This window comes from Providencia sp. Marseille-Q8014 (assembly GCF_965112055.1).
In genome coordinates this window covers 2,249,186-2,306,856 of record NZ_CBCOPT010000001.1, presented here as the reverse complement: position 1 = coordinate 2,306,856, position 57,671 = coordinate 2,249,186, and the positions used below count along the sequence as shown (strand labels likewise).

At 39.0% G+C, this 57,671-nt stretch carries 58 protein-coding genes and 1 pseudogene (2 of these 59 running past the window's edge); 34 read left to right on the top strand and 25 right to left on the bottom strand.

What is annotated here, in order from left to right; all coding sequences use genetic code 11:
* The 7 genes from ACWPW6_RS10110 to ACWPW6_RS10080 form a co-directional block, all read left to right on the top strand.
* On the top strand, positions 1-231 hold the 3' end of the coding sequence (locus ACWPW6_RS10110) for an HlyD family secretion protein (protein ID WP_154635604.1). The gene continues 840 nt to the left of window position 1, outside the view; the window shows 231 of its 1,071 coding nt (coding positions 841-1,071); its start codon lies off the left edge, out of view; the stop codon is at positions 229-231.
* Positions 228-2,984 (top strand): ribosome-associated ATPase/putative transporter RbbA, encoded by a 2,757-nt coding sequence (gene rbbA, locus ACWPW6_RS10105; protein WP_163861817.1) that lies wholly within the window; start codon positions 228-230, stop codon positions 2,982-2,984. The genes ACWPW6_RS10110 and rbbA overlap by 4 nt, the downstream gene beginning before the upstream one ends.
* Before the next feature lie 6 nt (positions 2,985-2,990).
* Entirely contained in the window at positions 2,991-4,115 is a 1,125-nt protein-coding gene (locus ACWPW6_RS10100) for an ABC transporter permease (protein WP_163863591.1), read from the top strand.
* A 183-nt stretch (positions 4,116-4,298) separates the two neighbouring features.
* Positions 4,299-4,862, top strand: coding sequence for an alkyl hydroperoxide reductase subunit C (ahpC, locus tag ACWPW6_RS10095; protein WP_154623842.1), 564 nt, complete (start codon positions 4,299-4,301; stop codon positions 4,860-4,862).
* Positions 4,863-4,941: 79 nt separating this feature from the next.
* Positions 4,942-6,522 carry an alkyl hydroperoxide reductase subunit F gene (ahpF, locus tag ACWPW6_RS10090; protein ID WP_163861814.1) on the top strand — a complete coding sequence of 527 codons (1,581 nt, stop codon included), beginning with the start codon at positions 4,942-4,944 and terminating at the stop codon, positions 6,520-6,522.
* A gap of 265 nt (positions 6,523-6,787) precedes the next feature.
* Positions 6,788-7,138: a hypothetical protein gene (locus tag ACWPW6_RS10085; RefSeq protein WP_249998772.1), complete on the top strand. Its 351-nt coding sequence runs from the start codon at positions 6,788-6,790 to the stop codon at positions 7,136-7,138.
* 555 nt (positions 7,139-7,693) lie between these two features.
* Entirely contained in the window at positions 7,694-8,731 is a 1,038-nt protein-coding gene (locus ACWPW6_RS10080; protein ID WP_249998771.1) for a DNA cytosine methyltransferase, read from the top strand.
* A gap of 11 nt (positions 8,732-8,742) precedes the next feature.
* On the opposite strand, the gene ACWPW6_RS10075 is transcribed toward ACWPW6_RS10080, so the two are convergent.
* The 3 genes and pseudogenes from ACWPW6_RS10075 to ACWPW6_RS10065 form a co-directional block, all read right to left on the bottom strand.
* Positions 8,743-9,420, bottom strand: coding sequence for an MAE_28990/MAE_18760 family HEPN-like nuclease (locus ACWPW6_RS10075; protein ID WP_249998769.1), 678 nt, complete (start codon positions 9,418-9,420; stop codon positions 8,743-8,745).
* 1 nt (position 9,421) lies between these two features.
* Positions 9,422-10,564, bottom strand: a complete 1,143-nt coding sequence (locus tag ACWPW6_RS10070; RefSeq protein WP_249998767.1) for a DUF262 domain-containing protein — start codon at positions 10,562-10,564, stop codon at positions 9,422-9,424.
* Between the two features lie 501 nt (positions 10,565-11,065).
* A pseudogene (locus ACWPW6_RS10065) lies at positions 11,066-11,320 on the bottom strand (phage portal protein); the annotation flags it as partial.
* A gap of 276 nt (positions 11,321-11,596) precedes the next feature.
* On the opposite strand from ACWPW6_RS10065, the gene alr reads away from it, so the two are divergent.
* On the top strand, positions 11,597-12,820 hold the full coding sequence (gene alr / locus ACWPW6_RS10060) for an alanine racemase (protein WP_249998766.1): 1,224 nt from the start codon (positions 11,597-11,599) through the stop codon (positions 12,818-12,820).
* A gap of 46 nt (positions 12,821-12,866) precedes the next feature.
* Here the strand turns inward: alr and ACWPW6_RS10055 are convergent, their stop codons facing one another.
* Both ACWPW6_RS10055 and pdxR read right to left on the bottom strand, forming a co-directional pair.
* Positions 12,867-13,448, bottom strand: a complete 582-nt coding sequence (locus ACWPW6_RS10055) for a YebB family permuted papain-like enzyme (RefSeq protein WP_163861800.1) — start codon at positions 13,446-13,448, stop codon at positions 12,867-12,869.
* Between the two features lie 125 nt (positions 13,449-13,573).
* Positions 13,574-15,061, bottom strand: a complete 1,488-nt coding sequence (pdxR, locus tag ACWPW6_RS10050) for a MocR-like pyridoxine biosynthesis transcription factor PdxR (protein WP_247047460.1) — start codon at positions 15,059-15,061, stop codon at positions 13,574-13,576.
* A gap of 103 nt (positions 15,062-15,164) precedes the next feature.
* On the opposite strand from pdxR, the gene ACWPW6_RS10045 reads away from it, so the two are divergent.
* Positions 15,165-15,623: a GNAT family N-acetyltransferase gene (locus ACWPW6_RS10045; RefSeq protein WP_154623015.1), complete on the top strand. Its 459-nt coding sequence runs from the start codon at positions 15,165-15,167 to the stop codon at positions 15,621-15,623.
* A 217-nt stretch (positions 15,624-15,840) separates the two neighbouring features.
* On the opposite strand, the gene ACWPW6_RS10040 is transcribed toward ACWPW6_RS10045, so the two are convergent.
* Positions 15,841-16,386 carry an NADAR family protein gene (locus ACWPW6_RS10040; protein WP_249998764.1) on the bottom strand — a complete coding sequence of 182 codons (546 nt, stop codon included), beginning with the start codon at positions 16,384-16,386 and terminating at the stop codon, positions 15,841-15,843.
* Positions 16,387-16,702: 316 nt separating this feature from the next.
* Here ACWPW6_RS10040 and ACWPW6_RS10035 point away from each other — a divergent pair, with 316 nt between their 5' ends.
* From ACWPW6_RS10035 to ACWPW6_RS10010, 6 genes are all read left to right on the top strand, one after another.
* The gene (locus ACWPW6_RS10035; protein WP_249998762.1) at positions 16,703-17,611 is read left to right on the top strand and encodes an AEC family transporter; all 909 of its coding nucleotides are present in this window, start codon (positions 16,703-16,705) and stop codon (positions 17,609-17,611) included.
* 312 nt (positions 17,612-17,923) lie between these two features.
* Complete coding sequence (locus ACWPW6_RS10030; RefSeq protein ID WP_375097465.1) at positions 17,924-19,390, top strand: AMP nucleosidase; 1,467 nt, start codon at positions 17,924-17,926, stop codon at positions 19,388-19,390.
* Positions 19,391-19,448: 58 nt separating this feature from the next.
* Positions 19,449-19,865 carry a helix-turn-helix domain-containing protein gene (locus ACWPW6_RS10025; RefSeq protein ID WP_154623035.1) on the top strand — a complete coding sequence of 139 codons (417 nt, stop codon included), beginning with the start codon at positions 19,449-19,451 and terminating at the stop codon, positions 19,863-19,865.
* A 129-nt stretch (positions 19,866-19,994) separates the two neighbouring features.
* Entirely contained in the window at positions 19,995-20,954 is a 960-nt protein-coding gene (gene accA / locus ACWPW6_RS10020; RefSeq protein WP_154623019.1) for an acetyl-CoA carboxylase carboxyl transferase subunit alpha, read from the top strand.
* Between the two features lie 119 nt (positions 20,955-21,073).
* A complete protein-coding gene (locus tag ACWPW6_RS10015) occupies positions 21,074-21,775 on the top strand; it encodes a phosphohydrolase (RefSeq protein ID WP_247047588.1) in 702 nt (233 codons plus the stop codon).
* A gap of 46 nt (positions 21,776-21,821) precedes the next feature.
* Positions 21,822-22,724, top strand: coding sequence for a LysR family transcriptional regulator (locus ACWPW6_RS10010; protein ID WP_196713085.1), 903 nt, complete (start codon positions 21,822-21,824; stop codon positions 22,722-22,724).
* Positions 22,725-22,759: 35 nt separating this feature from the next.
* Here ACWPW6_RS10010 and ACWPW6_RS10005 read toward each other — a convergent pair whose 3' ends face one another.
* From ACWPW6_RS10005 to ACWPW6_RS09990, 4 genes are all read right to left on the bottom strand, one after another.
* Positions 22,760-23,230 (bottom strand): YehS family protein, encoded by a 471-nt coding sequence (locus ACWPW6_RS10005; protein WP_249998761.1) that lies wholly within the window; start codon positions 23,228-23,230, stop codon positions 22,760-22,762.
* 178 nt (positions 23,231-23,408) lie between these two features.
* On the bottom strand, positions 23,409-23,723 hold the full coding sequence (locus ACWPW6_RS10000) for an AzlD domain-containing protein (protein ID WP_247047590.1): 315 nt from the start codon (positions 23,721-23,723) through the stop codon (positions 23,409-23,411).
* On the bottom strand, positions 23,720-24,421 hold the full coding sequence (locus tag ACWPW6_RS09995; protein WP_154623023.1) for an AzlC family ABC transporter permease: 702 nt from the start codon (positions 24,419-24,421) through the stop codon (positions 23,720-23,722). The genes ACWPW6_RS10000 and ACWPW6_RS09995 overlap by 4 nt, the downstream gene beginning before the upstream one ends.
* 209 nt (positions 24,422-24,630) lie before the next feature.
* Complete coding sequence (locus ACWPW6_RS09990) at positions 24,631-25,446, bottom strand: AraC family transcriptional regulator (RefSeq protein ID WP_154623024.1); 816 nt, start codon at positions 25,444-25,446, stop codon at positions 24,631-24,633.
* A gap of 411 nt (positions 25,447-25,857) precedes the next feature.
* Here ACWPW6_RS09990 and leuE point away from each other — a divergent pair, with 411 nt between their 5' ends.
* From leuE to ACWPW6_RS09975, 3 genes are all read left to right on the top strand, one after another.
* Positions 25,858-26,499, top strand: coding sequence for a leucine efflux protein LeuE (gene leuE, locus ACWPW6_RS09985; RefSeq protein WP_154623025.1), 642 nt, complete (start codon positions 25,858-25,860; stop codon positions 26,497-26,499).
* Between the two features lie 198 nt (positions 26,500-26,697).
* Positions 26,698-27,093, top strand: a complete 396-nt coding sequence (locus tag ACWPW6_RS09980; protein ID WP_154623026.1) for a cytidine deaminase family protein — start codon at positions 26,698-26,700, stop codon at positions 27,091-27,093.
* Positions 27,094-27,101: 8 nt separating this feature from the next.
* Positions 27,102-27,569 (top strand): NUDIX hydrolase, encoded by a 468-nt coding sequence (locus ACWPW6_RS09975; RefSeq protein WP_154623027.1) that lies wholly within the window; start codon positions 27,102-27,104, stop codon positions 27,567-27,569.
* A 2-nt stretch (positions 27,570-27,571) separates the two neighbouring features.
* On the opposite strand, the gene ACWPW6_RS09970 is transcribed toward ACWPW6_RS09975, so the two are convergent.
* Positions 27,572-28,186 carry a LysE family translocator gene (locus ACWPW6_RS09970; RefSeq protein ID WP_196713086.1) on the bottom strand — a complete coding sequence of 205 codons (615 nt, stop codon included), beginning with the start codon at positions 28,184-28,186 and terminating at the stop codon, positions 27,572-27,574.
* 166 nt (positions 28,187-28,352) lie between these two features.
* Here ACWPW6_RS09970 and ACWPW6_RS09965 point away from each other — a divergent pair, with 166 nt between their 5' ends.
* Entirely contained in the window at positions 28,353-29,240 is an 888-nt protein-coding gene (locus ACWPW6_RS09965) for a LysR substrate-binding domain-containing protein (protein ID WP_154623029.1), read from the top strand.
* A gap of 122 nt (positions 29,241-29,362) precedes the next feature.
* Positions 29,363-30,466, top strand: a complete 1,104-nt coding sequence (ddlA, locus tag ACWPW6_RS09960) for a D-alanine--D-alanine ligase (protein ID WP_163861773.1) — start codon at positions 29,363-29,365, stop codon at positions 30,464-30,466.
* A gap of 129 nt (positions 30,467-30,595) precedes the next feature.
* On the opposite strand, the gene ACWPW6_RS09955 is transcribed toward ddlA, so the two are convergent.
* The 4 genes from ACWPW6_RS09955 to ACWPW6_RS09940 form a co-directional block, all read right to left on the bottom strand.
* Positions 30,596-31,147 (bottom strand): shikimate kinase, encoded by a 552-nt coding sequence (locus tag ACWPW6_RS09955; RefSeq protein ID WP_249998759.1) that lies wholly within the window; start codon positions 31,145-31,147, stop codon positions 30,596-30,598.
* 327 nt (positions 31,148-31,474) lie between these two features.
* Entirely contained in the window at positions 31,475-32,260 is a 786-nt protein-coding gene (locus ACWPW6_RS09950) for a GNAT family N-acetyltransferase (RefSeq protein ID WP_154623032.1), read from the bottom strand.
* Between the two features lie 3 nt (positions 32,261-32,263).
* Positions 32,264-33,358 carry an NAD(P)/FAD-dependent oxidoreductase gene (locus ACWPW6_RS09945; protein ID WP_163861770.1) on the bottom strand — a complete coding sequence of 365 codons (1,095 nt, stop codon included), beginning with the start codon at positions 33,356-33,358 and terminating at the stop codon, positions 32,264-32,266.
* A gap of 162 nt (positions 33,359-33,520) precedes the next feature.
* Positions 33,521-34,684 (bottom strand): MFS transporter, encoded by a 1,164-nt coding sequence (locus ACWPW6_RS09940; protein ID WP_154623034.1) that lies wholly within the window; start codon positions 34,682-34,684, stop codon positions 33,521-33,523.
* A 707-nt stretch (positions 34,685-35,391) separates the two neighbouring features.
* Between ACWPW6_RS09940 and ACWPW6_RS09935 the strand changes: the two genes are divergently transcribed.
* A complete protein-coding gene (locus tag ACWPW6_RS09935; RefSeq protein WP_163861767.1) occupies positions 35,392-36,312 on the top strand; it encodes an acyl-CoA thioester hydrolase/BAAT C-terminal domain-containing protein in 921 nt (306 codons plus the stop codon).
* A 376-nt stretch (positions 36,313-36,688) separates the two neighbouring features.
* Here the strand turns inward: ACWPW6_RS09935 and ACWPW6_RS09930 are convergent, their stop codons facing one another.
* Positions 36,689-37,471 (bottom strand): GNAT family N-acetyltransferase, encoded by a 783-nt coding sequence (locus ACWPW6_RS09930; RefSeq protein ID WP_249998757.1) that lies wholly within the window; start codon positions 37,469-37,471, stop codon positions 36,689-36,691.
* Positions 37,472-37,637: 166 nt separating this feature from the next.
* Here ACWPW6_RS09930 and frmR point away from each other — a divergent pair, with 166 nt between their 5' ends.
* From frmR to ACWPW6_RS09905, 5 genes are all read left to right on the top strand, one after another.
* Positions 37,638-37,910 (top strand): formaldehyde-responsive transcriptional repressor FrmR, encoded by a 273-nt coding sequence (frmR, locus tag ACWPW6_RS09925; protein WP_163861764.1) that lies wholly within the window; start codon positions 37,638-37,640, stop codon positions 37,908-37,910.
* A 15-nt stretch (positions 37,911-37,925) separates the two neighbouring features.
* The gene (locus tag ACWPW6_RS09920) at positions 37,926-39,038 is read left to right on the top strand and encodes an S-(hydroxymethyl)glutathione dehydrogenase/class III alcohol dehydrogenase (protein WP_154624127.1); all 1,113 of its coding nucleotides are present in this window, start codon (positions 37,926-37,928) and stop codon (positions 39,036-39,038) included.
* A gap of 68 nt (positions 39,039-39,106) precedes the next feature.
* Positions 39,107-39,937, top strand: a complete 831-nt coding sequence (gene fghA, locus ACWPW6_RS09915; RefSeq protein WP_163861761.1) for an S-formylglutathione hydrolase — start codon at positions 39,107-39,109, stop codon at positions 39,935-39,937.
* A gap of 66 nt (positions 39,938-40,003) precedes the next feature.
* Positions 40,004-40,324 carry a N(4)-acetylcytidine aminohydrolase gene (gene yqfB / locus ACWPW6_RS09910; RefSeq protein ID WP_154624129.1) on the top strand — a complete coding sequence of 107 codons (321 nt, stop codon included), beginning with the start codon at positions 40,004-40,006 and terminating at the stop codon, positions 40,322-40,324.
* Positions 40,325-40,338: 14 nt separating this feature from the next.
* Complete coding sequence (locus tag ACWPW6_RS09905; protein ID WP_196713093.1) at positions 40,339-40,521, top strand: hypothetical protein; 183 nt, start codon at positions 40,339-40,341, stop codon at positions 40,519-40,521.
* Between the two features lie 82 nt (positions 40,522-40,603).
* Here the strand turns inward: ACWPW6_RS09905 and ACWPW6_RS09900 are convergent, their stop codons facing one another.
* The 6 genes from ACWPW6_RS09900 to ACWPW6_RS09875 all read right to left on the bottom strand — a co-directional run bounded on the left by ACWPW6_RS09900 (position 40,604) and on the right by ACWPW6_RS09875 (position 46,116).
* Complete coding sequence (locus tag ACWPW6_RS09900; RefSeq protein WP_249998755.1) at positions 40,604-41,473, bottom strand: SDR family oxidoreductase; 870 nt, start codon at positions 41,471-41,473, stop codon at positions 40,604-40,606.
* 18 nt (positions 41,474-41,491) lie between these two features.
* Positions 41,492-42,004, bottom strand: a complete 513-nt coding sequence (locus tag ACWPW6_RS09895; protein ID WP_154624132.1) for a GNAT family N-acetyltransferase — start codon at positions 42,002-42,004, stop codon at positions 41,492-41,494.
* A gap of 30 nt (positions 42,005-42,034) precedes the next feature.
* Positions 42,035-42,472 carry a GNAT family N-acetyltransferase gene (locus ACWPW6_RS09890; protein WP_154624133.1) on the bottom strand — a complete coding sequence of 146 codons (438 nt, stop codon included), beginning with the start codon at positions 42,470-42,472 and terminating at the stop codon, positions 42,035-42,037.
* Between the two features lie 448 nt (positions 42,473-42,920).
* On the bottom strand, positions 42,921-43,913 hold the full coding sequence (locus ACWPW6_RS09885) for a D-cysteine desulfhydrase (RefSeq protein ID WP_154623563.1): 993 nt from the start codon (positions 43,911-43,913) through the stop codon (positions 42,921-42,923).
* Positions 43,914-43,930: 17 nt separating this feature from the next.
* Positions 43,931-45,358: a Na+/H+ antiporter NhaC family protein gene (locus ACWPW6_RS09880; protein ID WP_154623562.1), complete on the bottom strand. Its 1,428-nt coding sequence runs from the start codon at positions 45,356-45,358 to the stop codon at positions 43,931-43,933.
* Positions 45,359-45,573: 215 nt separating this feature from the next.
* Entirely contained in the window at positions 45,574-46,116 is a 543-nt protein-coding gene (locus ACWPW6_RS09875) for a GNAT family N-acetyltransferase (RefSeq protein WP_154623561.1), read from the bottom strand.
* A 132-nt stretch (positions 46,117-46,248) separates the two neighbouring features.
* Here ACWPW6_RS09875 and ACWPW6_RS09870 point away from each other — a divergent pair, with 132 nt between their 5' ends.
* Positions 46,249-47,091, top strand: a complete 843-nt coding sequence (locus ACWPW6_RS09870) for a helix-turn-helix domain-containing protein (protein WP_163861742.1) — start codon at positions 46,249-46,251, stop codon at positions 47,089-47,091.
* Positions 47,092-47,100: 9 nt separating this feature from the next.
* Here ACWPW6_RS09870 and ACWPW6_RS09865 read toward each other — a convergent pair whose 3' ends face one another.
* The gene (locus ACWPW6_RS09865; protein ID WP_249998753.1) at positions 47,101-48,000 is read right to left on the bottom strand and encodes a LysR family transcriptional regulator; all 900 of its coding nucleotides are present in this window, start codon (positions 47,998-48,000) and stop codon (positions 47,101-47,103) included.
* 122 nt (positions 48,001-48,122) lie between these two features.
* On the opposite strand from ACWPW6_RS09865, the gene ACWPW6_RS09860 reads away from it, so the two are divergent.
* The 5 genes from ACWPW6_RS09860 (at position 48,123) to ACWPW6_RS09840 (ending at position 53,821) form a co-directional block, all read left to right on the top strand.
* On the top strand, positions 48,123-49,307 hold the full coding sequence (locus ACWPW6_RS09860) for an MFS transporter (protein WP_249998752.1): 1,185 nt from the start codon (positions 48,123-48,125) through the stop codon (positions 49,305-49,307).
* Between the two features lie 85 nt (positions 49,308-49,392).
* A complete protein-coding gene (gene ada / locus ACWPW6_RS09855) occupies positions 49,393-50,457 on the top strand; it encodes a bifunctional DNA-binding transcriptional regulator/O6-methylguanine-DNA methyltransferase Ada (protein ID WP_249998750.1) in 1,065 nt (354 codons plus the stop codon).
* Between the two features lie 153 nt (positions 50,458-50,610).
* Positions 50,611-51,858 (top strand): adenosylhomocysteinase, encoded by a 1,248-nt coding sequence (locus tag ACWPW6_RS09850; protein WP_154623557.1) that lies wholly within the window; start codon positions 50,611-50,613, stop codon positions 51,856-51,858.
* A 19-nt stretch (positions 51,859-51,877) separates the two neighbouring features.
* Complete coding sequence (locus ACWPW6_RS09845; protein WP_154623556.1) at positions 51,878-53,146, top strand: NupC/NupG family nucleoside CNT transporter; 1,269 nt, start codon at positions 51,878-51,880, stop codon at positions 53,144-53,146.
* Between the two features lie 18 nt (positions 53,147-53,164).
* The gene (locus ACWPW6_RS09840; RefSeq protein WP_154623555.1) at positions 53,165-53,821 is read left to right on the top strand and encodes a Crp/Fnr family transcriptional regulator; all 657 of its coding nucleotides are present in this window, start codon (positions 53,165-53,167) and stop codon (positions 53,819-53,821) included.
* A gap of 131 nt (positions 53,822-53,952) precedes the next feature.
* Here ACWPW6_RS09840 and ACWPW6_RS09835 read toward each other — a convergent pair whose 3' ends face one another.
* Positions 53,953-54,114 carry a hypothetical protein gene (locus ACWPW6_RS09835; RefSeq protein WP_167520920.1) on the bottom strand — a complete coding sequence of 54 codons (162 nt, stop codon included), beginning with the start codon at positions 54,112-54,114 and terminating at the stop codon, positions 53,953-53,955.
* Between the two features lie 151 nt (positions 54,115-54,265).
* Between ACWPW6_RS09835 and ACWPW6_RS09830 the strand changes: the two genes are divergently transcribed.
* Positions 54,266-55,672: an aminotransferase-like domain-containing protein gene (locus ACWPW6_RS09830; protein WP_163861734.1), complete on the top strand. Its 1,407-nt coding sequence runs from the start codon at positions 54,266-54,268 to the stop codon at positions 55,670-55,672.
* A 269-nt stretch (positions 55,673-55,941) separates the two neighbouring features.
* On the top strand, positions 55,942-57,096 hold the full coding sequence (locus tag ACWPW6_RS09825) for an MFS transporter (RefSeq protein WP_249998749.1): 1,155 nt from the start codon (positions 55,942-55,944) through the stop codon (positions 57,094-57,096).
* Between the two features lie 38 nt (positions 57,097-57,134).
* Here ACWPW6_RS09825 and ydeE read toward each other — a convergent pair whose 3' ends face one another.
* Positions 57,135-57,671 carry the 3' portion of an efflux MFS transporter YdeE gene (ydeE, locus tag ACWPW6_RS09820; RefSeq protein ID WP_154624252.1) on the bottom strand. Its footprint extends 654 nt past the window's final position, so 537 of the gene's 1,191 nt are visible here — the last part of the coding sequence; its start codon lies beyond the right edge, outside the window; the stop codon is at positions 57,135-57,137.

Below are 57,671 nucleotides of genomic sequence, written 5' to 3'. Positions count from 1 at the left end.
ATTCCCGCGAAAGCAACTTTTGTTGCAAGTGTCGCGCAATTCACACCAAAAACCGTTGAAACACAGAATGAACGTTTGAAATTAATGTTCCGTGTTCGTGCGCGAATTTCTCCAGAATTACTGGAAAAACATCTCGAATATGTCAAAACAGGCTTACCTGGTAAAGCTTATGTACGTTTAGATGCGGATGCACAATGGCCAACTGACCTAGAGGTGAGATTACCACAATGACCCATAATTTGATGGATGATGTGATAGTAGATTTAAGCCATGTCAGCCAGCATTACGGTGATAATTGTGCATTGGATGACATTACCTTATCAATTCCTGCTAGAAAAATGGTTGGGTTAATTGGTCCTGATGGGGTTGGAAAATCAAGTTTAATTTCATTAATTGCTGGGGCAAGAGAGATCCAACAAGGCAAAGTGATGGTACTTGGTGGTGACATGGCGGACAAAGAGCATCGCCGAGAAGTGTGCCCCAAAATTGCTTATATGCCACAAGGTTTGGGGAAAAACTTGTACCATACTCTGTCGGTTTATGAAAACGTCGATTTTTTTGGTCGTCTATTTGGTCAATCAAAAGAAGAGCGACAATACCGTATTAATGACCTACTAGAAAGTACTGGGCTAGCTCCTTTTAAAGATCGACCGGCAGGGAAACTGTCAGGTGGTATGAAACAAAAGTTAGGGCTGTGCTGTGCATTAATTCATGACCCCGATTTACTGATCCTTGATGAGCCGACAACTGGCGTTGACCCATTATCGCGTGCGCAATTTTGGGATCTCATTGAACGTATTCGTGAACGACAAACGAATATGAGTGTGTTAGTCGCGACAGCGTATATGGAAGAAGCTGAGCGTTTTGATTGGCTTGTCGCAATGGATGATGGGAAAGTCATGGCGACAGGACACGCGACTGAGCTGAAATCACAAACTCAATGCGATGACCTTGAGGCCGCATTCATTGCGTTATTGCCAGAAGAGAAGCGTCAAGGCCATAAAAAGGTTGTGATTCCGCCTCGTGACACCTCTGATGACGATGTCATCGCAATCGAAGCACAAGACTTAACGATGCGTTTTGGGCAATTTGTTGCGGTGGACCACGTTAACTTTAAAATCCCTAAAGGTGAGATATTTGGCTTTTTAGGATCAAACGGTTGTGGTAAGTCAACGACGATGAAAATGTTGACTGGCTTACTACAAGCAAGTGAAGGGCAAGCGTGGCTATTTGGGCAAGAGATTGACCCGAAAGACATTGAAACACGTAAACGTGTAGGCTATATGTCACAAGCTTTCTCACTCTATAGTGAACTAAGTGTTGAACAAAACTTAGTATTGCACGCTAAATTATTCCATATTCCCGATGAGCAAATTCAGCAACGTATTGATGAAATGTGTCAGCGATTTGATTTAGATGAAGTGCGAGACACAATGCCTGATGATTTACCGCTGGGTATTCGTCAGCGATTATCACTCGCTGTTGCTGTTATTCATCGTCCAGAAATGCTGATACTTGATGAACCGACGTCTGGTGTTGACCCTGTCGCTCGAGATATGTTCTGGAATTTAATGGTTGATCTGTCTAGGCGTGACGGTGTCACTATTTTTATTTCTACTCACTTTATGAATGAAGCGGAGCGTTGTGACCGTATTTCATTAATGCATGCAGGGAAAGTTCTGGATTGTGATACGCCTGCTAACCTTATTAAAAAACGTCAATTAACAACACTGGAAGAAACTTTTATTGCTTACTTGCAAGATGCTGTAGGGGAAGCGGGGGCAACTAAGGATACTGCACCCGAATTTCATGTTGACCCTGAGCTTAAAAAACAGGCTGATGAAGCACTGAAAAGCCGTTTTAGTTTGCGTCGATTGTTTAGCTATAGTATTCGCGAAGGCATGGAATTAAGACGCGACCCTGTTCGTTCGACACTGGCGTTACTTGGTACGGTGATCCTGATGTTTATTATGGGGTATGGGATCAGTATGGACGTGGAAAATTTACGTTTCTCAGTACTCGACCGTGACCAAACAGGGTTAAGCCAAGGCTATACGCTAAATCTTGCGGGCTCACGTTACTTTATCGAACAGCCTCCACTTCAAGATTACGATGAATTGGAAACCGCGTTACGTAGCGGCAAAGTCTCTGTGGCTATTGAAATTCCTCCCAATTTTGCACGAGATATCGCAAAAGGGCACTCAGTGAAAATCGGTGTATGGGTTGATGGTGCTATGCCTAACCGTGCTGAGACTGTTCGTGGGTATGTACAGGCGATGCATTTAGCGTGGTTAAGTACGATGGCGGCCAAACAACCTGCTGGGGTAGTCGGTATGCCAGTTATCGATATTCAAACCCGTTATCGCTATAACCCTGATGTTAAAAGCTTACCTGCGATTGTCCCAGCAGTGATTCCATTATTGCTGATGATGATCCCAGCTATGCTCAGTGCGTTGAGTGTCGTACGTGAGAAAGAATTGGGGTCGATGATTAATCTTTATGTCACCCCGATCACCAAATTGGAATTTTTATTGGGTAAACAGCTCCCTTATATTTTATTGGGGATGTTTAACTTTCTGATGTTATGTGCATTGAGCGTATTTGTTTTTGGGGTGAGTTTTAAAGGCAGTTTTCTCACTTTAACGCTGGCTGCTTTTCTTTATATAACAATTGCAACGGGTATGGGGTTGCTGATCTCCTGTTTTATGAAGAGCCAAATTGCCGCTATCTTTGGTACTGCCATTATTACGCTCATTCCCGCAACACAATTTTCAGGCATGATTGATCCTGTATCATCGCTTGAAGGTATTGGACGCTGGGTAGGTATGGTGTATCCAACATCTCATTTTTTGACAATAACACGAGGGACTTTCTCGAAAGGACTGAACTTGTTTGACTTACAGGCTTCATTTATTCCTTTATTGATCACTATTCCAATAGTGATCGGCCTCAGTGTTATTTTCCTGAAAAAACAGGAGTCCTAACCAATGATGCGTAAGTTACTAAATATATTTCATTTGGGAGTCAAAGAACTTCGCAGTTTAGGGCGAGATAAAGCGATGTTAGCATTGATTGTCTTTGCTTTTACGGTGTCGATTTACTCATCTGCAACAGTAACACCAGGGTCATTGCATAATGCACCAATAGCGATTGCTGATCAGGATAAATCACAATTATCAAATCGCATTATCAATAGTTTTTATGCACCTTATTTTAACCCTCCAGCGGATGTAACACCGGAACAGATTGATGGCCTGCTTGATAGAGGAACCTATACCTTTGCTTTAGATATTCCTCCAAATTTTCAAAGAGATGTACTCGCAGGTCGTCATCCGGAGATTCAAGTTAATATCGATGCAACGCGTATGAGCCAAGCATTTTTGGGAAATAGTTATATTCAAAACATCACATTAGGTGAAGTGAATGAATTCTTAGCTAAATATCGTAGTAATGCCAGCTTACCAGTTGATCTGGAAGTTCGTATGCGTTTTAACCCTAACTTAACTCAATCGTGGTTTGGTTCAGTAATGGCAATTATCAATAACATCACCATGTTATCGATTGTCCTTACTGGCGCGGCTTTAATTCGTGAGAGAGAGCATGGAACCGTTGAACATTTAATGGTTATGCCATTAACACCGTTTGAAATTATGCTGTCTAAAATTTGGTCGATGGGGCTAGTGGTACTTGTCGCTTCTGGTGTTTCATTATTGCTGGTGGTGAAAACATTATTACAAGTTCCGATAGAAGGCTCTATTTTGCTATTTATGGGCGGTGTGGCGCTTAGTTTGTTCGCGACTACATCAATCGGTATTTTTATGGGAACGTTAGCACGTTCTATGCCTCAATTCGGGCTATTAATGATCCTTGTGTTATTACCATTAAATATGCTTTCCGGAGGAATGACGGCTCGTGAAAGTATGCCTCAGCTAGTTCAAGACATTATGTTAACAATGCCAACAACTCACTTTGTCAGCCTTGCCCAGGCGATTTTATATCGTGGAGCAGGATTCCAGATTGTGTGGCCACAGTTTATCGTGTTGTTAATTATAGGTATTGTCTTCTTTTCATTTGCCTTGTTGCGTTTTCGTAAAACGATAGCAACGATGGCATAGTGCTTTATTGTTACAACACTGTCAAAAAACGCTTGCTGAATTGTTTAGTAAGCGTTGTAATGTATTATCTATTAATATTAATTCCATCATTAGGTGTTGCCTATCAAATCGATAGTATTAACTGATTGGAAAAAAAGTCTGAAAACCAGTAACTTAATAAGCAACCAAACAGGAGAATAGAAAATGTCTTTAATTAATACTCAAATCAAACCATTTAAAAACCAAGCATTTAAAGACGGTAAATTCATTGAAGTCACTGAAAAAGACGTAGCAGGAAAATGGAGTGTTTTCTTCTTCTATCCAGCTGACTTTACTTTCGTTTGCCCAACTGAGCTTGGTGATATTGCTGACCATTATGAAGAGTTCCAAAAAATGGGCGTTGAAATCTATTCTGTTTCAACAGACACCCATTTTACTCACAAAGCATGGCACGAAAGTTCAGATACTATTCGTAAAATTAAATACACCATGATTGGTGACCCAACAGGTGCGCTGACTCGCAATTTTGAAAATATGCGTGAAGCAGAAGGCCTAGCTGACCGTGGTACATTCGTTGTTGACCCACAAGGTATCATTCAAGCTATCGAAATTACAGCTGAAGGTATTGGTCGTGACGCGTCTGACTTGCTACGTAAAGTTAAAGCAGCACAGTATGTTGCAAGCCACCCAGGTGAAGTATGCCCTGCAAAATGGAAAGAAGGTGAAGCAACGCTGTCTCCATCTTTAGACCTAGTTGGTAAAATCTAATTCGAATTTTATCTCGAAAGCAAAAATAGACTGATGTTATCGGGTGCTATGCACCCGATTTTATGACCAAGGGGATCATATGCTCGATAACAATATGCAAGCGCAATTGAAGGCTTATTTAGAAAGATTAACCAAACCTGTTGAGTTAGTTGCAAATTTAGATAGCGGCAATAAATCAAACGAAATAAAAGAGCTGTTACATCAAATTGCTGCACTTTCTGACAAAATCACTGTTCGTGAAACCCAAGATGCTAGCCAAAGAATACCCTCATTTTTAATTACGAATCCAGGGGTCGATAGTGGGTTGCGTTTTGCTGGTTCACCGTTGGGCCATGAATTTACATCATTAGTGCTTGCGTTATTACAAATTGGCGGTCACCCGTCTAAAGAAGCACAGGAATTATTAGATCAAGTGAAAGCCCTTGAAGGGGAATTCCACTTTGAGACGTATTACTCATTATCTTGCCATAATTGCCCAGATGTTGTGCAAGCGTTGAACTTGATGGCAGTTTTGAACCCAAATGTCACTCATACCGCCATTGACGGTGCTTTGTTCCAAAATGAAATAGAACAACGCAATGTGATGGGCGTGCCGGCTGTTTTCCTGAATGGGAAAGAATTTGGTCAAGGCCGTATGACATTAAGTGAGATAGTGAATAAAGTTGACAGTAATGCAGATGCACGTGCAGCTAAAGCATTAACTGAGCGCGAACCATTTGATGTATTGGTTATTGGTAGTGGTCCTGCTGGTGCATCGGCTGCGATTTATACCGCACGTAAAGGTATTCGCACTGGTGTGATCGGTGAGCGCTTCGGTGGTCAAGTGATGGATACGGTTGATATCGAAAACTATATTTCTGTGATTAAAACAGAAGGTGCGATATTCGCGGGAGCACTGAAAAACCACGTTGATGACTATAGTGTCGATGTTATTGATGGTCAGTCTGTGACCAAATTAATTCCAGCAGCGGAAGAAGGTGGCTTACACCAAATTGAAACGGCATCGGGTGGCGTGATGAAGTCACGCAGCATCATTATTGCGACAGGCGCTCGCTGGCGCAATATGGGGGTACCGGGTGAACAAGAATATCGCACGAAAGGCGTGACTTTCTGCCCACATTGCGATGGTCCACTATTTAAAGGCAAACGTGTTGCTGTGATTGGTGGTGGTAACTCAGGTATAGAAGCAGCTATTGATTTGGCCGGTCTTGTTGAACATGTGACCGTATTAGAATTTGCGCCTGAACTGAAAGCAGACTCAGTATTACAAGATAAAGTACGCAGCCTGAAAAATGTCGATATTATCCTTAATGCCCAGACATTAGAAGTTAAGGGTGATGGTAGTAAAATGACAGGTCTTGAGTATAAAGATCGGACGAATGATAGCGTTCATTTATTAGAAGTTGCAGGTGCATTTGTTCAAATTGGTTTATTACCCAATACCAATTGGTTAGGGGATACCGTTGCACGCAATCGCATGGGGGAAATTGAAGTGAATGCGCGTGGCGAAACCAATATTAAAGGTATTTTTGCAGCAGGTGACTGTACAACTGTGCCATACAAGCAGATTATTATTTCAGCCGGTGAGGGAGCGAAAGCCGCACTTAGCGCCTTTGATTACCTCATCCGCACAAGTACCAGAACCGCTGAAGAGGTGTAAATCATACCAATTCAGTAGGTTGTACCCAAAGGCACTCGGGGGCGAGTGCCTTTTTTTATGCGTAATTTGCATATAAAGGTTTCAATACTGCCGAAAAGTGTTCAAGTGTGGACAACTTATGGACGATCTAAACGCTGATTTGGTGGTACTTACAGCGGAGAAATTCATCCAATGAGAGTATAAGCGCAGTTGTTGTTAGTTCTTGTTGGTAAAACAGTTTATATTCACCAAAGCATGATTTTATTATTGAGATGGCACAAACAATATGCTTAGACCGATTCAACTTGGCCAACCGGAAGTGATAGAGTTTTGGAAACTGTTTGATTATTTATATGATAATGAGATCTTTGGTGTGAATCACAGTAGTGAAAAGGGCGTTTATGCAGTGAATTTTAACCATATTGCACAGGTGGCCAGTGAGTACCGTCAGTCTATGCAATTGAATACCGATATTAAGAACTTATTGAAAGCGGGACGCATGCGTAAGTTTGTGGGCGTTAAGACGGTGCGAAGTGTAGTAAACAGTCAGTTTAATAGCACGCTTGCGGTGGGGAGTACGCTTAAAAGACCGGAAGTGATTAAGTGCTGGGTGTTTCAGGAAAATAGTGAAAGTTAGTTTTTCATCCATTCATTTATAGGCTGCCGATGTGCAGCCTTTCTTTTATCAGTAGAAAGCCATCAAGTAAATATCATAAATACTCAGAATGACAAACAAGTGAAAGTATAATGGATTGTGCAATAAATAAGCATTACTAAGTGTCTTTTATATAGATAGAGAATTTGTGGGAGGGGTTCGGAAAGCGGTTACAATGGTTACAAAATTAAAATAAGCTTGTATATCATTGATAATATATAGAAATATAGTAATAGTAAAAGGTTACAAATGGGTTACTTTTTGGTTACGTGTAACTATTTTAAGAGGTTACAAATTAAAAATATAACTCATTGTTTTATAAGGATGTAACTTTTTAACCCCTGTTTTGTAACCCGTTGTAACCAGTAAAAAGTTACAACGGAGTTGTTTGTAATCAGTGGGTTAGGAGTGGTTTTGGTAGGGTGTAACCGATGTAACCGGTTTCCGAAAGGGGTAAATTTAAATTTCGCATCAAAAAGCTCGAGATTTTTAATAAAGGATCGTATACTTGAAACTGGGATAGATTTGGAGTTTATGATGACGATTAAAGTAATTGACCTTTTCTGTGGAGCCGGCGGTTTAACTCATGGTCTACAACTTTCAGGATTAAATGTTGTTGCTGGTATTGATCTTGAAGAAGAGTGTCGATTCCCATATGAAAAAAACAATAACTCTAGATTTTTGCATAAAGACATATCTACAGTGACAAGAAAGGAACTGAATGACTTATATGGCGATGCTAAGATCAAGGTGTTAGCTGGTTGTGCTCCTTGTCAGCCTTTTTCAACATACACTCAAGGTAAAGATAAAGCTAAAGACAAAAAATGGCCTTTACTTTATGAGTTTGAACGTTTAATTAAGGAAGTGTCACCAGAAATTGTTACTATGGAAAATGTTCCTGATGTTACTAAGCATAAGGTATATAATGACTTTTATGACTCTTTGATAAAAAATGGTTATTTCGTTTGGGGGGCTAAAGTCGATTGCGTAGATTATGGAATACCTCAAAATAGAACAAGGCATGTACTTCTTGCATCAAGATTAGGTGCAATAGAATTAATAAAGCCATTAAGTAAACAGATAAAAACAGTTAAAGATGCGATTGGAGATCTTCCTGCAATTGAAAATGGTGGTATTGATAAAGAAGACCAGCTGCATAGAGCTAGTAAATTAAATTCCGTAAATAAGCTAAGAATTATTCACTCAAAACCAGGTGGAACATGGAAAGATTGGCCGGAGGAGTTAATTGCTGCATGTCATTTAAAAGAATCAGGTAAAGGATATTCTAGTGTTTATGGTCGAATGTCATGGGACAAGCCTAGCCCTACAATAACCACTCTTTGCTACGGTTTTGGAAATGGTCGATTTGGCCATCCTGAACAGCATAGAGCTATTTCATTAAGGGAAGCTGCTTTGCTACAAACGTTTCCTAAATATTATTCTTTTTTTGAAAACGGTGAAAAGTACGCAATCAAAAGCATAGGCAAAATGATTGGTAACGCTGTACCTGTTGAGTTAGGACGTATAATTGGTAATTCAATATTAAAACATGTAGATTCTAATAGCCTGCGTTAGCAGGCTATTAATTAAGAATCAAGATAACCATCATTCTGAATATAATTTTCTATATTTTTTGCAATAGCGTCTAGATAAGCAATTACTTCTAAAGATGTGTTTTCAAGCTCTTGATATGACACGTTTTTACCGATTTCTGAAAATGAAAAATTACCGTGAGCTAAATCATTACGATGTTGTTTAACTGTAGATAATTGTTTCCCATGCTTAGTATGTTCATATTCTGTACTAGTGGAAAAACCATATATTTTTGATTTTTCATTAATTTCTTTACTATCAATATTTCCAGAGAATAGCTTTTTCCTGTTAAATGTTCCTTGAGATATTCCACATGATATTCCTTTGGATAGATTTAGGATAATATTGTCTATCTTTATGGAATCATGCTTTATTCTTTTTAAAATTTCTATTTTTAAATCTTTTTTTAAATCATCAAATGGAATGTTTTTTTCATAAATAGTGTCATGAATGAAGCAAATTGCTTCTCTCATTGTTGATTCAATAAGATTATATAAAAGGATATAAACTGAACCTTTTAGTGTTTTTCTAGTATCACTCGTAATAGAAAAAGAAGTAGATTTATCAGACGAGAAAACTTCAGCTCCAGCATTTTCAAGGAACCTCAACAGATCTAAATAAGCCAAAATTTCACCTGATCTATTATCAAAATCCTCTCTAAAACTATCCATCCTATGCTCCTAGCAATTTATCACGAACGTATTCAATCCGTTCGATTACCTTTGGTTTACTATTTGCACCATCTGATGTTGTTAGGGTTTTAAATTTATCTGATACGAGCCAGTCTAAATCTTTAGGCTCTAAGTTTTTATCTTCGCGTAATGCTAATGCAGTTCCAACAGCTAAGGATTCGAATCTAACTCTTGGTGTTGATTTGGCCGCTATAGTTTTTCTGAATCCAGCAGGAAAATATTTATTTACAAAGCATAGAACATTGTTAAATTCATCAAACATTGTATTTTGTTCTGCTTCATCTACTTCTCTATTTTTATCCATATAACTATTAAGAAACTCTCGAACAGAATGCTCAAAACCCATATAATTATCTAAATAAGCAAAAAATCTTAATGTAAATTCAAGTCGTTCATCACGTTTTTCTTTAGCCATAGAGAGAGGAGCTAGCTCCTTAAATAAAGGGATTTCAGAGCAAGGTCTTATCACTTTCATGTATAAGTCAGTTGAACCTAATTCAGAACCTTTGCGAACTTCCATATCTTTTAAGATATCGCTACCTGAATTAATCCGTTCAAATAAATCTCGACGTGTTTCTTCATTACATTTAGAACTTAATTCAATTACTCTTACAGGAGTCCGCATGAATCTACGTTGTCTTGATAAAGGCAAATCATTGAAAGTAAATCCATTTAAGATTTCTAAAGATTTTAGGTCTTGCAAAGTTAGCTCATTATGTATAAAGGCATGTAATGTTCTAATACGTTGTGAACCGTCAACAATCTCAATTCTACCATCTAATTCAGGCTCTTCAGAGAATACATCAGCTGTAAAAATATACGGAATAGGAAAACCGAGTATAAGAGATTCAATAAGCCGCGATTGTCTTTTTTCATCCCAAACAAAATCCCTTTGGTAGTCAGGAACAAAAAGTTCACTTGTATCATCATCAAGACCATCGTGGTATTTGCTGATTAATAATTCGACAGTAAACTCTTTAGTTTCAAAATCAACATCTTTTTGTTCAGTACGTATCTTATCTTCAGCATATTGTTTAATAATTTCTAATTGAGACAGTAGTGAGGCTCTTTGCTTAGGATCTTGTTCTTTTTCGAGTAAAGATTTTATATTTACAATATTCATTGTTGTTCCTTTACTATTAGCTGTTTAAATTACTATTTGTTATTTAAGAATAATATTAAGTAAAGCTTTATATCATGAAAACTTATTTTCTTAAATAAGAAGCTATTGATGTATATCGATTTAATCTAACCCTAGATAAATGCTGGGATTTAATAAATTTGTTTCTCACCATTCTGAACAAACCTGCACAATTTTCACCCAGTCTTATTTTCTATCCAACCCCATTCTATCCTAGCTTCGAATCCTCCGCACACCCGCACAAAATCCCACCCCTTTTGTGTGCGGGCGAGGCGGGGGAGCAAGCGCCCGCAAAGGGGTAGATGTGAGCCGCGCTGGCTATGATGTGATTAGTCCATGAGTGGTGTTATTTGTGAGTATTCAGGCTGTATAGCCTAGATGAGATATAAAATAGTTTCGGGCATGTGAGATAGATAGAACGGCGCTAAGGCCGTTCTATTACGTTTGGAAGAGGGGAGCATCGATTAACGTGAATTGAAAGGTTTATTTATAGTTAGGCTCTTTGTTCTTCGCCTGCGTCAAGAAATCCAACAATGCATATTGTTTAAAGCGGATCACTTCAACACCTAGCATGTCGTTAATTGACTTCATGTTTTCCATCAGCGGTAATAACTCATTGAACCAGAATACCATTGCGGCCTTTTCAACATCACCAAGACTGCCCGAGCCTTGCGGAATGATCCCCATCAGTTATGGTGGTATGTGGTGTATGTCTAACAAATAATCGCGAATAGTATCTGTACCCAAAGGCACTCGGGGGCGAGTGCCTTTTTTTATGCTGAATTATTGCAAATTTATGCAGTTCATGGACTGATTCCCTTTCAATTTACTGTAAATCCTCTGAGTCGCTAAGAAAGATTTGTCACGAATGGTAATAACCTCTATATATGTTTTATGTGATAAATAATGTATTAATTATTATTTAACCAAACAAATAGTTATCACATGTTATCGTCTTGATTAATCATGCAAATGATTCAAGGGTTATTGAAATCTTTCTTAAGGGTAAATTTGATGTCTTTCAAGCTTCGGTATCTTGCGTTATTACCTCTACTTGTCGTTGCGGGTTGTCAGCAGCCAGCTAACATGAAAGCTGTTGCATCAGAAAGTGCGCAGGTACAGCCAATCGCGGTGAATAATGCATGGATAGAAATATCACGTAGTGCATTAGAGTTTAATATCAAAAAAGTGCAAAATTTGCTTGGCGATAAGTCTTCGTTATGTGCGGTCCTGAAAGGGGATGCCTATGGGCACGATCTCTTTTTAGTTACACCTATTATGATCGAAAATAATATTCAGTGCATTGGTGTAACAAATAACCAAGAATTAAAAATGGTCAGAGATCTCGGCTTTAAAGGTCGATTAATGCGAGTACGTAATGCCACTGAACAAGAGATGCAGCAGGCAACGCAATATGATGTTGAAGAGTTAATTGGTAACCTTGATATGGCCCAACGTCTTAATGCGATTGCTCAAAAACAAGGAAAGACAGTACGTATTCATTTAGCACTAAATTCGGGTGGAATGTCGCGTAATGGTCTGGAAGTGGCTAATGCGGCTGGATTAAATGAAGCAAAACTGATTTCTCAACTACCTCAATTAAAAATTGTTGGGATCATGTCACATTATCCAGAAGAAGATGCTCTGCAAATTAAAAAAGATTTAGCGCGTTTTAATCAGCAATCTCAGAAGGTATTGGAGATGACAGGATTAGATCGTAAAGATGTAACACTGCACGTTGCGAATACATTTGCAACCATTACAGTACCTGAATCATGGCTAGATATGGTGCGTGTAGGTGGTATTTTTTATGGTGACACTATTGCTACTGACGAATACAAGAGAGTGATGACGTTTAAGTCAAATATTGCTTCTGTAAATCATTATCCTAAAGGGAATACCGTGGGTTATGACCGCACTCATATGCTAAAACGTGATTCTGTATTAGCGAACATACCGGTTGGTTATGCAGATGGTTATCGTCGAGTGTTTAGTAATGCAGGTTATGCTTTGATCGGTGGTCAGCGTGTACCTGTCTTAGGCAAGACATCAATGAATACAGTAATGGTTGATGTAACTGATTTAAAGCAAGTTAAACCAGGTGATGAAGTCGTCTTTTTTGGCAAACAGGGCAATGCTGAAGTCACAGCAGAACAAATTGAAGATATCAGTGGTGCATTATTTACTGAAATGTCAATTCTGTGGGGGGCTACGAATCAACGTATATTAGTTGATTGATAGCCAAAGGGCAGCCAATTTTGGCTGCTTTTTCTTATTTATCAAATTAATGGATATCGGTGTGACTACGATAAATAAGCTCTAATTGCGGATGTGACCATAAACTTGCTGGCGTTACGGTTGCTCGTTCCCATGGTATATCACCGATAAACCATAACTTCCAAAAATTCAGTTTGGCATTTGGGTTTTTAGCTAATAGATCTTTAAAGGTTTGAATTTCACCTACTTTGATAGAAAGGGCAGATTGGTATATATCAAATACGAATTTTGAACAAAATTGGCGAGAAGAATAGTAGTCAAAGCCGGTATGATAAAATTTATTGAGCCTTGATGGGACTTCGGCGACTAAAGCCGCTTTTTGTACGTCAGTAAGGTGGCTAGTTAGCCGGCGTATTCCATACCTTTTTTCTGCGGAACGCTGAATAAAGCGAGTCAAAGTCGTGACGGTTGATAAAGGTACTCGACTCTCTGCAACTAAATAATCCTGTCCATTATGACCAATAATTAAACCGACATGATTACTCCAACACTGAGAGGCGGAGGCAATTTGGCGAAATAAAGTAGTACCAATACTTGTAAAAACAATATCACCAACTTCAAGGTCTTTGGGAGGATTGTTATTCGTCATTTCGATACCTCAACATTTTGTTTAATTGATTGCATGATAGTGTTTAATCTTTAAGGTGGAAATCAAAGCTTGTCTTAAAATTATGATTTGAACCCTAAATTTTACTTACGTTGAGAGTTTGTTGATTAAATGACATTTAGTCGCCGTAAGGTATTACTTAATTCGATGATATTATTGGTAATATCGGTTTCAGTGTGAGCGGCATAACCAAATAAAATCCCGTTATTATGTCGGCTTTTAATACAATAACGAGATAACGGTTGAACCCCAAACCCTAATTGATAACAGGCAGATAAGATAAGTTGCAAATTGATCCCCGCTTTTAGCCAACATACGGCATGGATACCTGAATCAGTTCGCTGTACTTCAAATATATTAGGCAAGTAGGTATTAATAGCATCGATTAATGCGTTTTGACGTGAATAACATATTTTGCGAATTTTTCGCACGTGACGAGCATAGTGACCTTCTTGAATAAATTGTGCTAAAGCCGCTTGTTCCAGATAACCAGAATGGCTATCACTGTAATACTTCATCATGGTAAAAGGTTCTATCAGAACTTCTGGTACAATTAGAAAACCTAAGCGAAAACCGGGATACATCATTTTGGAAAAGGTGCCGGCATAAATAACTCGTTGGTAGGTATCTAGGCCTTGTAGTGCTTGAATTGGCTTGGATAAATAACGAAATTCGCTATTGTAGTCATCTTCAAAGATCCAAGCATTATTCTTTTGAGCCCACTCTAATAACGTGAGACGCCTCGCTAAGCTGAGCGTTGTACCTAATGGGAACTGATGGGATGGCGCAGTATATATTAGGTTAGCATTGGGGTAATGTTGCATGGCAAATTCAATATCCATGCCTTCATCATCTGAATGAACGGGTGATATATGCGCACCTGAAGCAGTTAAAATAGCTCGTGCACTATCATATCCAGGGTCATCTAACCAGACTGAGTTCCCTTTGTGTAGTAAAACATTCGCAGTAAGGTTAATTGCTTGTTGGGTACCATTTACAATAATAATTTGTTCTGCTCGGCAGTTAACCCCTCGGGTTGAGTGTACATAATCGACTAATATTTTTTTGAGTGGTGGATAGCCGTCAGGGTGGTTGTAATAGGGAATGTCTTGTTTTGACTTCCGCCAAACTCTTCCGAGTAATCTGCCCCATAAATCATGGGGAAACTGATCAACGCAGCCAATACCAATATTGAACATTTGTCGTTGATTTGTATTAGGCCGAGAATTTTTCCACAATGTCGTTAAATGACTGATCATTGGGTTGAGATTAGGGGCAGAATATAGAGGGTGGTTAAGGTAATTGGTTTTAGAGGTTAACTTAACTAACTCATCAGGTAGGGTGGTGGCGACATAGGTGCCCGATCCTGCTTTGGTGATGAGATAGCCTTCGTCTATTAAGCGTTCATAGCCGGCAATGACTGAGTTGCGAGAAATAGACATCATTTCCGCGAAAGCACGGCTTGAAGGTAATTTGATACCCGCGCTGAGCCTACCATCTAAAATGGCATTTCTAATCGTATGGTAAACACTTTCTTTGATGCCACCAGATTGCAAAAGCAGGTGAGGAAAGTGAGCTTGTGGTTTACGCCTCATCAAAGTGGATCCTAAATAAATATCAAAAGTGTATCTTATTTAGTACCAGATTGATAGGTAACATAGCGCCATTGTTTATCTATCGAGTTATAAAGGATACATTATGAATAACAATGCGTTACCTATTACTGTTAAGTTCGTTTTACCTGATCATTATTCACAATGGTTAGTGTATTGGTTGCAATATCAAGAATTTTACAACGTAGATTTAAGTGAAGAAGTGACCCTAAAAACATGGGCGCGTTTTTTTGATGAAAATGAACCGATGTATTGTGCTGTAGCACTTGAAAATGACAAAGTCGTAGGTTTTGTTAATTACCTTTATCATCGTTCTACGTGGGCGGAAAATCATTTTTGTTATTTAGAAGATTTATTTGTTTCACCGGAGGTAAGGGGCCGTCAGGTTGGCAAACATCTCATTGAATTTGTTCACGAACAAGCGCAAAAGCAGGCTTGTGGCCGTTTATATTGGCATACGCAAGAAACGAATTTACGAGGCCAACGTTTATATGATTGGGTAGCTGAAAAACCTGGGGTTATTGAGTATAGAATGCCATTGTAATATCGTAATCACTCATTCATTGAATGACTTAATAAAAACGTTCTATCCTATTCCGTAAACGATTCAGGTCGTTTCTTACCCCCACCATTTTTGCAAGTGGCGGGGGTTATTTTACCATTCACACCTTTTCGGTCATGTCAGGCAAAGTTAAAAGACATTTCTTATGCCCTTATTGTATTAAGGGCCAATATGATGAAGAAAATAGCTATTCAACAGCTTATTTAAGTGAGATTAATTGATTCCTGACTTCCATGAGAGCAAAACCTAATAGATTTAGCCCTTTCCACGTAAGTGGGTTATCGATATTTTCATGATCTTCAGCGAGACCTATTCCCCATATCTTATCGACTGGACTTGCTTCTACTAAGACTCGCTCATTGGTATTTAATAAAAACTGTTGTAAGGCTTCATTTTGTGAAAATTTGGCTAAATTGGCTGCAATGACAATATTAAACCTGTGGGCATCCCAAATATCTTGGTTAAATCCTCGAACTTCGCGGCCAAATGCTTTTGCTGCACCAGGGTTAGGGGCATGAATAATTTTCTCTCGTGTTTCATGATCGTTAAACAGCTTTGCTTTTTCTGCCATCATAAAATGTTCGGCACTTGCAAAACGATGTCCTTCTACAGTAAAAGCAGCTGGATACCATTGGCTGAAACAACTTTTAGTAATGAGAGTTGACTTTGATTGATGTCCCCAAAAAAAGATATATTTAAATTTTTTACCTGCTCGATATTGTTTACGAAGAGTTTCAATGTTCATAATAAATTATTCTAATAATACGTTATTGTTGAGAGTATCGATGAACAAACTAAAATACTATCGGAAATCGCTGTATTTATAGGGGAGTACAGTAATTTGCCATGCCATGCTCAGATAGAGCAGTGTAAAAACTATGCTTGTCTTCTACTGTATAAAAACAAAAATGTGAGGTGTCATACACTTTTCATAAATATCTTCAATGACAGTATATCAATAAGAAAATAGCGCCACTTTTACCTAACTGTCACATTTTGTTAACGATACAGTGTTGCTTCTTATTGGTTAACAGTTATTAACGACAGTAAAGTATAAAAATATGGAACAAGTATTATTAGTTTTATGGCCGCTGTTTGCATTGATAGCAATGGGGTTCGTGCTGCGTCGTTCGTCAATGATATCAACGGACTTTTGGCCCAGCGCTGAAAAATTGAATTATTTTATTTTGTTTCCAGCTTTGCTGATTAATAGTTTAGGTAGTGCACCGCTTGATAGCCCTAAATTACCATATCTAGCGGGAGCAATATTTTTTGTTCTAGCAATAAGCAGTGTATTAGTTTTAATTTTTAAATTCATTTTTAACATGTCAATACCTCGATTTGGTGCGCATATTCAAGGTATCACTCGGTTTAATACCTATTTAGGCCTTGCTATTATTGCTGATTTATTTGGAATTGATGGGATCGCCATTGCTGCCGTTATTATGGCTATATTAGTGCCAAGTTGTAATGTTATTGCAGTATTAGCACTAACATCGGGTTCAAAAGTCTCTTTTAAGCAACTGTTTTTACCTATTATTAAAAACCCACTGATCTTATCGTGTTTGATTGGTATTTTACTGAATCTATCGCCAATCGGGTTGCCTTTTGGGTCAGACCAATTATTAAAATTACTTGCAGCGGCAAGCTTACCATTGGGGCTAATTTGTATTGGAGCTGCATTGCAAACATCAACACTGAGAAAAGAATTTAAACCTTTAATGACCTCAACGTTGTTACGTTTGTTAGCTATGCCTGTTTTAGCTGTTTTCACTGCGAAACTCTTTTCATTACCTGAGTTTGAAACGGTGCTATTTGTCATTTTCTTTGCGATACCTACGGCACCTACTGCATATATTTTAACGCGTCAATTAAATGGTGATAGTCAGCTTATGGCTGGAATTATCACATTACAGACGGTAATTGCGGTAATCACATTACCTTTAGTGCTTACTCAGATAATACATTAACTCGTTTTTATTATTTCCGGATTAAATAAAGTATTCATTATGATGAGTACTTTATTTATATATCGGATTATTACTGGAAATAATGGTTGAAATGTAGGCTGAAAGAGTGTTGTCAGATAAAAACCAAGCAGTAGAATTTAACATAAGTAAGCCTACAAGTGGCTTATTTTCAGACAATAAACCGCGAATATATATTCGTCTCGTAAAAGAGAATGTTCATCTGTAGATTATAAGTAGAGAGGCTTGTTTGATAAATGCTAAAGACATACACTGCGTAACAGAGAAACAATGTTATCCGATAAGGGGTTATGCGTGTCTTTAGAAAAATGCCAAAAATATGAAAATTTGTCTATTGATGAGGTATTAGACAAGCTGTCATTGCTATATACCAACGCCATTGATTCCTTAAGAAATTCGATTGCGGCCTACATTAATAGCGGGCAGTTGCCTAGTGCAGAGGCTCGAAAAAAGGGGTTATTCGCGTATCCAGAGTTGTGTGTAGAATGGCGAGGACAAGTCGACCACTGCGAAAAAACGAGAGCATATGCACGTTTTGTCAAACCAGGGCAGTATAGCATCACGATTACGCAACCTGATTTATTTCGCCAGTATTTAACTGAGCAGTTGGGTATTTTACAGCAGGATTATGATGTCACTTTTTCTGTTCGCCCATCACAAACAGAAGTGCCATACCCATTTGTTATCGATGGTTCAGATTTAGTGCTAGATAGAAGTATGAGTAGTAGCCTTGCCACTCATTTCCCTATTACAGATCTGGCCGATATCAGTGATGATATAACAGATGGTTTGGTTCAAGCGACGGATGAAATGCCGCTTTCACACTTCGATGCATTACGTGTGGATTTTTCGCTAGCGAGACTTAAACATTACACAGGCACTCCACCGGAACATGTCCAGCCCTATATCTTATTTACCAACTATAATCGCTATGTTGATGAGTTTGTCAGTTGGGCTTGCGAACAAGTACGGGATCCTAATAGCCGTTATAGCGCATTATCCTGTGTTGGTCATCACTATTTAACGGCAGAAAATGCCGATCCACAAACAGCAACATCTGACCTTACTTGGAAGAAATTCCAAATGCCAGCATATCATTTGATAGCAAAAGATGGTGTAGGAATTACGCTAGTCAATATTGGTGTTGGGCCATCAAATGCTAAAAATATTTGTGACCATTTAGCGGTATTACGGCCTCATGCATGGTTAATGATAGGCCATTGTGGCGGGCTACGTGAAAGCCAAAAAATCGGTGATTATGTATTAGCGCATGCCTATTTGCGTGATGATCATATTCTAGATGATGTATTGCCACCGGATATTCCCATTCCAAGTATCGCTGAGGTACAAAGAGCGCTGTACGATGCAACGAAACAAGTTAGCAATATGCCGGGCGAATTAGTTAAACAACGCTTGCGGACAGGAACGGTTGTCACAACCGATGATCGTAACTGGGAATTGCGTTTTTTTGCGACAGCTCGACGTTTTAGCTTAAGTCGTGCGGTTGCCGTAGATATGGAAAGCGCAACAATTGCTGCGCAAGGTTATCGTTTTAGGGTGCCATATGGCACATTGTTGTGTGTTTCAGATAAACCATTACACGGCGAAATAAAGTTACCGGGACAAGCCAATAGTTTTTATGAGGGGGCTATCTCGGAACATTTACAGATTGGAATTCGAGCCATTGACTTGTTGAGACAAGAAGGTGATAAGTTACATTCAAGAAAGTTAAGAACATTTGATGAGCCTCCTTTTAGATAGGGTCTAATCGCGAGTCATTAAGTCATGTTGAGATGTGATTAAGCGAGTTATTAACGATATGGTTGATGAACTAGATATTTCTAAAGTCAGTGAGTTATCAGGCTTACCGCCATCAACGCTGCGTTATTATGAAGAAAGAGGGTTGATTACTCCGATTGGTCGTAAAGGCTTAAAACGAGTTTATCATGCTAAAGAGGTCATGACTCGCTTATCACTGATTTCTTTGGGGCGTGAGGCTAAATTTTCGCTCGATGAGATAGGGGCTATGTTGAACCAAAAAACGGGTCCAAGTATTGATCGCAGCCATTTAATAGCCAAAGCAGAGGAAATTCAAAAAATGATTGAAGACCTGACTGTTTTGAAGAATGGCATATTGCATATCGCGCAGTGCCCTGAAGAAAACCATCTTGAATGCTCTAAATTTCAAAAAATTATGTCGATAGGTTTACGAACGAATAGAAAACTCAATAAATAGGTCATATTTTATTGACTGTTAGATGGGATTATCCCATTTTTGATAACAATCTATCCCATTATCATGCATAGAAAGCCCTTTAGATCTTAACTACACTTGGATCATCACTGTATTGATTTAAAGGGTCATATGTCTGCTCACTTTCTCGCATTTGAAAAACCAATTGTCGAACTTAATGAAAAAATCGACGCTTTAGTGGCTTTTAAAAATAATAGCCAACAGTCTGATATTAATTTTGATGAAGAGATTAAATTACTTGAGAAAAAATGTCTTACGTTAACGAAAAAAATCTTTTCGCAGCTAGGTGCTTGGGAAATTGTGCAAGTAGCTAGGCATCCCATGAGGCCTTATACCCTTGACTATATCTCGCTTATTTTTACTGAGTTTAAAGAGTTAGCTGGAGATAGAGCTTTTGCAGATGATAAGGCGCTTGTTGGTGGTTTAGCGCGTCTTGAAGGTCAGCCTGTTATGGTTATTGGCCAACAAAAAGGGCGTACCACGAAAGAAAAAGTGATGAGAAATTTTGGTATGCCTTCACCTGAAGGGTATCGTAAGGCATTGCGCTTAATGAAAATGGCAGAGCGTTTTCATCTGCCGGTTGTGATATTCATTGATTCAGCGGGAGCTTATCCAGGAATTGGTGCTGAAGAACGGGGGCAAGCGGAGGCGATAGCGAGAAATATCCAAGAAATGTCGCATTTAAAAACCCCCATTATTTGTGTGGTCACTGGAGAAGGTTGTTCTGGTGGTGCATTAGCTATTGGTGTCGGTGATCGGATTAATATGTTGGAATACAGCACTTATGCAGCCATCTCACCAGAAGGCTGTGCATCGATTCTTTGGAAAGATGCACAAAAAGCACAAGTTGCGGCTGAAATCATGGGTATGACAGCGAAACGACTGAAAGAGCTTAATATTATTGACGCTATTATTGCTGAGCCACTTGGTGGCGCGCATCGCGATTATGCACAGGCAGGGGAAAATTTAAAACAACAACTCCTGACTGACCTTGCAATACTAAATAAACTGGACATGGAAACTTTATTAGCGGAACGTTATCAAAAAATTATGGCTATTGGTTATTGTTAATGTGATGAACTTGACTAAATTGCCAGTGTGTTTTGTGGATAGAAGTAAAAGGAAAGATAAAATCGATACTTGCGTGATATAGTGATATCCATCGATACCAGCAGACAGCGGGGGATACTGTGGATATTGATCACTGGGCGAGTGAGTTTGATAATTACTTATTAAAGAATTGGGTTAACCATGATAATGCCCATGATATTTTCCATCTTAGGCGAGTTTGGCGTACAGCACAAACATTGATGGGAGCGTCAGAGCAAGTTAACCCTTTGGTCGTGTTGGTTGCTTGCTATTTCCATGATGTTGTGACTTTGCCAAAAGATCATCCACAAAGAAGCCAAGCATCATCTTTGAGTGCAACGGAAACTCTTCGTATTTTAACAACACATTTTCCGAGTTTACCTAAGCACTATCATGACCCTATTGCTCACTGTATTATTGCCCATAGTTTTAGTGCCAATGTTGAACCGATATCACTAGAAGCAAAAATAGTGCAGGATGCCGATCGGCTAGAAGCGCTTGGGGCCATTGGTTTAGCAAGAGTATTTGCCGTTAGTGGTCAGCTTAATCGCACATTATTTGATGGGGATGATCCTTTTGCCCAAAATAGAGCATTGGATGATAGTCGTTGGGCATTAGATCATTTCCAAGAAAAGTTATTAAAACTCCCTGAAACGATGCAAACGCCAATGGGTAAATTACTGGCAACACAGAATGCGAACTATTTAGTTCAATTTATGGCGAAATTAAGTGCAGAGTTAAGCGGGAATATTGCTCAATTTGACGATGATATTATTGCGCGGTTTTCATTGGATGTTAATTAACATCTGCTCTTCGTTGAATATGATAAAGAACGGTAATAGGCGTTAAATGTCAGTCGACTTAAATTTACTAAAAGTATTTATTTCTGTGGCTTCACAAGGCAGCTTTGCGCGAGCAGGGCTGCAATTGGCTATGCCAACCTCCAATGTCAGTCGTTGCATCAAACAATTAGAAGCGCAGCTTAATTGCCGATTAATTGAAAGAACAACACGACGTATGCGGTTAACAGAACAAGGTGAGATTCTCTTAAAACATAGCCAAAATCTGTATGCGGAATTGGATGATGTATTGAGTGAAATCAGTCATCGTGAGACTCTAACAGGAACTCTTCGGTTGACTATTCCTAGTGAGGCAGGAAGCCTATTATTAGCAGAAATCATCGCTGAATTTGCGTTGCGACACCCTCAATTAACCATCCATTGCGATACTCAATTAATGCCTTTAGATGTGATTGATGACGGTATTGATTTGTTATTCACTTTTCATCGTGGGGAATTGAAAAATAGTAGTTATCACTCACGAGTCATTAAAAGGTGGCAAAGTGTTGTTGTTGCTGCTCCTCATCTTATAGAACGCACAGGAAGGCCGAAAGCGATAACAGACTTAGCAAATATGCCCTGTATTTCAAGTTTGAGTGCGATATCAGGGCAGCCTTGGGTATTTATTGATAACCAACAACATACCCAAAAAGTCACTATTAACAGTCAATATCGTGTTAATAGCGGTATTTTAGCTAAGGCTGCTGCGTTAAAAGGCATTGGTTATGCCATTTTAGCGATGGCGCCGTGCCAAGCTGAAATAGAGCAAGGGTTGCTTGAGGTCATTCACTTTAATGAAAGTCCCGCACCAATTGAATTACGAGCAATTTATGCAAGCCGCCGTTCGTTATCACCAAAAATTGATGCTTTTATGCAGCATTTGATGCAATCAGTGGATACTATGACCCCGTAGAGCTGCATAGATTAAAGCGTAAACAGCCTATTGGTTTAGACAGAAGCACCCCGTAATTTCACGGTCAAACCCTTTAAAAAATAGCGCAATAATTGGTCTCCACATTCACGATAATTTTTGTGGTCAGGGTTACGGAACAACGCATTTAATTCCGGTTTGGAAACGCGAAAATCGGCTTTTTGATAGATCTCGATCATGTCTGTATCTTTTAATTCAAAAGCAATACGCAGCTTTTTTAGGATAAGATTATTGGTAAGGCGTGTTTCTATTTTGGGCGCTGGAAAGTTTTCGTTTTTGCCCCGACGAAAATAAATGAATCCATTAAGAAAATGGGCGAGTGCTTTGTCATTACATTCGACATATTCAGGATCATCCTCTTTTTTTAACCAATGGATCATTTCTGTTTTGCTAACCGTTAAGTTAGCCAATTTAACGATTTCAACCATTTGATTATTACTGAGGTCTAGCATGTAGCGAATGCTACGTAAAACATAATTATTAAGCATGGTTATTGATTTCCGTCATTGTTGATTTTCTAAATCAATCACCACAACAGTGCTGAGATTCAAAAATACCGAGTGGATTTGAGGGGGGCATACTAGAGCGTTATGCTATTTTTATCAATAAGAGGATGCGTAAAGACAATGATTTCGTCTACGTTTACGCATCCCGTGTCATGGAATGTTAGCCAATAAAATATATAAGGCTATAGAAGAAGGCTAAGGTTAATCCAACCGTTAATAGCATATTTTTGAGTAATGACGCGGCAATCACACAAAATAATGCCCCCCATAGATATGGATTATCAGGAAAGCTCCGCAATTCATGGCTTTCTAAAAGAATAACGGGAGCACAGATCGCAGTTAATAAGCAAGGTGCTGAATAACTCAATGCTTGTTTAATAAACAACGGCAGTCTAATCGGCAGCTGAGGAATTAGAAAAACGTAACGTAAAGAAAATACAATGACGGTGAGTATAATAATCAAGAGCCAGATCATTTTTCTTCCTTAAGCATACGAGATACCATAACAGAGACACACATTCCGCCAACGCCTGCAATAACGATAGCACTACTTATCGAATAAAGAGAAAGTATTACAGCGGTCACTAATGAAAAAATAACACCACAAATTGTGCTTATTTTCTTCGTTAAAGGAACAACAATCGCTAATAAGGTTGCTATAACAGAGAAGTCTAAATGCAGGCGACTAAGGTCAGTAATAAAGTTGGCCATCAAAATGCCTAAAAGGCTGGTGATAAGCCAAACAATATAAAAACTAAACCCAGCACCAAATAAATAAGAAAAACTGAGAGGGTGGCGTTTAGCCGCGCTAATTGCAAAGAGCTCATCAGTGAGTAAAAAACCAATACTAAGACGCTTCGTGGTCGAGAAGTTTTTTACATGAGGCCGCATTGTTAAACCATACAGTAAATGCTGTGATGTAATAAAGAAGACCGAAATAATGATCGTAAGATAACCAGCCCCTGAATTAAGTAATCCTAAAGTGACAAGCTGTGCTGCACCAGCAAAGATCATCGCTGACATAGCAACACTTTGCCAAAACGAAAGTCCTGCTTCAACGGCCATTGAACCCGCTAATACTCCCCATGGTATAACCGCTAAATTTAGAGGGGTCATATGCATTGCCCCATTGATAAAAGCACGTTGCCAGTGGCTACGTTGTTGTGAATACATTGATTTAATACCTTTTTTCGACTTGTTATTTTTATGATACTGGCGTAGTGAGTCGCGAGATAGAATAAAATTGCTCTCACAAAGCACAAATTATCACTGATTAGATGAAATAAGATGAATAATGGAGCTGTCATAATCATTATTAAATACATAAGCATAGCATTAGGCTATGAACATCAAACTCATCGACGCTCAAGACTATGATGATGCTAAAGATGACGAATGTACTGATTTGGAGTGACACCGATAGCTTGCTTAAAATGTCGTGTAAAATGGCTTTGATCAGAAAATCCACAAGAGTTTGAAACATCGGCTGGCTTCACACCTTGTACAAGTAGTTTTTTGGCTTTGTATAATCTTGCTTGTACTAAAAAGGCATGCGGTGTTGTTCCTGTATGTAATTTAAACTGTCGAAGAAAGTGCCATTGGCTGAAGCCTGCAATTGTTGCTAACTCACTTAATGAATGCGCTTGTTCTGGCGTACTCATCATAAGGTCGCAAATATCCTGCATACGTTGTCTGGCAGGAGTAATATCATTCAGTCGAAACGGGTTTTTATTATATTTCAAAATAAGCCAGCTGAGTGAAGAGAGTAGTAAGGTTTCTTTGAATAACCTGTTTTCTGGTTGTAGTAATAAGTTAAATAATAAATTTAATTGGGCAGCTAAACCTGCATCCTGAATTACGGCATTAGGAAACCAAGGTGTCACACCATAGTTGTCATTTTTTAAATCTAAGGTTAAGCGCTGAAACATTTCTGGGGTAGGGTAAATCGCTTTGTATGACCAGCCACTTTCAACAGCGGAAGACCCCGTGTGAATTTCATCAGCATTGACGACGATAATATCGCCTTTAGGAGCATAGTGATTCTCACCAGTACGAAAAAATTGTTGAGCACCGTCTTCAATCACACCAATACAAAAACCTTCGTGGCTATGACGAGAAAACTTTTGCTGGTGGTATTGAGCCTGTATCATTTCTAACCCATCCAGCTCTTGTAAATGAAAATAATTAGCGCTTTCCATCTAAATTCCTACTTTTAAAACACCTTAAATAGAGGTATGGCACACAGTGAGATTGACTTAAACGTGTCTTACTTTATACCGCTAATCGTAATAAGTTTCACTCCCACTCTTTTACTCTTTATTTCAGATAATAAATTCAGTTAGTGCCTTTAGCTTGATATAAAAAACTAAAAGATAAACCTTTTTCAATACGATTCTAACTCGAGTTATTTTGTCAAATGATAAGTCTGCCTATGTCGATATATTTGAAATTATATTATGGATTGGTAATCAAATAGTGGATTATTTGACTGTATTTTATTTTGAGATTAGTGATATCTTTTATAGTTTTCAAACCCCGTGTATCATAGGCATTGTCTACAGGAGATGTTTAATTTTTGTTATAACTTTTATTAAGTTAGCGGGTTTCCTATGCTTGAAAATCTCGGTATCACGAATTTATGGACTTATTTAATTGGTGTGATTTTTATTACATTGGTACCAGGGCCTAATTCTTTATTTGTGTTAACTAGCAGTGCAAAATATGGTGTTAAAAATGGTTATAAGGCCGCTTTAGGCGTATTCTCAGGTGACGCTATACTGATTTTCTTATCCTTTTTAGGCGTTGCTTCGTTAGTTAAAACATCACCAATCTTTTTTAGTATTATTAAATATGTCGGCGCAACTTATTTAGTTTACTTAGGAATTAAGACACTTTACAGCGTCTTTCATAAGAAAGAGGCTGTCGCAGATGTCGATGCTATGGTGTTAGCAACGAAAGGAACATATCAAAAAGCGGTATTTTTGAGTTTGCTTAATCCTAAAATGATTATTTTTTATGTGTCATTCTTTATACAGTTTATTGATCCAGCCTATCCAAATGCGGGTATCCCCTTTTTTATTTTGGGCGCCATTCTTGAAACATGTAGCATGATTTATCTATCAATGCTGATTTTTGGTGCTGTTGCTGTGACTAATATGGTTAAACATAACAAAAAATTATCTAAATTATCCAACAGCTGTATTGGCGCTATATTCTTAATGTTTGGTGCTAAATTAGCCTTAGCAGCCTAGTTTCTTATACTTATTCATGAAGCCGACTTAGTGTCGGCTTTTTTGTATTCTGTATTCTTTCAGCGTTGTTCTCTTTTTTAAATAATAGTAAGAGCCTCGCTTGCGCTGACAGAATATAGCGCACGATTGCGTTGTTAAATGGGATAAAAAATACAATACAATAAAAAGGTTTTTTGCTGACGAAATGGACTGTTGAATATGAAAAAATTAGTCGAAATAGCTCGCAAGTATGCGAAGCCAACGATCATTAATAGCTATATTGAGTGTGCTTATGTCGCCGCTGCACTTGAAACTGAAGAGGGTGATATTTATACAGGTATCAGTATTGATACTGCTTGTTCACTTGGGTTTTGTGCTGAACATGGTGCAGTCGCGGAATTACTGAAAGCAGGAAAGTCGGTTGTGATCAAATCGATGGTAGCTGTTGATTCATCTGGCAATGTAGTGCCTCCTTGTGGACGGTGTCGGGAGCTCATTAGTCAATTATCTTATAAAAATAAACAAACATTGATTGGCGTAGATAATGAAACACAAGTGACGCTAGAACAATTGATGCCTTATGATTGGAAAGTTGGGCAAGATAGAGGTTTATAAAAGCGAATATGGCTCAAGAATACAAACATTTCACAGCGACAGCATTGATACGTAATCACTCAGGGGAGTTTTTATTACATAAACATCGTAAATTAAATATTTGGCTCCCACCTGGGGGGCATATAGAAGAAAATGAAGAGCCACAGGATGCGGTTATACGTGAAGTACTTGAAGAAACAGGGTTAGTTTGCCGTGTTATTGATTGTGCTTATCCAACAACAACGAAGGTTGTAAGTAATGAACATGTTTGTGCGTTACCCATGCCTTTGGCGATTTTAAAAGAGTTTATTCCTGATAAAGTTAATGGCGACCATTGGCATATAGATATGGTGTATTTATGTGAGCTCGTTGCTCCAGATGAAACGCCATATGCGGAATTTGATTGGATTCCGTTTAGCGAACTTGCCAATCTCGATATTCCCGATGACCTTCTACAATTGGCAAGTATGGTTAATGAGTCTAATTTATTGAAATAAAATTATTTTGTATTGAAAAATAGCAGAGAAAGGCCAAGAAAAATGAATAATAATCCAATGATTTTATCCATAACCAATTGATAATTTAAAATTTTACTGCGCACTGTTGGTGTTGAGAAAAATAAAGCAATTACACTAAACCAGATCCAATGGGCAAAAGAGATAAATAAACCATAACTAAAATTTTGCAGTAATGAATTTGTACTTTGAATGACTTGGGTATAGACAGAAACCACAAATAGCATGGTCTTCGGGTTTAATGCATTAGTAAGAAAGCCCATTCTAAAAGCGGACAGTGTTGTTGGCTTCACCACAGCAGTGCTTTCTACATTTATTTGATGTTTGTTGGTCAACGACTGAAAACCAATATAAACCAAATACCCTACACCCAGTAGTTTCACGAGAGTAAAGAGCATGGGAGAATTCATAATAACCAGTGTTACACCAAAAATGGTGTAGAAGACATGTACTTGTACACCAAAAGCGATACCTAATGCAGAGAATAAGCCTATTTTTGTTCCATAGACATAACTATTACGGGTCACCATTGCAAAATCCGGACCCGGGCTCATCACCGCAAGTATCGTGATTGTTGCTACTGCAAGAAGTTCATTCATTCTAAATCCTTTAAATAGATGATAAAAAATAACGTTAAATTGCTTTTTATTGATTAATTTAAATTACTGATTAATTTAATTATCAATAGATTGTGTTTAACTAAAAAGCGATTTATGCTGACACTAATCTGTCAGTTTTCGTTACCTATTTATCGGTATAATTTAAATGAAACTACCGCCATTATCTTCACTACGTTTTTTTGATGTCGCTGCCCGTACAGGGAGCTTTGTGAAAGCGGCCGATGAACTCCATGTCACCCACAGTGCCATTAGCCGACAAATCCGTCTGCTGGAAGAACATATTGGTATCGAGCTGTTTGAACGACGTAATCGAGCGGTATTTTTAACGTCGGCAGGTAAAAAGTTATTTCACACAACCCGCGAAATATTCGCCCAATTAGAGACGACACTGCAAGAATTGGCTCAAGAGCAGGATAGCCATGTTGTTAGTATCTCTTGTGAACCAACGATTGCAATGAAATGGCTTATTCCTCGATTGACATTATTTTATCGAACGTATCCGCATATTACGGTACATCTCATTGCAGCGGGGGGGCCTATAGATTTTACTAAAGCAGGTGTTGACCTTGCATTGAGGCGTAATGATTTTAAATGGGATGATAGTATTTACGCTGAAGAGATCTGTCGTGAAAGAATGGGGTTAGTACAGAGCGCTGACTTACAAAATCAAACAAATGATATGACGTTACTTTATCCGGCCTCTCGGCCATCTGTTTGGCAGCAATGGCAACAACAAATGGGAGAGGTTAAGCGGAGCAATAGGCAAGTTTCATATGAGCATTTTTATCTGTGCATTCAGGCGGCAGCTTCAGGGCAGGGTATAGCCATAGCATCATGTCTTATGGTGGAAGATGAAATCAAATCAGGGCAGTTAATCGCTCCTCAAGGGTTTATTGAAGATGGTTCGGCTTATTATTTACTTGCGCCTAAAGCGCCGAGTATGGGCAGTACGCGATATCTCTTCAGTGAATGGTTAAAAGAGAACCTACAAGCCAGTGCCAAGGGGATCCAGTCAGAAAGCACTCTTTTTTAGGTGTGATTTGTTTATTCTTTCAGCAACCCTATGTGATAAATAAAGATTTTGTCACATAACCATTTTATGTCGTGCTATATTTTCTGACTTAGGTTTGTCGGTTTATAAAGGTGGAGTGAGTGATGAGTAAATTACGGGTAGGTGTCATTTTTGGCGGTAAATCAACAGAGCACGAAGTATCCTTACAGTCAGCGAAGAATATTATCAATGGCCTTGATCGCAATAAGTATGATGTGTGCCTGATTGGTATCAATAAACAGGGCCATTGGCATGAATATGATGAAGCTGATTTTTTAATTCATGGTGATGACCCTTCTCGTATTGCCTTGAATACACCAAAGCGAAGTATTGCGATTATCCCAGGTAAATCAACCCAACAATTTATTTCACTCGAAGATGCTCAACCACTTCCTCAAATAGATGTTATTTTCCCTATCGTTCATGGCAATTTAGGTGAAGATGGCTCCTTGCAAGGGCTGTTACGCATGGCTAACTTGCCTTTTGTCGGTCCGGGTGTTTTAGGCTCTTCAGCTTGCATGGATAAAGATGTGACGAAACGTCTATTGCGTGATGCCGGTTTGCAAATTGCCCCATTTATTACACTGATGGCATCTGACCACACAACAGTAAAATATGCTGAAGTCGTTAAGCAGCTAGGATTGCCATTATTTATTAAGCCAGCCAACCAAGGCTCTTCTGTTGGGATCAGTAAAGTCACCAATGAGTCTGAATTTAATGCGGCATTGGATTTTGCATTCTTATTTGACGTAAAAGTGCTGGTCGAAAGTGCGGTGAAAGGGCGTGAAATTGAGTGCGCAGTCTTAGGTAATGAACAGCCAGTTGCCAGCCCGTGTGGTGAAATTGTTCTTCACGACAGTTTCTATGCTTACCACACAAAGTATATTGATGAAAATGGTGCCTCTGTTGTGGCTCCAGCAGACTTAGAATCAGCGGTAAGTGATAAAATAAGAGAAATCGCACTAAGGGCTTATCGAGCATTGAACTGCTGTGGCATGTCTCGAGTTGATGTGTTTTTGACCGAAGATAATCAAGTCATTATTAATGAAATCAATACCCTTCCAGGGTTCACTAATATCAGTATGTATCCTAAATTATGGCAACAGGGTGGGATGACTTACCAAGAGTTGATCAGTCGTTTGATCGACTTGGGGATTGAAAAATACCAACAAACTGTCGCTTTAAAAACAGCGTGTGATACACACTAAAGGTAACAAGGGGTGGAAAGTTTGCCAAACCGCCTATATTCAATAAAAGCGAGTGAATGTGGTTATCACGCTAGCTGTTAGCGTGATAATTCTCTTTCATTGTGATTTGCCTATAAGAGTCGGGTGTTATCACGGGTTATTGATATCTTCTTGTATTCGCTTTAAGAAAAACGCAGTCTCTTTTGGTGTTGTTAGTCGGATAAAGCTAATGTGTTGATATTGCTTATTTATCATACTTGCAATTCTTGGTGCTTTTCCTTTGTGATAGGTTTTTAGCACCCATAGCAGAATAGAATCACGACTAAAAAAAGTTTTTTTCCATGTTTCATTATTTCCAGTATTAGGCCACAGCTCTTTTTGGCTGATGATTCGATATAGCGCTCTGCGTATTGACTGATATAAGGTTCTAGAAAATGAATAATCTAGCCAAATCACCAGATCAACCTCTTGCCATTTAATCGGTTGTGTACGGGTATAGTTCCCATCAAGTACCCAACCATTTGGTGCGGCTAGGAATGCCTGAGTTAACTTTTCTTTTAATTGCTCATCACTAGAGTGCTGCCAATTTTTTTGCCAATAAAGTGCATCCAGCTCAATATACGGGATGGAATAAAGTGAAGATAAGGTATGACCGAGAGTGCTTTTTCCACTACCACTACAGCCTATAATATTGATTTTCATAACTTGAGTGATCTTATCGTCAATGTGTCATGCAGATTAATTGCCTGATACAAACTCAGCGTAAATAATAAATTATCTCCCGCTGAGGTCGTATAAAGGAGAAGGAAAGGTGGATTTTACTTGTTGATTATTTTAAATGATCAAACAAAGAATGCTTTACTATTTGATTTCAGCAGACAAGTGACACATAAGCAGCTGTCGATAGCTGCCTACACTTGCTTATTTCAATACAATATTAAATGTTTAGAGCGTGATAAAGCGAGGCCACTCGTTAATGTACTATTATAAAACCCGTTGTTTAATCTGTGGCCTATTCGCTAAAAACCGTCAATTAATAAGTGACTTACACCAGACATAGTTTATATAACGAAATAGTGGTTCAAAACCGAATTTTTTGTATAGATCAAACCCTGCTTCTGACGCATCAAGGAAACAGTGCTCGACACCTTGTTGGCGGCAAAATGCAAGTGCATAAGCAATTAATTGTGTTGCATAGCCTTTCCCTTGGTGGGTAGGTTCGGTACCGATGTCATCAAAACGAGCCAGAACCCCTTCAATAGTGACGGTCATTGAGGTGGCTGGCTCACCATCAACCAATAGAACAAGATGGAATTGAGGGGCACCTTGTTGTAAAGCATCTTCATGATAACGAACATACTCATTAACGACTTTATCGTGCTCATCTGAGATATAAAAAGCAGAGACTAAAGGTTTTGCCCATAAGGATAGATCATGGTTGGCAAATACAATATCCACCTGATTTTTAGGTAATTCTACAGTAAGTTGTTTATCTAGGGATAATGCCATGGCCGTCGTGACGCTGTCACGTTTGTAACCTAACGCCAGCGCTTCATTGACGATTTCTTGTTGCATCTCTTCAGGAAGCACCAACGTATGGTTTTTCTTTTGCGCTACAAACAGATGATGGGCTTGTTTGAATGCTTGAACAGATGACTCAGGCTGAAGATAGATAAAGTTAAATACAGGCGAATTTAGCGGTGTAAGGTAACAAATCGTATGTTGCTCAATTTGGATACTGTGCTCACAAATGGAGGTCCAAAACGTTTTTTCAATGGACTGATAATGCCTTAAATAATAGAGCGGAATATTCATATTTCAGTTACCTGACGCAAAGCGTGTTAATCGATAAGGGCTAAGTGCTGTTTTTTCTATGCCATGTATTATTTCATCTTGCGCCAAATGGCAAATCAGCGGTGCAAGTGTGATAGCAGCATGCATACTTATAATATATAAACCACTAAAATCAGCAACTTTCCCAACAATTGGCAATTCATCTTGTGGCATAGGTCGCATTCCTACGAACGCTTTCTGTAAGACTAATGTATCTGTACCTATAAATGAATTTTGAATAACGGATAAGGCATTTTGTGCGATATTGCCCGCACTGTGCTGAGGTTGCTCATCAATGTAATCTTCCGCACATAAGGTATTTCCGTTTGTTGTAGGGCGGACTTCCATATCAGGAGTCGAGAGGATATGCCGCATAGCGGGAGTGGCATTAACATCTTGAAAATGAGCAATAATTGAAGGTGAAGGGGCTATAGGTAGCGTAACGTGTAACGGTTGTAATAGCTCGATAGCACCTAGACCTGCGGTAATAATGACCTGATCTGCATATAAACGGCTTGTTGAAGTCGTAACGCCAATAATTTTATCATTTTCTTGTAACAGCGTTCGTACCGCGGTATTGGGTAAATAGTTTACCCCTTGATTTATGGCAAGCTCAAGAAGCGTTTTTGTCACATAAACAGGGTCGACGTAGCCTTCATCAACAGAAAAAGCCGCCAGCTCAGGAAGTGTAAATAGATTAGGCTCCAGTGCTTGTAGCTGCTGCTTGTTGAGGGCAGTAATGTTAAATCCTGTTTTTTTATGTGAATCAATAAATTGTTGTGTCGCTTCTCTATCATGTTGCCAGCTAATGGCTCCGCTCCAATTAATGCCGAGTTGGCCTTGCGTTAATTTATCCAGCGAACGCCATTCATCAAGCGCTTGCTTTCTGAATGCACTATATTCATTAGGGCGACCATAAGAAACATTGAGCCAAGCAAATGCATGTTGAGTGACTCCACTGGCTGCTTCATGTGCATCAATCAGGGTAATTTGTCCCTTAAAATGACGCGATAAATACCAAGCTAGAGTTGTGCCAACAATGCCAGCACCTACAATAATAATTTTATTATTTTGTTTCAAATGTTTCCCTCTTGACCTGAATTTTATAGTTTTATCTTATTAATCAATAAGTAAGTTTCTATTTTGAGCAGATGGTATTGCACCTTACCATGCTATGATTAAGGTGCATCAGTGTGACTCAGCACAACGCATTAATGTCCCTCTAAGAATATTGGGGATGCATTAAACCCTTATAAATTTAGAGATAATAGCAATGATGATTAATAATGAAGCAATCATCAGTAGTGCAGTCGCTAAAGTGAATTGAAATGCGACAAAGCCGATAGCAGCAGGACCAGCCAAAATCCCTAGGTAACCTAACGTCGAAACGGCTGGAACGGCGAGGGCTTCTGGCATTGTATTCTGTTTACCTATTGCCGCAAACATGACAGGAACAATGTTAGAGCAACCTGCACCAACTAAGGCATAACCCATAATAGCAATGGATAAATATGGAGATAACACTGCAATAATAAAGCCAAAACAAGCTAAAAGAGCACCCCAAAATACTACGCGAGCGGAACCGACACGCATAACAATTCGATCTCCGGTTAAGCGGCCAATGGTCATGGTGGTAGCAAATGCAGTAAAGCCAAGCCCCCCGAGAGACTCTTTTAAACCATGATGCTCAATTAAAAAGACTGCACTCCAATCTAAAACGGTTCCTTCCGCGAGAAAAATAGCAAAACAGATAATACCAAAAACTAAGACGATACCTTTAGGTATCGCAATTAGCGGGCCAGTCGGTGCATTGGCATAACCTAGAAAGCCTTTAAAGCTCATTGAAAGTAATAATAAACAGACAAGCGAAATTATCGTGGCAGCGATAATTGGCGGAATGCCGACTAATAAAATAGCACTCATTGCTCCAGCCCCCGCGATCCCACCAACGCTAAAGTAACCATGAAAGCCAGAAATAATCGGTTTTTCAGACGCTTTATCAACGATCACCGCTTGTATATTCATTGCGCAATCAGTAAGTCCGATACCGACGCCGAAAACAAATAGGCAGACGATCAAAATACTGATCTGTGAAATAGCCGGTAATAAAGGGAGCATGAAGCAAAAGAGGATCGTCGCTGCAACCATGAGCTTACGACAGCCAAATTTAGCAGCCAGCGCGCCGGTTAAAGGCATAGCAACTAACGCCCCAACGCCGAAACATAATAACAATAGACCCAATGTGGCGTCATTGGCACCAGTATTGATTTTAACGAAAGGAACGATTGCAGCCCATGACGCTGTTGCAAAGCCAGAAATGAAGAAAATAATTCGTGTGGCGATTTGTTCTTTTTTTGCCGGAGGCATAGCCGGTGTTGTGTTTAATAATTCTGAAGATGAAGTCATTGTATCAATAATTTAGTTTAGTTATTAAATGGTTTATGATGAAGCTTATTTCAACCTACTCATGTCAAATAAGGCAATTATTTGCCCGTATCATGCAATGTTGATGTTGTTCTCATCGAACATGAACGTTCGTGGTGAGCGCTGATTATAATAAGGATTAAAGAGACAAGATCATAGGGGAAAGTGTGAAATTAAGGTAATTATTCATTTTTATCTGTACTAGGTTCAGATTACCCTTTTGCTGCGTGAAAATAAATAATGTTAATTATTATGGAAATTGATGTAGCTAATTTATCAATGGTAGAAAAACAGCATGCGTTTTTGTACAAATAATAATGTGGGAATAAATAGTTTATAACATATTTTCTTTTTCTATTTAGAAAAGGAGATGTGGAGGTTTAATACGCGACAACATATTATGAAAACTGACCGATGGCGGGTTATAGAATTATCATATTATTTTTAACCCACAGTGGTTGGTGAAATGTAGTGAACAAAATTAAATGCCAATGCGTATATGTTGCTGTATTTATCTGTTTTCCTTAATTAATGTATACGGTGCTATTGATTCAATCGCATAATGAAAAACGCTTTTTAATCTATCATATCTATATTATATAAAAGAGCATTTTCGGTGTATATTTATATAGCGTTAGATGTCTATACTTGTTAGGAATATATAATATATTGGTTATTATGGTTATGACATGAAAATACTCCCTGTTATTTTATGTAGTATGAGTTTTTTTATAGCGAATCAAGCTAATAGTTCACCTGAATTACAAAAAATTCAAAATAAACAAGGCAAAGAGATTCACTATTATCTTCTCAAACAAAACGAGCAACCCGCTGAAAACTTGCTGGTCTTAATTCAAGGTTCTGATTGTCGAAGTGTGATTAATAATACCAATATGGTAGAAAACTTTGCTATCGCGTTTCCAGATAATGATATCTTATTGGTTGAAAAAACAGGGTTAGATAGTCAAGTTGGCAAAGACGGAAAAGAAGCCTCAGCGGAGGATTGTCCTATTGCTTATATGGAGAATGATTCGCCATTAGAACGTAAAGATAACTATTTAACACTGTTAGCGCATTTTAAAAATAGTTACCAACACATTGTTTTACTTGGTGGAAGCGAAGGGGCTGTGGTGACAAATTTGATTGTGGCTGATACTGACATGGTTCATGCGTCTATTTCACTTAATGGTGGTGGCGCATTTTTTATTAATGATGTGCTGTATAGCATCGAAAAAACAGTACCTAGTGAAGAATCATCACACGCCATTGAAGGTTTTAAACAATTTGCTAAGGATGTAGTACAAAATAAATTACAACAAGATAATTATCCAAGTGAACATGGAAAAAAATGGTGGCGTGAAATGTTAATGATTAACAATCAAAAATTACTGCAATCAGTTAAAACGCCCCATTTAGTCATACAAACCATGAACGATACTCATGTTGATCCGCATAGCGTAATGAGGATGATGGGATACGTTAATAACAATCATGTATCGTTCAAGACTTACCCAGACCTTGACCACTTTTTTATTGATGATAAAGGGAAGTCACAGACAAATGTCATCGTCAACGATATTCAGAAATGGTATCGCGCGATCGATAAATAGCATTTTTAGCCTCCTTCAATAATGGGAGGCTAATAGCTAATGATGAATAGGGAGTTTTACGCGTTTATTTAAGCCTCAATATATTCGTTTGGGCGTAAAATTGATGCCTTCCATAAACCTATTGTGTGAGCTAATTAACGCGTTAATTAGCTTACTTGACTGTTTTTAATTCAAATTCACTGATCTGCAAAGGTTGTTCTTCTAATTGATAAATGCGGGGCGACATACACATTTTTAAGTTACCTTAATGTTTATTCAAGTAAGAATAAGCGCCTTTTTCCTAGATACAGTGCTTTTTGCGGATGAAAGCGTAGACATTCACGAAAAGAACGACAGTGAATAAGCCGTATTAATGAATTAATTTTACTCAGCGATCTTACTCAACAATAAAGCTGTAATAGTGGAAAAGAGGGGTAAATCCTAATTTTTGATAAATAGACAGCCCATCACTAGAAGCTTCTAGAAAGCAACACTCAATATTTTTTCTTATACACGTTTTTAAGGCATGTTTAATGAGTAAAGTCGCTAATCCTTGGCGTTGATATTGAGTATCCGTACCGATATCGTCAAGACGTGCCATATTCCCATTTATCGTGAGTGTTAAAGCACTCACTGGCGTATTGTTTTCATTAAATAATACATAGTGTTGAGACTGAATATCACGCTGTAATGCTCTTTGGTGATAGCGAATATATTCATTGATTACAGTAGGATCTTCATCTGCATCACTATCTTCAGTACCAAATGCAGTCATTAGCGGCTGTGCCCATTCAATTAACTGATCATTACAGAGTGCGATTTTGTACCCTTCAGGGAGTGCCTCCTCGGTGTGATTGACCATCTCAGCTCGAGTTAAAACCATTGCGGTGGTTTCTCCATCACTTTGATACTGTTTCTCTGCAATCAGTGACATCATGTGTGGAAGAATATCTTCGTGTACGACAAGGATATAAGGCTTTTTTTGTTTAACAAATAGGTTGTTAGCAGTCGTAAAGTCAGCGACAGATGACCCTGAATGTAAATAAACAAAGCTGAAGGCCGGTATCGGTAATTCTGAGAAATAAGCAATGGTTGCATCATTAATAGCAATAGTGTCTTTACATATGCCAGTCCAGAAATGACGTTCTTGTTGATAGAATAATATTTCATTATTTTTCATAATATTACTTCATTTGTTTCCCTTTTGATTGAGTGTACAAAAAGTCTGTGTTACTGAACAGTTCATCGGGCTAAGAGAGCATTTTTGGCGCGATCAATTTGCCCTTCCTGTACAGATTACCTGAAAAATACTATACTCCCCCTATGTATATAATGAGCGACAGACTATGCCACATTCACCGAAAGAGAAAAAAGCCGTCTTGACACGAGTCAGAAAATTAAAAGGACAGCTACTCGCATTGGAAACCGCGTTAGAAGATGAAGTGGAATGCAGTGCAGTGTTACAGCAAATAGCCGCAATTAGAGGAGCAGTTAATGGGCTAATGGCTGGCGTTTTGGAAAGTCATTTACGAGAAGGATTGCAAGCGTCAGCGGCTACGCAAAGCCAAAAAGAATCTGTTGATGATGCGATTTCTCTCATTCGAACATACCTGCGTTAATAATAAGGAATCAATATGAAATCAAGAGCCGCGGTCGCGTTTGGACCTGGAGAACCACTGAAAATTGTTGAAATTGATGTGATGCCACCGAAAGCAGGTGAAGTGCTAGTTAAAATCAGTCATACAGGGGTTTGCCACACTGACGCATTTACCTTATCTGGGGATGACCCTGAAGGATTATTCCCCGTGGTGTTAGGCCATGAAGGGGCAGGCGTTGTGGTCGAAGTCGGTGAAGGTGTTACCAGCGTTAAACCCGGTGACCACGTTATTCCTTTATATACGGCAGAGTGTGGTGAATGTCTATTTTGTCAATCAGGCAAAACGAATTTGTGTGTATCTGTTCGTGCAACTCAAGGTAAAGGTGTTATGCCTGATGGCACGACTCGTTTTTCCTACAATGGTCAGCCACTTTATCATTATATGGGATGCTCAACGTTCAGCGAATATACCGTAGTCGCTGAGGTTTCATTAGCCAAAATTAATCCTGAAGCAAACCACCAAGAGGTGTGTTTATTAGGTTGTGGCGTAACCACAGGGATTGGTGCGGTGCATAACACAGCCAAAGTCCAAGAAGGGGATTCTGTCGCAGTATTTGGTCTAGGCGGTATTGGCCTTGCTGTTATTCAAGGGGCAAGGCAAGCGAAGGCAGGGCGTATTTTTGCGATTGACACGAACCCTGCGAAATTTGAATTAGCCCGTCAATTTGGTGCTACTGACTGTTTAAATCCTAACGATTTTGATAAGCCTATTCAGCAAGTACTCATCGAAATGACAGAGTGGGGGGTGGATCATACTTTTGAATGCATTGGTAATGTTAACGTAATGAGAGCCGCACTTGAAAGTGCACATCGTGGTTGGGGCCAATCTATTATTATTGGTGTTGCAGGAGCTGGACAAGAAATAGCGACTCGCCCATTCCAACTTGTAACGGGGCGCTCATGGCGAGGTACTGCATTTGGTGGCGTGAAAGGTCGTAGTCAACTTCCTGGAATGGTGGAAGATGCCATGAAAGGAGATATTGAGTTAGCTCCTTTTGTCACCCACACGCTGCCTCTTGAAAGTATCAACGACGCCTTTGATTTGATGCATGAAGGTAAATCCATTCGTACTGTGATCCACTACGATTAACGGTTAACAAGCCCAATTTTAACCTGTTTTTATTGGGCTTGTATTTTCAAATTGATAAGGAGCTCACAATGGAAAGGATTGAACGCCACGCTTGTTTTGGCGGCTGGCAAGATGTTTATCAGCATTACTCTACCGTCTTAAATTGTGATATGAAATTTGCAGTTTATCTGCCGTCGACTTCAGCAAATAAACAGTACCCTGTCATTTATTGGCTATCTGGATTAACGTGTAATGAACAAAATTTTATTACGAAAGCGGGAGCACAACAATTTGCTGCTGAGCATGGTGTCGTTTTAATTGTGCCAGATACGAGTCCTAGAGGGGAACAGGTTGCAGATGATGAAGCTTATGATTTAGGGCAAGGTGCGGGTTTTTACCTAAATGCGATAAGAGAACCATGGCATCATCATTATAAAATGTATGACTATATTGTGTCAGAATTACCTAATCTTATTGAAGCCAATTTTCCCGTTAATGATAAACGCGCGATTTTCGGTCATTCAATGGGAGGACATGGCGCATTGATGATTGGCTTACGTAATTCAGAACGTTATTGTAGTCTGTCAGCGTTTGCGCCAATTGTTGCACCATCACAAGTTCCTTGGGGACAAAAAGCATTTGCGGCTTATTTAGGGGAAGATAAGTCCCTCTGGTCGCGCTATGATACGATCAATCTCCTGAATGAGGCGCAAACGACTCCCCCTATGCTGGTTGATGTGGGAACTGACGACCCTTTTTATCAAGAACAATTACAACCTGAATTGTTTGATGAGGTTTGTCAGCGTAAACGCCATGATTTTACTTTGCATTTGCGTGAAGGCTATGACCACAGTTACTATTTTATTGCTAGCTTTATTGGCGAGCATATCGCATTTCATGCACGTCATCTGAAATCATAATTATGCTTGGTGATGAAATGCTTCATCACCAATCTTTATTTAAACCATTTCCATCAAAGGATAGCTATGCGTAAAGCGCCTGACACGATAACCTTTTTTGAGCGATTATTACCACTGGTTGTTTCTGGTGAAAAAGTCATCACAATTCGTGATAAAAGTGAAAGTAATTATATTCCTGGAACGGTAGTGAAAGTATTTGCCCTCGAAACAGGCACTTATTATACGGATATTGAAATTCTTTCTGTTGAGCCTATTGGTTATGATGAAATTTCAGCGTATCACGCGAAACAAGAAGCAATGACGTTAGATAATTTAAAAACCTTAATTCGTGAAATTTACCCTACAGAGCAATCACTGTTTGTTATTCACTATCGCCTCGTTCAGTAAATGTATTTTACTTAGTGATTGAGCTTATTGCTTTTGTCAGTTTCATAAAGGCTTTAGTTGTTGGTGTCATTTCATTTTCATCAGCAATAGCAAAGGCAGCGGAACGTTTAGATGAAAAAACGGGTCAGCGGATATTTGCTGGGGGCTGTTTGATGATGTTAGAACTCTTGATTGAAAATAAAAAAGGCAAAGCCTAAAAATTACAACTTTGCTCTTTTATATTACAGCAGGAACGTATAAATCAATCGCACCAATTATTTTATTGTTATAACAAATTAGTTATGGTTTAAAATGGTTTTGGTGTTTAATGAGAAATTGTTTTAATGTAGTGGGGGCTTTCCCTGTAATTTTCTGAAAATTGTCAAATATCATTCCTTCGCGAGACAATTTTCCAGATGTGAAAGCAACATAATGGTCATAAATACTTTTCATATAGGCAAGTTCGAGTGAGTTGGTTTGGGCAAATTGCCAAAACTCATCTGGGTCATCGGCTTGATAACGAAAAGGAATACCTAGCTCTGTTGTTAATAATTCAGCAATTTGTGTGTAATTTTTATTCTCATAACCTAAGCGATATACTTGCCCAGCATGCTGTTCAGGGGAAAGTAAACAATAAGCTGCAAGTTCGGCTACATCAGCACAATCTACCCAACTTAATATAGCATCACCAAAGTAAGAATGTAGGACACCTTTATTGATATTATCTTCCCCTTGGTAACCTAATAAATTCTGCATATAGGACTCAGGGCGTAAGTGAGTATATTGGATACCTGACCATTCGATATAGCGTTCCACTAATTGATGCCAAGCCCAATGGGCGACTTGTGCCTCATCATCACCACAAGCGCCAAGGTGCACAATATAATTAACCCCACTTTTTTTGGCGATATCTACAAAGACTTTGCTTTGTTGTAGCATATCAATGGTATAACCCGTCATCATAAAAACAGAATTCACACCAGAAAGTGCCGCTTCAATGGTCTTTGGCTTATCGTAATCCATTTCGACAATAGGATAGGGGGAATGAGTGAGTTTCGCGGGATTTCTAACGGCGAGAACAACATCTTCATGCCCTTGAGCTTGTAATGAACGAACTAAATAATGCCCAACTTGGCCAGTTGCACCAGTGACAAGAATTCTATTTTTCATTATTTATTACCAACCAAATCATAATGTTTTACTCATGATAAATGCTATAGATTGCTGAGAGTGGTGAGTGAATGCGGTTTCTTTAAATTTACTCATCCCGTTTGCTTGATAAAAATTGACTGCGGAATGATTTTCAGCCAGCACATCTAACCATAATAGACGGTCCCCATGCTGTTTAGCGAGTGATTCTATTTGGTTAAATATGCTTTTTCCATTTCCTTTACCAGTTGCAGTAGGTAAAAAATACAGTTTATTTAACTGAGTGCCTATGATGGATTCATTAGTGATCGCTGCATGATACGTTAGTTTTACTATGCCTATTGGTTGAGTATTCTCGATAATAAACCAATCAGTATCCGGTCTGCTAATATCATCAATGATTTTGTGCGGAGAGTATTCATGATAAAGATAACTGGCTAATTCATCGGCATGTAACCATAGCTTAGCAAAGTGGTAAAGGTAGCTTTCCATACCGATATTATAGAGCAGCGTGGCATCTTGTTCTGTGGCTTTTCTTAGTATAACTTCCATAAAATATCTTATTATTTAGTGTATTAAATACTAGATGCTAAGAATAGCAAGCATCTCTTTGCTTTCTTCATCTAACCCTATTTCTTTAAAACCAAAGGATGAATAAAAGGATTTGGCAACCGTATTTTTAGGATTATAGCAAATCTCGATTTCTTGCAATGATGAGGCTCGCTTGATTTCAGCCAAGGCGAGTTTCATTGCTTGGCGTCCTATTCCTTTGTGTTGATATTTTTGATCGACCATAAAACGCCAAATAGCTATTTTTGTGTCTGAGGCAGGTACCCACATAAAAAAACCAACAGGATCATCATCGAGGTAAATAGCCCTAGTAACATACTCTGGATTATAGGCAGCCTCAAGCAAAGACCATGTATTTGAAGCAACAAAGTCTTCTTGTTCTTCAAATACATCGAGTAAAGATATAGATTCGTAATTTTCTTTTGTTATTGGGCGTAAATGAATATTCATTATTTTCTCCTTGATGGAGTATCAAGTTTATACAATTGGTTATATGTTGCCTACCGGAGGAGCGATATAGCGCATTTTTAGCGCTAAAAAATGAGACAGCACTATCGTTATTTGAGTGTATTTAAAGGGCTATAGTATTTCTTACTAATAGTTTTATTATGGGTAAAGTTTTATCGCGGGAAGTAATGTTGTTGCATTCTATTTTATTGGTGCTTTTTTATTTTTATATATTGGTAAGTAACCGATTATTCATTTATTAGCGAAAATAACAGATACAATAAAATGAGATAAAAATAATAATGACTGATTTAAAGGTAAGGTCAGTCAGTTTAATTTAAATATAATATCAAGCTAATAAAGCATATTTAAAATATAGCTAGATTATACAGAGATTATCAGAGGGGAAAGTATAGGAGGAAACGGTGCTATAAAATGCACCGTTTTTCCATTAATTGTTAATCGTTTTATTGATTTCTGGGTAAGCAAATAGGGCAGGAGCACCGCCAGTATGGATAAAAAGAACGGGCGTTTTTTCATCTGAATTTTCTAGATAATTGAGCAAACCTGCCATGGCTTTTCCTGTATAAACCGGATCTAATAAAATTCCCTCACTACGAGCTAATAGGGTGATAGCATTCAGTCCTGCTTGATTTGGCATACCATACATAGGTTCAAAGAAACCATCCCATAGTTGTACTTCAGGCACTTTTAAAATTGCAAATAACTCAGCTAATTCACGCTGAATTTTTTCCACTTTAGGCGCTTGCTCCTGCTTAAATCGTGACACTGTCACGCCGATGACCTGAGAATGAGGTAATAACTCTTGTAAACCGATAGCCAGTCCAGCATGGGTTCCCGCACTACCTGAAGCGACAATCACTTTCTCAAATTCGATTTCCAACGGTTTCTGTTGAGCGATTTCAATAGCGCATTGAACATAACCTAATGCACCAAGCGCATTAGAACCGCCTACAGGCACGATATAAGCATCTTCTAAAGCTAGAGTTTGAATGAGTTCTTCCATTTGAGCTTGAGGGTCTGTTAATGCCTCACACATCACAGATTCAGCCCCAAATAGGTTAGTCAGCAACTTATTGCCGTTATGCAAGAAATTATGCTCATCACTTTGAATCGGGTTTTCAAGTAAGGCAATGCACCTTAATCCATACATCGCGGCAATTGCTGCTGTTTGGCGAACATGGTTAGACTGAATTGCTCCTGCGGTCACAATGACTTTCGCTTTTTTCTCCAGTGCGTCAGCAATAAGAAATTCCAGTTTACGAAGTTTATTCCCTCCCATTGCAAGAGGAGAAATATCATCACGTTTAATGAAAATTTCACGACCATATACACGCGATAAATTTTCAAGACGCTGAAGAGGCGTCGAGGTTTTATTCAAATTCAACTTGGTGAATTGGGCTAATTTTTGTTGTAGTGACATGTTAACTTCCTTGGAAACTAATGTGAAAAACCTAAGTATAGATAAATAGCGAGTACCATACTTGCTGTAACTAACGCATAAGGCATTTGTGTACGAATATGTTCGATATGGTCGCAATCTGTAGCCATTGAGGCGACAATCGCATCTGCTGAAATGGGGGACGTCATATCACCAAATATTGAACCAGAGATAGCCGCACCGATCATATATTCGATAGGCATATCAATGGATATACCGAGTTGTACACCAATTGGGATCATGATGGCAAAAGTACCCCATGAGGTGCCTGTTGCTAATGACATGATGGCGCTAATGATAAAGATGAAGCCGACAGAAAAACCAGGGGCCATCACGCCTTGCGTAACGGTGGCAATATATGTACCTGTATTTAGTTCTGCTGAAACATTTCCCATTAAAAACGCTAATATCATAATAGAACTAATTTTTAGCATGTTGGCATAACCAATAAATAACTCGCGAAAGAAACTCTCAATATTCAGTAGTCGGCGAGCGATAAACCAACAGAAAGAGACCACAGTACCAAACATAACTCCCCAGTAAACAGATGTGGAACCACTTCCTTTACTAAAATCACCATCACCAGTGATGTATAAAGCCACTGGAACCATCAATACGGTCGACAGAATTGGGATAAAAAAGTTGAATACGGAGTGTGTATTAGGATGGTCAATAATCTCTTTTTCGTCTTCTATTTGATTTTTTTGCGAATGAATACCTGTTGCGTGGTTGGCTTGATAACGCATTTCCGCTTTTTTCATTGGCCCCCAAGAGATATTGGTAAAAACATAGAATAAGATCGTTATAAGCGATAACCATGCCATTAAGTTATAACCTATTGATGTAATTAAAATATCAAAAGGTTCGCCACTAATCAGTCCTTGTGAAATTTGGACGCCAATCAATCCCATAATCACAGCTCCCCAGCCATTGATAATGGCAGAAGAGCAAACAGAGACACAGGCGGTTTGGATGATGTATGACATTTTTTCAGGCGCAACCGCATATTTATGCGCTAGATTCTTCGTGGCAGCACCAGCAACCAACTGATTAATTGAGCTTTCTATGAAAATCAAGGAAGTAATCACAATCGCCAAGAGTTGCGTCGTAACCCGATTTTTGACTAATTGCGTTCGATTGGACAATAACTGAACTAAGGCTCGGACGCCTCCTGTAATAACGACTAGGCGCATAATGCCGCCGATCATTACCATGAATACGATAGTACGAGTATTGCCTGGCGAGGCGAATGTATCAATAACGCCGTCGACTGTTCCCCTGATACCCAGCAAGATATTGTGGTCGTTAATCACGGTAAAACCAACGAGGATCCCCAACATCAGTGACAGCATGACTTGACGAGTGAATATCGCCAATAGAATAGTTACGATGGGAGTAATGATTGTCCAAATGCCATAGTCTTGCATGTATTTACCTATTTGCAATGAATTTTTATTTTAAAATTATAATTGTTGAAAAATCATAGCACTAATAGGGAAGTTTATTGAATAAATAACTGCACATACTCTGCGTTTTATAACGAAAAATAGGCATAAATTTTAAAATAAGGAGAAAAACAGGCGGGAAGTAGGTAAAAAAACCATTGAGAAATGGCTTTTTTACCTTAAGTAATTATCAAAAGCTAGTTTAGGTTTTTCCACTCGTCATATGTGATACGGCTGAGCTCTTCTACTTTGATTTCACCAATTAATTCAATATATTGAGGCTCAAGAGTGCCATAATGAACAAATCCACATTTTTCTTGAGCGATTTTAGACTGTTCGTTACCTTGAAAATAGCCGCACCATAAATTATCGAGTTTTAAGTCGTTAAAACCATGACGCATAACTTCGCGAATCGCTTCTGGAATCAAACCTTTCCCCCAAAATGGAACGCCAATCCAATAACTCACTTCGGCATCGTTTTCACCAATGGGGAAGTTGCTTTCTGAGCCAATTGATAAACCGATTAAACCGATGGCACGGTTATCTTCTTTTAGTGCAACAGCATAAATCTCATCCCGCATAAAAATATTTTTGATGATATCTAAGCTTTCTTCAACGCTCTGGTGTGGGGGCCAACCGGCAATAGGTCCAACGCGTTCATCTTTAGCATATTCATATAAGTCCGCTGCGTCGTTTTCTTGCCAAGGACGTAAAATTAATCTTTCTGTATGCAATATCATTTTTTTATCTCCTAAAATCTAAATAAGTGAACGCTATTTTAGGTATTTTTTTGATAGATATAAGCGCAAAACCTCGCTATTTTAGGTACTTTTAACAACTCATTGCTCTTTTTATACTGGACGTAACGATTAATGCGTAGCTTAGTGAACCATTCGTATCATGTCCCTCAAGTTGCCAGCTTGGGCGAAACGACATTTGATAAACAACTGTTAATGCCGCTTGTTACAGCTTATGTAACCGTGTTGATTTGCAAGCGAGGAAGCGCCATTTTTAACATTAATTTCAACAAATATGTTGTAAAAGCGCATGATATTGTTGTGTTGTATGACGATACGTTCGTCATGCTACAGCAATGTTCACGCTCAGCACTGTTTGACTATATTTTGCTTGAAAAAGCCTTTGCCAGTGATGTTGCATTTCAATTGCCTAATCCGTTGTTTGCGTTTTTCAATGAATCGCCAGTACTTCATGTCAAGCAAGAAGATTGGAAGTCATTACAACAATGGCAAAGGTTATTGAGTTTTATTATTCAGCAGCAAGGGGAATATGCCACCTTGATGCTCTGTAATCATGTGCAAAATTTCTTTTTAATGATTGCGAATAAAATGCCTCAAACACCGCTTAAGCAAAAAGCACAGCAGAGCCGTAAAGAGCAGCTGTGTTGGCGTTTTTGGGACATGATTACTCAGTATTGCAAAGTGCACAGAGAAGTACAGTTTTATGCACAAAAATTAGCAGTAACCCCCTTTTATTTATCACAGATAACCAAGAGTTTTTTTAATGATACTCCTAAAGCATTGATAGATAGACAAGTTATACTGGAGATCAAAGCGCTATTAGGGTCTGGGAATAAATCAATCAAAGAAGTGGCGGTGTTATTAAATTTTGAAGATACCTCTTATTTATGCCGATATTTTAAGCGACACACAGGCGTGACATTATCGCATTTTAGGAAAAATCATGGCTATGACTGAGATATGTCATTAGATTGCTTCAATTTGTGTAGCATGTTTTTTCACAAAATCAATAAAGCATCGTAACCTAGGTGAAACGGCTTGGTTGCGATAATAAACAGCATGAATGGGCTGCCTTACTCTGTCTGTTTGTTCTGTTAATACTTGAACCAGTTGACCTGTTGAGAGAGCTTCATGGCTCACGAAATCAGAAGAAAGCAGTATCCCACAGCCTTGAAGCGCTAATTGAAATAACACTTCACCGCTGGATGCTGACATATCTGGCGTTATTTTAAGTGGCGTGCCATCCGCTTTGTTTATTGGCCAGATATTCAATGTTTCCGGTGTGGTAAAACCTAATAAACGATGGTGATGTAAATCATCAATCGTGTTGGGCATGCCGTATTTGCTAAGATAAGCAGGGCTGGCCAACAGCCGTTTCTGACTATAACCAATTAATGTTGCATTAAGTGATGAGTCTTTTAATTGACCAATACGAAAGGCGACATCCGTTTTTTTCTCTAGCAGATTAGTGACACCTTCAAAATTGGTAATTTCTAACGTAATTTGTGGATATTGCTCACTAAATAGTGGCATCAAAGGCGCGATAACTCGAGTTAAAAAAGGAGTCGAAGCATCAACGCGTAATTTTCCAGAAGGGATAGTTTGACGTGCGGATAACATTTCCTCGGTTTCTTGAGCAAGTTGAACTATCTCTCGCGCTTTTTGCAAAAATGCACAACCTTCATCACTGAGCTTGATCTTACGTGTTGTACGGTAAATTAGGGTGGTTTGTATTTTTTCCTCTAGTCGAAGAAGCAACCTACTTACCGTTGATATGGTCATATTCAGCTGTTCGGCAGCTGTTGTCATAGAGCCGCAATCAACGACACTGATAAAGACTTGTAACTCTTCAAATGTCATCTTCATTTTTGCAATTCCAACAAAAGTTTTTCTTACCTTAATGGCTTTTTCAAGACACATCAATATGAAAAAATCACGCATCTTTAATGTATTCAATAAAATGAGACAGTTATTCGTAAGGTCAATCTATGAAGATCAATACAGCACTATTAGCATTATCAATAGGTGCATTTGCTATCGGTGTGACTGAGTTTTCGCCAATGGGAATGCTACCTTATATCGCCGATAACCTGAACGTGACGATTCCTTCCGTAGGCTCAATCGTGATGATTTATGCATTGGGGGTGATGGTTGGAGCCCCTATCATGACATTAGTATTAGCTAAATATCCCCCTAAATATGCACTCGTTTTTCTTATGTCCATCTTTACGCTCGGTAATCTGTTATCCGCGATGTCGCCTGATTTAGTGACGCTGTCACTTTCTCGGCTGGTTACTAGCTTAAATCATGGGGCCTTTTTTGGATTAGGGGCATTAGTGGCGGCGAATGTTGTTCCTCCAAGTAAACAAGCCAGTGCGATTGCGGCGATGTTTATGGGATTGACGATTGCAAATATAGGCGGAGTACCATTCATGACCAAACTGACGCAAGTGATTGGTTGGCGGCCCGCTTTCTTTGTCATATCAGGGTTGGGGCTGATGACCTTGATCAGTTTGATCCTAGCGTTACCTCGCCATCTATCGGGTCAAACAATACATGTTCGCGCTGAATTACGTATTTTACGCAAACCTCAAGTGATGCTAGGAATGCTGAGTACCGTGTTAGGTGCAAGCGCTATGTTTACCTTGTATACCTATATCACGCCAATGCTAATGCAGTTTATTAACGCATCTGACCAAATGATTACCTTTATGTTAATTATTGTTGGGATAGGGTTTACGGTAGGAAATTATCTCGGTGGATTATTTGCAGACAAATCGTTGTATGGAACATTATTTGTTTTCTTTGGTATGTTAGCGCTCAGCATGGCAATCTTTCCTATTATTGGCACAACGACGATCGGTGCAGGGTTTGGGCTAGTATTTTGGAGTATTTTTAGCTTTGGTGTGGTGCCTCCTTTACAAATCTTAGTGATGAAAGCAGCACAAGGAGCGCAAGCTTTAGCGTCTTCTGTGAATGTGGGGGCATTTAATCTTGGTAATGCCATTGGTGCGGCGATTGGTGCTAGCGTATTATCATTTGGCTACGATTATTCAACGGTAAGCTATATGGGAGCTTTAGTCGCATTACTCGGTACTGTCGCCTTATGGCTTAAAATACGCCAAAACTCACGAAAAGAAGTTTGTCAGCCAGCTTCCTGTCTGTGTGATTAATCGGACTAAAAAGCAAGAGATGGAGTTTGTTGCCACCTGATCAGTTTAATAATGGCGGTAACACAGGGCAGATTGGAGTATGACAATGACAGCAACAAACAAATGGTTAAGTGATGAAGCGCGTTGGCAAGCAATTGTCGCCCGTGACAAAGCGGCGGATGGTCATTTTGTTTATGGTGTTCGTACCTCAAGAATTTACTGTCATCCCTCGGCGGCGGGGCGTTTACCCAAACGAGATAATATCGAATTTTTTGATAACGAACAGCAAGCGATAGACAAAGGTTATCATGCGGGGAAACGTAGTCGTAAAGAGGCTGCTCAACTTGAACAATTTTATCAGGAAAAAATAGCCCAAGCTTGTCGATATATTGAGCAGAGTCATACGACGGTGAAGTTAGATGAACTTGCCGCAGTTGTAGGGGTCAGTCGTTATCATTTTCATCGTTTATTTAAAGCGCAAACAGGGCTAACCCCGAAGGCGTATGCGGATGCGCATCGTCATGGCAAATTGCAGCAACAGTTACAACAACAACCACGTATTACGGATGCTATTTATGATGCGGGATTCAGTTCTAATAGTCGATTTTACGAAACGGCAACGGAACGCTTAGGCATGACGCCGAAAGCCTGGAAAGCGGGAGGCGATGGCTCAATCATTTATTTTGCATTGGCGATGTGCTCGTTAGGCCATGTTTTGGTGGCTCAAAGCACAGTGGGGGTTTGCGCTATTTTACTGGGGGATGATCCTGAAAAGCTGTTACAAGACTTAGAAGATAAATTTCCTCAAGCTGAATTAATAGGTGGTGATAGCCAATTTGAACAACTGGTTGCGAAAGTGATTGGGTTTATTGAAGCGCCTGAACTTGGCTTAAACTTGCCTTTAGATATTCGCGGCACTGCGTTTCAGCAGCGGGTATGGCAAGCATTGCGTACGATCCCCGTTGGCTCAACAGTGAGTTACAGTGACATTGCAAAGCAAATTGGTCATCCGAAAGCTATTCGAGCGGTTGCTGGCGCGTGTGCGGCAAACATGCTTGCGGTTGCGATACCTTGCCATCGTGTTGTACGAACAGATGGATCGTTGTCAGGCTACCGTTGGGGGATAGAACGTAAGCGTAGCTTGCTAAACAAGGAAGCAATAAAGAAGTAATGAGTTTAATAAATAATCACTCAGAAAAATTGTTTGCCATAATTATATCCTGTTAACACTTTTTCAATCTGATATGGGCAAATGACCTATTGTAACGATCGTTCGTTTTGTATGTTTTCTTCATTTGAAGCAACATAGTGAAAGGAATTTAAGATGGTTACAAGCATTTATAAAGATTTATCTCTGGCTCCTTCAGGCGAACAAAAAATTGCTTGGGTTCGTGCGCATATGCCACTTTTGCGCGCTTTAGAAGCGCGTTTTAGTGAAGAAAAACCTTTTGCAGGCAAACGCATTGCCTTGTCGATTCATTTAGAGGCGAAAACGGCTTATCTCGCGCAAGTGTTTGCGGCTGGTGGTGCCAAAGTGTCTGTGACTGGCAGCAATCCAATGTCAACGAAAGACGATATTGTGGCTGCACTTGTCAAAAATGGTATTAATACATTCGCTATTCATGGGGCGAGTGGTGAAGAATATCAACAATTTGTAAAAGAAACCTTAGCCTGTGAACCTCATATTGTTATTGATGATGGCGGTGATTTGGTTCATGAGTTACACAGTGTGTATCCAGAATATGCGAATCATGTCATTGGCGCATGTGAAGAAACAACGACGGGTGTATTAAGGGCGATAGCGCGTGAGAAAAGTCATGAACTGAATTTCCCTGTCATCTCTATTAATGGTGCGCAATCCAAACATTTATTTGATAACCGTTATGGTACTGGCCAATCCACATTTGATGGCATTATGCGAACAACTAACCTAGTGATTGCGGGTAAAAAAGTTGTTGTTGCAGGCTATGGCTGGTGTGGCAAAGGCTGTGCTATGCGTGCAAAAGGATTAGGTGCGGAAGTCATTATTACTGAAATTGATCCGATCAAAGCACTTGAAGCGAAGATGGATGGTTTTGAAGTGATGACCATGGAAGCAGCATCTCCATTAGGCGATATTTTTGTGACCGCTACGGGTTGCTGTGATGTATTAACTGAGGCGCATTTTAGTTTAATGAAAGAAGGGGCGATTATCAGTAACACAGGCCATTTTGAAGATGAAATAGACTTGAAAGGCTTACAAGCATTAAGTGTTTCGACGTATGAGGCTCGTCAAAATATTGATGCGTATTGCTTAAAAAATGGTCGTACTGTTTATCTGTTAGGTCGAGGTGCATTAGTCAATATCGCCTGTGCAGATGGTCATCCGGCTGAAATTATGGACATGAGTTTTGCTTTACAAGCATTAGGTGCAGAGTATTTGCTTAAGCATGATCTTGATAAGAAAGTGTATGCTGTTTCTGATGAAATCGACAGTGAAGTGGCTCGCTTAAAATTACAAGATATGGGTGTCACTTTTGATGCTCTTAGTGACAGACAATATCAGTATTTGAACGCCTTCGAACTGAAATAAAAATAGTCGGAGAACGCTAATGTCGATACTGAATAGCCTTTTAGGTATTGCTGTCATACTGTTGGTTGCATACCTTTGTTCTAATAACCGCCGTAGGATTAGCCTACGGCTCGTTTCTATCGCACTATTAATGCAATTTACGTTTGCATTTTGCATGTTATATCTTCCTATTGGAAAACAGGTCATGATGTGGATGGCTGATAAAGTCACTGCATTGTTAGACTACACACAAATAGGGACTCAGTTTTTATTAGGTGGCTTGGCAACAGACAAGATGTTTGATTTGCTTGGCGCTGATGGGTTCATCTTTGTGTTTAAAGTATTACCTGTATTGGTATTCTTATCTGCGTTATCTGCATTGTTATTCCATGTTGGCATTATGCAAAAACTGATCATTTTGATTGGTGGTGCTTTGCATCGTTTATTAGGCACATCACGTGCAGAATCGATGTCATCCGCTGCAAACATTTTTCTTGGTGTTACAGAAGCGCCACTGGTGATCCGTCCTTATTTGAAATATTTATCTTCCTCAGAGTTTTTTACTATTTTGGTCGGAGGAATAGCATCAATTGCTGGCACCGTACTATTAGGTTACGCGCAATATGGTGTAAAAATTGAATATTTATTAGCGGCATCCTTCATGTCTGCACCTGCTGGTTTATTGTTTGCGAAGCTGTTTTATCCTGAAACTAAGGAAAACAGTGATAAGCATACGAGCGCTAACTCGATGAAAGAGGAAAAGTCAGAATACCGCAATAGTATTGATGCGGTGACTCAAGGTGCTAGTGTTGGGGTCAGTATGGCGTTAAACATTGCAGGTATGCTATTAGCGTTACTGGCAATTATCGCGATGTTTGATGGCATAATGATGTGGGCGACGAGCTTTACAGGCCATGAGATTTCGCTGACTCAGCTGATTGGTTGGTTATTTTCACCAGTGGCTTGGTTATTAGGTGTCGATTGGACTGAAGCACAGTTTGCAGGACAGCTACTAGGGCAAAAAGTACTATTCAATGAATTTATTGCATATGCTAATCTACAGCCTTATTTAGATGGTTCAATTCTCCCAGCTACCGGAGAAGCCTTAAGCGTGAAAACACAAGTCATTCTTTCATTTGCTTTGTGTGGTTTTACGAATATAGGCACTATCGGTATTGCGATAGGAGGAATTGGTGCTATGTGTCCAGAACGTCGGGGCGAATTAACCAGTATCGCATTTAAAGCCTTCGGTGCGGCAATATTAGCTAACCTGATGAATGGCGCAATTGCTGGATTAATTTTAGGTTAATAATGGTAGGTGGCATATATGATGGATGAAACGCCTTTTCGCGAATTGTGGCTCAAGTTTAGTGAACAAGAACTCCTGCCCGATGTTGATTGGTTATTTCGTCATGCGCCACCTTCCGTCAAAAATACGTTTTGTACAATTCATCTGCAAGAAGGTTACAAGTTAATCCATCAAGGCACCGATAATAAATACACTTACATTATTATTGAAGGCGAGTTTGTCGTGAATAAACTTGCTGATAATGGTAAAGAGCTTGCACTTACCTTCTGTTATAAGGGGGAGTTTCTTGGTGAGATGGAAGCTCTTTGTCAACAAACAGGCTATCGCTATGATGTTATTGCATTAACAGATGCGCGAGTTATCCGCATTCCCTCTGACAGCTTTTTAGTTTGGCTATCTCAAGACCATCGTTTATCCATTCTTTTAAACCGTCAATTAGCAAAACGGTCATTAATTAATGGAGAACAACGGTTAATGACAGCCGTTGACTCTATTGAAAAGAATCTCCTGTATATTTTAACCCAACTATCCAGTCATCAAATTCGTTTACCAAGAGAAACGTTAGCTGCAATTTTAGGTACATCACGCCGTCATTTAGATAAAGTTTTATTTAAACTCAAGGAGCAGGGGGTGATACAACAAGAAGGCCCAATAATTTTATTAAGCTCCCGTTAATCTATAGACTAAATTAAATTTCTATTTTTGTATGGACAATATTATAAGCATGCATGCAGATTAGTTTAAAAATAAACTATATCAATAAGTTGGTTTATATTTTATATGCTAATACTATTTATCTGTTTAGTTTATATTTTCTGACCTTTATATTTTTCATATTTTTTGCGATTCTTAAAATTATGATAAATTTTCTTTATTAAATAAAATAATTTTTTGGCTATCCAGATAATCGCAGTGACTAAGATAAATGAAGGATAATGTTTGCCATTTCTATTATGTTCGTATTCCATATTGCGTTCCTATGCTGTATGTCTATTTTTAGATTGGCATAGGGAATAATGTCAAAAAAGTGACAGATATTATTTTTTGCATAATACAGATCAAAAAAGAACAAATCTGTATTACATTACCGCAATAGAGAAACGGTGAAAGGGCTGGAAGATGTTACTGTACAAGCAAATCGCGCAGACACTACAAGAAAAAATTTATCGGGGGGATTTTTTGAGTGGTGAAAAACTGCCTTCAGTAAGGGAAATTGGGCGTGAACATGCGGTGAGTTTAACCACGGCTCAGCTTGCGTACCGTGAACTTGAAAAGATGCAGTTGATTTACGCGGTCCCTAAATCAGGTTACTTTGTCATCCCAAATAAAAACGAAGCTCTATTGCCTAAGGCTGTCAATTATATACAAAAGCCAGTTCAGATTGCTCAATGGAACCCAACTATTGATTTTTTGCGTGTAGAAGAACGTGATAACGTTACTTCGCTATCTTGCGCGGTACCTAATATTGAAAGCAAAACGTTGGAACCGTTGTGGCAAGAAATCAACATGATCAGCCGTCGTAAAAATAGCTTAGTATTAGAGTATGATTGTTTACAAGGATTGCCCGCTTTACGCGAGCAAATTCACAGTATTTCTACTCATAAACCGTCATTCACTCCAGATGACATCGTGACGACGACTAGCGGTCATCAATCAATATCATTATCTATTCAAGCTTGTACACAAGGTAATGACGTTATTGCGATTGAGTCACCCGCCTTTCCAGGGTTATTACAAACTCTGTATGGGTTGGGCAGGAAAATTATTGAGATCCCAACAGACCCGCAAACAGGGATTAAACTGAAAAGGGTACAAGAGGCTTTTCATCATTGGCCTGTGAAAGCTATTGTCGTCACACCCACCTGCAATAATCCTATGGGCTGTTCTATGCCTGACACACATAAGCAACAACTATTGGCGTTGGCAAATCAGTATGGTGTGACAATCATTGAAAATGATGTGCTTGCTGGATTAGCTTACGAATATCCACGCCCAGCGACAATACAATCATTCGATAGTGAAGGTCGGGTGATCCTTTGTAGCTCGTTTTCTAAAACCATTGCCCCAGGGGTCCGTACGGGGTGGGTTATACCGGGTAAATACAAAGAAAAAGTCATGCATTTAAAATATTTATCTCATTGCTCGGGGGAAATATTTATGCAACAAGTAGTCGCTAATTTTTTGCGTGAAGGGCACTATTTTCCGCATTTACGCTCTATGCGACAACATTACGAGGCGTTACAAAGCCAGTATCGTGAGTTAGTGGAAAGCTATTTTCCACCGATGACGCGGATTTCTCGGCCACAAGGTGGATTTTCTTTATGGATTGAGCATCCACCTGTCGATAACCGTAAATTAATGGATGTCCTAAACCGAAATAAAGTGATCGTGCTTACAGGAGAACATTTTTCATCGGCAGGATGTTTTACTCATCATTTACGAATTAACTATGCATTACCATTGATTCCGAGACGCCGTAATGGGTTAAAGATATTAGGTGAGACATTAAAATTAGCCAGCTTATAGTGTAACCATGAGATTGCACCTTGGTCGTGATGGGGTGCAATTATTTTATTTGACGCTAAATGTTGTCTTCGATAGACTCATAACCTCTCCCAAATTCTATATCGTCATTTCCCTTTATTTCTGAACACCTCGCTTTTTGATATCGCGTCAAAGTCTTTCATTATCACTATTAACGTCTTGTTTTAACTCTACATTTAATCATTTTTGCTTATATCTGTGACTGAACGTCAGCAGAGAACGGGGTGTTTTTATTTACGCAAGAGAATCCTATGCAATCGAACCGTTATTTATTATTAGTTTTTGCAGCCGCTGTTTATTTAGTCGGCACAACAGAATTTATGTTATCGGCGACGCTAACGCCGCTAGCGGGGGTGTTTTCCGTTACTAGCGCACAAGCATCTTGGCTAATTTCAGCTTATGCGCTGACTTATGCGGTTAGTGCGCCAGTATTAGGTTATTTTTCTGACAGAGTTGAGCGGCGAAAATTACTGTTAGTTGCTATGTTTCTATTTGCAATAGATAGTCTAGCCATTATTGCTTCTCCAAACTTCACGATAGCTCTGCTGTTTCGTATTTGTGGTGGCTTAGCATCAGCAGCGATTGTGCCAACTATTTTTTCCTTAATTGCGGATATCTTTCCTTCTCGCCAGCAGTCCTCTGCGATGGGAACGGCAATGATTGGTATGACAGTGGGAATTGTTACGGGCCCAGTGTTAGCCGGTGTGTTAACAGAATATTTAACATGGTATGCACCATTTATCATGACGACGCTCGGAAGTCTGATCGTTTGGTTTTGTGCATGTAAAATACTTCCTTCTTCAAAACAAATTCATGCTTTGAAAACACAGGGCAGTTTTCAGTGGCTACGTAATACTAAAATTACCCATTTTATTGGTGCAAAAGCATTATGGAATGGTACGGCCGTCAGTATTTTTTTATTATCAGGGGAAATATTACGACATAAATTTGCAATAGATAGTGCATTGATTGGTCTTGTTATCAGCGCGTTTGGTGCTGGTTTATTTATAGGTAATTTGCTTGTCGGTAAATTGAACAATTTATTATTGAATGATAGTCAACGGTTATTACTCGTAATTTCAATGATGGCGATTGCGGTGGCAACGTTTATTTTTGCCTATTTTCCATTAATAGCTCATACACTATGCTTAGTGATTTGGGGCAATTTTCTGGGGATGGCTGCACCACTCAGTACAACAATAATCGCGACTCGAAGTGGTGAAAATAAAGGACAAGTGCTAGCAGTATCGGAAAGCTTGAATAATATAGTGCTATTTTCAATGTTACCCTTATTGTCATGGTTATTGATGAACTATGGAATACTAACCATGGGAGCGATGAGTATTCTTGTATTAGTCATTTCAATAATGATTTGTGGATTTGATGCTAAACGTCCTGAAGCGTAAGGTAATTGGTGAAGTGGTTATCGCTTCACCAACGATTATTACTGTGTTTGTAATAGACGATGTTGTCTCACACTCATGCCTCTGAGCATACTCATCCAAGCAAGAACAGTGAAGATCATCAAGATGATAAAAATAGCTTTAGGCGGTAATTCAGTGAGGACAATCCCTGTGATCATGGGGTTAAATGCACCACCGAGTAAACCCAGTGCTTGAGCAGAAAAATAGCTTGATTTCATGCCTTCCGGAGCAATGTTATCGATAAGCATGTATTCACCTGGTGCATAAATAAGTTCTCCCAACGTAAAAATAAATGAACCTAACGCCCATAAGTACAAGTTTTCACCCGCTTCCATAAATGTGGCTAAACCAGCGACAAAGAAGATAGTCCCTATCGTCATGTAACGTTTAAGGTTATCAGGCGTGAGGCGTTTGCCTACCATATATTGTAAGGTGACAACCACGACGGCATTCACAGGGAGTACAACGCCAATAACGGCTTGTGCAAACTCACTGTTTGCAACAGTAATCACATATTGTGACATCCACGTTGTAAAAGAACCAAACACGAGAGAACC

Excerpts from the sequence above, each read along its gene's own strand:
- rbbA (WP_163861817.1), top strand. The coding sequence starts at position 228 with ATGACCCATAATTTGATGGATGATGTGATAGTAGATTTAAGCCATGTC.
- ACWPW6_RS10100 (WP_163863591.1), top strand. The coding sequence starts at position 2,991 with ATGCGTAAGTTACTAAATATATTTCATTTGGGAGTCAAAGAACTTCGC.
- ahpC (WP_154623842.1), top strand. The coding sequence starts at position 4,299 with ATGTCTTTAATTAATACTCAAATCAAACCATTTAAAAACCAAGCATTT.
- ahpF (WP_163861814.1), top strand. The coding sequence starts at position 4,942 with ATGCTCGATAACAATATGCAAGCGCAATTGAAGGCTTATTTAGAAAGA.
- ACWPW6_RS10085 (WP_249998772.1), top strand. The coding sequence starts at position 6,788 with ATGCTTAGACCGATTCAACTTGGCCAACCGGAAGTGATAGAGTTTTGG.
- ACWPW6_RS10080 (WP_249998771.1), top strand. The coding sequence starts at position 7,694 with ATGACGATTAAAGTAATTGACCTTTTCTGTGGAGCCGGCGGTTTAACT.
- ACWPW6_RS10075 (WP_249998769.1), bottom strand. The coding sequence starts at position 9,420 with ATGGATAGTTTTAGAGAGGATTTTGATAATAGATCAGGTGAAATTTTG.
- ACWPW6_RS10070 (WP_249998767.1), bottom strand. The coding sequence starts at position 10,564 with ATGAATATTGTAAATATAAAATCTTTACTCGAAAAAGAACAAGATCCT.
- alr (WP_249998766.1), top strand. The coding sequence starts at position 11,597 with ATGTCTTTCAAGCTTCGGTATCTTGCGTTATTACCTCTACTTGTCGTT.
- ACWPW6_RS10055 (WP_163861800.1), bottom strand. The coding sequence starts at position 13,448 with ATGACGAATAACAATCCTCCCAAAGACCTTGAAGTTGGTGATATTGTT.
- pdxR (WP_247047460.1), bottom strand. The coding sequence starts at position 15,061 with ATGAGGCGTAAACCACAAGCTCACTTTCCTCACCTGCTTTTGCAATCT.
- ACWPW6_RS10045 (WP_154623015.1), top strand. The coding sequence starts at position 15,165 with ATGAATAACAATGCGTTACCTATTACTGTTAAGTTCGTTTTACCTGAT.
- ACWPW6_RS10040 (WP_249998764.1), bottom strand. The coding sequence starts at position 16,386 with ATGAACATTGAAACTCTTCGTAAACAATATCGAGCAGGTAAAAAATTT.
- ACWPW6_RS10035 (WP_249998762.1), top strand. The coding sequence starts at position 16,703 with ATGGAACAAGTATTATTAGTTTTATGGCCGCTGTTTGCATTGATAGCA.
- ACWPW6_RS10025 (WP_154623035.1), top strand. The coding sequence starts at position 19,449 with ATGGTTGATGAACTAGATATTTCTAAAGTCAGTGAGTTATCAGGCTTA.
- accA (WP_154623019.1), top strand. The coding sequence starts at position 19,995 with ATGTCTGCTCACTTTCTCGCATTTGAAAAACCAATTGTCGAACTTAAT.
- ACWPW6_RS10010 (WP_196713085.1), top strand. The coding sequence starts at position 21,822 with ATGTCAGTCGACTTAAATTTACTAAAAGTATTTATTTCTGTGGCTTCA.
- ACWPW6_RS10005 (WP_249998761.1), bottom strand. The coding sequence starts at position 23,230 with ATGCTTAATAATTATGTTTTACGTAGCATTCGCTACATGCTAGACCTC.
- ACWPW6_RS10000 (WP_247047590.1), bottom strand. The coding sequence starts at position 23,723 with ATGATCTGGCTCTTGATTATTATACTCACCGTCATTGTATTTTCTTTA.
- ACWPW6_RS09995 (WP_154623023.1), bottom strand. The coding sequence starts at position 24,421 with ATGTATTCACAACAACGTAGCCACTGGCAACGTGCTTTTATCAATGGG.
- ACWPW6_RS09990 (WP_154623024.1), bottom strand. The coding sequence starts at position 25,446 with ATGGAAAGCGCTAATTATTTTCATTTACAAGAGCTGGATGGGTTAGAA.
- leuE (WP_154623025.1), top strand. The coding sequence starts at position 25,858 with ATGCTTGAAAATCTCGGTATCACGAATTTATGGACTTATTTAATTGGT.
- ACWPW6_RS09980 (WP_154623026.1), top strand. The coding sequence starts at position 26,698 with ATGAAAAAATTAGTCGAAATAGCTCGCAAGTATGCGAAGCCAACGATC.
- ACWPW6_RS09975 (WP_154623027.1), top strand. The coding sequence starts at position 27,102 with ATGGCTCAAGAATACAAACATTTCACAGCGACAGCATTGATACGTAAT.
- ACWPW6_RS09970 (WP_196713086.1), bottom strand. The coding sequence starts at position 28,186 with ATGAATGAACTTCTTGCAGTAGCAACAATCACGATACTTGCGGTGATG.
- ACWPW6_RS09965 (WP_154623029.1), top strand. The coding sequence starts at position 28,353 with ATGAAACTACCGCCATTATCTTCACTACGTTTTTTTGATGTCGCTGCC.
- ddlA (WP_163861773.1), top strand. The coding sequence starts at position 29,363 with ATGAGTAAATTACGGGTAGGTGTCATTTTTGGCGGTAAATCAACAGAG.
- ACWPW6_RS09955 (WP_249998759.1), bottom strand. The coding sequence starts at position 31,147 with ATGAAAATCAATATTATAGGCTGTAGTGGTAGTGGAAAAAGCACTCTC.
- ACWPW6_RS09950 (WP_154623032.1), bottom strand. The coding sequence starts at position 32,260 with ATGAATATTCCGCTCTATTATTTAAGGCATTATCAGTCCATTGAAAAA.
- ACWPW6_RS09940 (WP_154623034.1), bottom strand. The coding sequence starts at position 34,684 with ATGACTTCATCTTCAGAATTATTAAACACAACACCGGCTATGCCTCCG.
- ACWPW6_RS09935 (WP_163861767.1), top strand. The coding sequence starts at position 35,392 with ATGAAAATACTCCCTGTTATTTTATGTAGTATGAGTTTTTTTATAGCG.
- ACWPW6_RS09930 (WP_249998757.1), bottom strand. The coding sequence starts at position 37,471 with ATGAAAAATAATGAAATATTATTCTATCAACAAGAACGTCATTTCTGG.
- frmR (WP_163861764.1), top strand. The coding sequence starts at position 37,638 with ATGCCACATTCACCGAAAGAGAAAAAAGCCGTCTTGACACGAGTCAGA.
- ACWPW6_RS09920 (WP_154624127.1), top strand. The coding sequence starts at position 37,926 with ATGAAATCAAGAGCCGCGGTCGCGTTTGGACCTGGAGAACCACTGAAA.
- fghA (WP_163861761.1), top strand. The coding sequence starts at position 39,107 with ATGGAAAGGATTGAACGCCACGCTTGTTTTGGCGGCTGGCAAGATGTT.
- yqfB (WP_154624129.1), top strand. The coding sequence starts at position 40,004 with ATGCGTAAAGCGCCTGACACGATAACCTTTTTTGAGCGATTATTACCA.
- ACWPW6_RS09900 (WP_249998755.1), bottom strand. The coding sequence starts at position 41,473 with ATGAAAAATAGAATTCTTGTCACTGGTGCAACTGGCCAAGTTGGGCAT.
- ACWPW6_RS09895 (WP_154624132.1), bottom strand. The coding sequence starts at position 42,004 with ATGGAAGTTATACTAAGAAAAGCCACAGAACAAGATGCCACGCTGCTC.
- ACWPW6_RS09890 (WP_154624133.1), bottom strand. The coding sequence starts at position 42,472 with ATGAATATTCATTTACGCCCAATAACAAAAGAAAATTACGAATCTATA.
- ACWPW6_RS09885 (WP_154623563.1), bottom strand. The coding sequence starts at position 43,913 with ATGTCACTACAACAAAAATTAGCCCAATTCACCAAGTTGAATTTGAAT.
- ACWPW6_RS09880 (WP_154623562.1), bottom strand. The coding sequence starts at position 45,358 with ATGCAAGACTATGGCATTTGGACAATCATTACTCCCATCGTAACTATT.
- ACWPW6_RS09875 (WP_154623561.1), bottom strand. The coding sequence starts at position 46,116 with ATGATATTGCATACAGAAAGATTAATTTTACGTCCTTGGCAAGAAAAC.
- ACWPW6_RS09870 (WP_163861742.1), top strand. The coding sequence starts at position 46,249 with ATGCGTAGCTTAGTGAACCATTCGTATCATGTCCCTCAAGTTGCCAGC.
- ACWPW6_RS09865 (WP_249998753.1), bottom strand. The coding sequence starts at position 48,000 with ATGAAGATGACATTTGAAGAGTTACAAGTCTTTATCAGTGTCGTTGAT.
- ACWPW6_RS09860 (WP_249998752.1), top strand. The coding sequence starts at position 48,123 with ATGAAGATCAATACAGCACTATTAGCATTATCAATAGGTGCATTTGCT.
- ada (WP_249998750.1), top strand. The coding sequence starts at position 49,393 with ATGACAGCAACAAACAAATGGTTAAGTGATGAAGCGCGTTGGCAAGCA.
- ACWPW6_RS09850 (WP_154623557.1), top strand. The coding sequence starts at position 50,611 with ATGGTTACAAGCATTTATAAAGATTTATCTCTGGCTCCTTCAGGCGAA.
- ACWPW6_RS09845 (WP_154623556.1), top strand. The coding sequence starts at position 51,878 with ATGTCGATACTGAATAGCCTTTTAGGTATTGCTGTCATACTGTTGGTT.
- ACWPW6_RS09840 (WP_154623555.1), top strand. The coding sequence starts at position 53,165 with ATGATGGATGAAACGCCTTTTCGCGAATTGTGGCTCAAGTTTAGTGAA.
- ACWPW6_RS09835 (WP_167520920.1), bottom strand. The coding sequence starts at position 54,114 with ATGGAATACGAACATAATAGAAATGGCAAACATTATCCTTCATTTATC.
- ACWPW6_RS09830 (WP_163861734.1), top strand. The coding sequence starts at position 54,266 with ATGTTACTGTACAAGCAAATCGCGCAGACACTACAAGAAAAAATTTAT.
- ACWPW6_RS09825 (WP_249998749.1), top strand. The coding sequence starts at position 55,942 with ATGCAATCGAACCGTTATTTATTATTAGTTTTTGCAGCCGCTGTTTAT.